Raw genomic sequence first — 56103 nt, forward strand, 5'->3', positions numbered from 1 at the left:
GACCTGATTCGACGCGTGCCGGGTCGTGTGACGAAGTCGGCGTCACCGGCGTGCCTCAGTCCGCGATGGACGGGGCTGCGCGTTCAGCACGCGCGGCAGGCGTCGCGCTTTTCCCGCCAACGCACGCCGGGCAATGCTCGCCTTCGACATAGTCCGGGCTTTGCTGGGCTTCGGGCGTGACGACGGCGCGGCACGCGAAGCACTGCACGGTGCCCGCCGGCGCGAGGTCGGGGGTCAGTGCCGTGCGGTAATCGAACACGAAGCAGTCGCCCTGATAGTGGGCGCCGCCGACATCCTCAAAGTACTTGAGAATGCCGCCGTCGAGCTGATACGTGTGTTCCAGCCCGATGTCGCGCATGTAGATGGCGGCTTTTTCGCAGCGAATGCCGCCCGTGCAGAACGACACGATGGTCTTGCCTTCGAAGTCTTCGCGATGGGCCGCGATGACGTCCGGAAATTCGGAGAATTTGGTCAGGCGATAGTCGACCGCGTTATCGAACGTGCCGACGTCCACTTCGAAGTCGTTGCGGGTGTCGAGCATCACGACCGGGCGGCCTTCGTCGTCCTGTCCCGCGTCCAGCCAGCGCTTGAGCGTGGCGGGTTCGACACCGGGCGCGCGCCCGTCTGCCGGCTTGATGACCGGCATCTTCATCGTGATGATTTCTTTCTTGGCGCGGACCAGCATGCGGCGGAACGGCTGTTCCTCGGAGAGACTCTCCTTGACCGCGAGGTCGGCGAAGCGGGCGTCGGCGCGCAACCGGGCGAGGAACGCGTCGATCGATTCGCGCGAACCGGCCAGAAACAGGTTGATCCCTTCCGGGGCCAGCAGAATCGTGCCTTTCAGGTCGAGCGCCTGACAGTGTTCGAGCAGCGCAGGGCGCAGTGTTGCGATGTCGTCGAGCGAGACGAACTTGTACGCGGCGATGTTGACGATAGACATGGCAACAGAGTTTCGCAAAAGCGTGAAGCAATAAACCGCCATTATCGCCGATCTGGCCCGAAGGCACTTTGATTTCACCCCATAAGTCGCTGATATCGCGATGAATCGGACGATGCCCCCGCGCCGGATACGGCAAATTCCGAGCGGCTGGCCGGTGCCGTCCGAAAAGCGCAGATATGCCACCGGTGCGGGGACACTGCGCGCGAAATCCGGAGCCGCCGCGTTACAATACGGCCCATGTCAGAACCTCGTTTCGTCCACCTCCGCCTCCACTCCGAATACTCGATCGCCGATGGCATCGTGCGCCTTGACGACGTCGTCAAAGCCGCGGCCAAGGACGGGCAGGGCGCGCTCGCGCTCACCGACCTCGCGAACATGTTCGGTGCCATCCGTTTCTACAAAGAAGCCCGCGGCAAGGGCGTCAAGCCGATCATCGGCTGCGACGCCTGGATTACCAATGCGGCCGATCGCGACAAGCCGTCGCGATTGTTGCTGCTCGCGCGCGACAAGGAAGGTTATCTGAACCTGTGCCAGTTGCTCTCAAAGGCATGGCTCGGCAACCAGTGGCGCGGACGTGCAGAAATCGACCCGGCGTGGCTCGAACCCGATGGCTTCGCGCGGGGCCTGCTGGCGATTTCCGGCGGGCAGATGGGGGACATCGGTGCCGCGTTGGCAGCCGGTAATCCCGATCTGGCGGCGCAGTGCGCGCAGCATTGGGCGACGGTGTTTCCGGGGGCGTTCTATATCGAACTGCAACGCACCGGTCAGGCTGGCATGGAAACGTATGTGCAGCAGGCGGTGCAGCTAGCGGCGAAAGTCGGGCTGCCGGTCGTCGCTACGCATCCGATCCAGTTCATGACCGGTGACGATTTCACCGCGCACGAAGCGCGCGTTTGTATTTCGGAAGGTGAAATTCTCGGCAATGCGCGCCGGGTGCGCCGTTTCACGCAGGACCAGAGCTTCCGCACGCAGGACGACATGATCGCCGCGTTCGAGGATGTGCCGTCCGCGATTGCCAATTCCGTCGAGATCGCCAAGCGTTGCAACCTCACGCTCGAACTCGGCAAGCCGAAGCTGCCGCTGTTCCCGACGCCGGACGGCATGTCGCTCGACGACTATCTCGTGCAGTTGTCGAAAGAAGGGCTGGAAATGCGTCTGGGGCAGCTCTTCCCCGATGCGGCGGAGCGTGACGCGCAGCGGCCCGAGTATTACAAGCGGCTCGATTTCGAGACCGGCACGATCATCAAGATGGGCTTCCCGGGCTACTTCTTGATCGTGGCGGACTTTATCCAGTGGGCCAAGAACAACGGCGTACCGGTCGGTCCGGGCCGGGGTTCGGGCGCCGGTTCGCTCGTCGCGTATGCGCTGGGCATTACCGACCTTGACCCGCTGAAGTACAACCTGCTGTTCGAGCGCTTCCTGAATCCGGAACGCGTCTCGATGCCCGACTTCGACATCGACTTCTGTCAGGATGGGCGCGACCGCGTCATTCAGTACGTGAAAGAGAAGTACGGCGCGGACGCCGTCTCGCAGATCGCGACCTTCGGCTCGATGGCGGCCAAGGCGGCGGTGCGCGACGTCGGGCGCGTGCTCGATCTCGGCTACAACTTCGTCGACGGTGTCGCCAAGCTCATTCCGTTCAAGCCGGGCAAACTCGTCACGCTCGACGATGCGATGAAGGAAGAGCCGCAACTGGCCGAGCGTTTCAACACGGAAGACGAAGTCAAACAGTTGCTCGAACTGGCGCAGCGTGTGGAAGGCCTCACGCGTAACGTCGGGATGCACGCCGGGGGCGTGTTGATCGCCCCGGGCAAGCTCACCGATTTCTGCCCGTTGTACACGCAGGGTGTCGGCGAAGACGCGAGCGGCGTCGTGAGCCAGTACGACAAGGACGACGTGGAAGCCGTCGGGCTGGTGAAGTTCGACTTCTTGGGCCTGACCACGCTCACGATCCTGAACTGGGCGGAGCGCTACATCAAGCGCCTGCATCCGGAGATGGCGGACTGGTCGCTCGAGCAGGTCTCGCTGACCGACCCGGCCGCCTTCAGCATTCTCAAAAAGGCCAATACGGTGGCCGTGTTCCAGCTGGAAAGCCGGGGCATGCAGGGCATGTTGAAAGACGCCCAGCCCGACCGCTTCGAAGACATCATTGCGCTGGTGGCGTTGTACCGGCCGGGCCCGATGGACCTGATTCCGAGCTTCTGCGCGCGTAAGCACGGCCGCGAGAAGGTGGAATATCCGGATCCGCGCGTCGAGCCGGTGCTCCAGGAGACCTACGGCATCATGGTCTATCAGGAGCAGGTGATGCAGATGGCGCAGATCATCGGCGGTTACTCGCTCGGTGGCGCCGACTTGCTGCGTCGCGCGATGGGCAAGAAGAAGGCCGAAGAAATGGCCATGCACCGTGGCTTGTTCCGCGAGGGCGCGGACAAGAACGGGCTGACGGCTGAGAAGGCCGACGAAATCTTCGACTTGATGGAGAAGTTCGCAGGCTACGGCTTCAACAAGTCGCACGCGGCGGCTTACGCCCTGCTCGCGTATTACACGGCTTGGCTCAAGGCGCACCACCCTGCCGAATTCATGGCGGCCAATATGAGCTTGGCCATGGACGATACGGACAAGGTCAAGATTCTTTATGAAGACTGCCTGACCAACGGTCTGGCGGTGCTGCCGCCGGACGTGAATGTCTCCGCCTACCGTTTCGAGCCTGCTGACTCGAAGACTGTGCGCTACGGTCTTGGCGCGATCAAGGGAAGCGGTCAGTCGGCCATTGAAGAGATTCTGCGGGCCCGCGAAGAACGGCCGTTCACCGATCTGTTCGATTTCTGCCAGCGTATCGATCGCCGCATGGTGAATCGCCGCACGATCGAAGCGCTGATCCGTGCCGGAGCGTTCGACACCATTCACGATAACCGTGCGCAATTGATGGCGTCGGTGCCCATGGCCATGGAAGCGGCCGAGCAGGCGAGTGCGGCAGCCAATCAGGTCAGTCTGTTCGATCTGGGCGATGAGAGCTTGCAGGCACCGCTGGAGTTGGCCGACGAGCCGGCTTGGACCGACAAACGAAAGCTTCAGGAAGAAAAGCAGGCGCTCGGCTTCTACCTGTCGGGCCACATGTTCGATTCTTATGCCGAAGAGGTGCGCCGCTTTGTGCGCACGCGCATCAAGGATCTGAGCGAAGGGCGTGACCGTCTGGTGGCCGGCGTGATCGCAAGTCTGCGCACGATGATGACGCAGCGCGGCAAGATGGTGATTGCGCAGCTCGACGATGGGTCCGGCACGCTCGAAGTGACGATCTTTAACGAGCAGTTCGAAGCCAACAAGCAACTGTTCAAGGAAGACGAATTGCTGATCGTGCACGGCAGTGCGCGACCCGACAGCTTCACCGGCGGGCTTCGTTTCACCACGGAAAGTCTGATGGACCTCGGCCGTGCGCGTGCCCGCTTTGCGCGCGCGCTCAAGCTGTCGTTCAACGGCAATGCCGACTGGACGCGTCTGCGCGCCACGCTGCAACCGCACTGCACGATGTATCGCGTGACGGCAACCGCTGGCGCCGGATCCGGTGGTGGAGGTGGTGGCGGGGGCGGGGGCTTTGGCGGCGGCGGTGGTGGCGGCTTCAAGGGGGGCAATGGCGGTGGTGGAGGCGGTGGCTTCGGCCGGCGCAACGGGAATGGCAATGGTGACGACGATAAGCCGACGGGTTTGCCCGTGCACATCGTCTACCGCCGTACCGACGCCGAATGCGAGTCGCGTCTCGGGGACGACTGGAAGGTGCAGCCCGGCGATGAGCTGTTGGGCGAGCTTCGTCAGTGGCTTACCCCCGACTCGGTCCAGATCGTTTATTGAGCGACCTGAGTGAGCGACCTGAGTGAGCTACCTGAGTGAGCGTCTGTCTGAGCGACCTGACCACGTAACCGAGCCTGCCCGATTGGCCTGATCAACAAGGAATTTCCGGATGTTTTCCATCATCGTTCCGACGTGGAACAACCTCGCGCTGCTGCAACTTTGTGTGCGCAGCATTCGCCAGAACTCGGGCATGCCGCATCAGATCATCGTTCACGTGAACGATGGTTCCGACGGCACGCTGGACTGGGTGCGCGCCGAGGGACTCGACCACACGGCTTCGCCGGACAACATCGGGATCTGTTACGCCGTGAATCAGGCGGCGGCGCTCGCGCGGGAGAAGTACATCGTCTACCTGAACGACGACATGTACTGCTGCCCGGGTTGGGATACTGCGCTGATCGAACGCGCCGAGGCGATGCCGGACAAGGCGTTCATGCTTTCAGGCACGATGATCGAGCCGGTGGACACCGGCAATCCGTGCGTGCTCGTGACGGATTTTGGGCGCGAAGTCGATACCTTCGACGAGGCGGCGCTGCTCGCGGCGGTGCCGACGTATCAGAAGGCGGACTGGTTCGGCGCCACGTGGCCGCCGACGCTGGTGCATCGCGACTGGTGGTTCCTCGTGGGCGGTTACAGCACAGAACTGAGCCCGGGCATGAGCAGCGACAACGATTTCTCGATGAAACTGTGGGCAGCGGGTTGCCGCAAGTTCATCGGCGTGGGGGCGAGTCTCGTCTATCACTTCCAGTGCAAGAGCACGGGCAAGGTCGTGAAGAATGACGGCCGCACGCAGTTTCTGCGTAAGTGGGGCATGACCCAGAAGATCTTCGACCGCTACTATCTGCGTCGCGGCAAGGTCGTGCCCGCCGGCAGCGATGGTTCGGTGGGGGAGCCCGTCGACGACGGCCAACTGCGTTGGCAGATGTTCCGTTCGCGCATCAAGCGAGCGCTCGCGAAGTAAAGCTCGGGTCGATCAAACAAAAAAGGACGCGTCATCGCGTCCTTTTTTCATTGGCAACGCCCGTATTCAAGCGTCACCGCGCCTCAACAACGCGTACTTCAGGAAAGCGCTGCGCGCGTTCATGCGCGCAATCGCGGCGCCCGTGGCGCCATCCAGAAAGCCTCGACGCAGCACAAAGGTGCGCACAAAGGCCCATCCGCCGTTGATCCATGGTTTGAGTGCCGAGACTTTCTTGCCACGCAATGCCATTTCCTTCGCACCTGCCTTGGCATAACGCTGCACCTTGTCCTCGACCTGCCGCGCTTCGGTGTAGCTGTAGTGCAGCAGATGATTGGGCAACGTGCCGATCTCGCCTTCCACGATCACACGCTCGTGCACGAGGTTGTCGGAGAAGCGCCCGGCGTCGCGGCGGAACAGCCGCAGCACATAGTCCGGATACCACCCGCAATGGCGCACCCAGTGGCCGAGAAACTGCGACAGGCGGGGCATGCGATAGCCCGCGTGACGGTTCGATGCGATGGCCGCGGCGATGTCGGCGGCCAGCGCCGGCGTGATGCGTTCGTCGGCATCGAGCGAGAGCACCCAAGGCTGGGTCGCAAACGACAGCGCGCGGTTCTTCTGCGGCCCGAAGCCCGGCCAGTCGGGGGTGACATGCACCTCGGCACCCGCGTCGCGGGCGATGTCCGCGGTGCCGTCCGTGCTGGCGTTATCCAACACCACGATTTGCGATGCCAGTGCCCGGACCGACGCGATGCACTCGGCAATGTTGTGCCGCTCGTTGCGCGTCAGAATCGTCACGGTCAGCGGCAGGCGCTGCGGTGACGAGGGCAGATTCGGTGCACTCGGCAAGGTCGAATGGGCTTCAGTCATGTCGAAGGTTCAGGCGTTCAGACGCTCAGGCGTTCAGCAACTCGACCAGCGCTTCGCCATAGCGCTCGATCTTGGCTTCGCCCAGACCGGTGATGTCTACCAGACCATCGCGGTGACGCGGGCGGCGCTGCGCCAGTTCTCGCAGCGTCCGGTCGTGAAGAATAACGTACGCGGGCACTGCCTGCGTTTTCGCCATGTCCTGCCGCCACGCGCGCAGCTTGTCGAACAACTGTTGATCGGCTGGGTCCAGCTCGATGGCCGGTGAGGCATAGCCGGCAAAGCGGCTCTTCTTGCTGGCGACGGCGCGCTGGCGGCGCAGCGACAGCGTCGTTTCCCCCTTGAGCACCGGCCGCGCTGAAGCATTCAGAATCAGCGCACCGTATTGGCTGCTGTCCGGCTCGATCAGGCCGTGGGCGATCAACTGACGGAACACCGCACGCCAGCCCTGATCGTCCAGTTCCCCCCCAACGCCAAACGTCGGCAGGCTCTCATGGCCAAATTGACGCATCTTGTCAGTGCTACGCCCGCGCAGCAGATCGACCAGATGGCCGGCACCGAAGCGTTGACCGGTGCGCAGAATGGCCGACAGCGCCTTTTGCGCCGCAATCGTGCCATCGAAGACTTCCGGCGGGTTCAGGCACACGTCGCAGTTACCGCATGGCTCGCTGGTCTCGCCGAAGTACGACAGCAGCACGGTGCGGCGGCAGCGCGGGGCTTCGCAATAGCCGAGCAGGGCGTCGAGCTTCTGGCGCTCGATGCGCTTTTGCAGATCCGGCGCGTTCGATTCGTCGATCCGGCTGCGGTGCACCACCACGTCGTTCAGCCCGTAGGCCATCCACGCCTCAGCCGGCTCGCCGTCCCGGCCCGCCCGGCCGGTTTCCTGATAGTAGGCTTCGAGACTCTTGGGCAAGTCCAGATGGGCGACAAAGCGCACGTCGGGCTTATCGATGCCCATGCCGAAGGCGACCGTCGCCGACATCACCAGCCCTTCTTCACGCAGAAATCGTTGCTGGTGGGTGCGGCGCACGTCGGCGTCCAGACCCGCGTGATAAGGCAGGGCCGGAATGCCTTGCGTCTCCAGCCACGCAGCGGTTTCTTCCACTTTCTTGCGCGACAGGCAGTAGACGATCCCGGCCTCGCCGCGATGCCGCCCCAAAAACGTCAGTAATTGCTTGCGCGGGTTATCGCGGTCGACAATTTCGTAGCGGATATTCGGCCGGTCGAAGCTCGAGACGAACAGATGCGCTTCGGTAAGACCCAGCCGGGTCTGAATTTCCTCGCGTGTCGCCGCGTCGGCCGTGGCCGTGAGGGCGATACGCGGCACACTCGGGTAACGCTCGTGCAGCGCCGAGAGCTGAATGTATTCCGGCCGGAAATCATGCCCCCACTGCGACACGCAGTGCGCTTCGTCGATGGCGAAGAGCGCCAGTTGCCCGCGCTCGTCGAGCCGGTCGAGCAGGTCGAGAAAACGATCGGTCAGCAGCCGTTCCGGCGCGACATAGAGCAGATCGAGTTCGCCGCGTGCAGCGCGCCGCTCGGTATCGACGGCTTCGTCGAAGCTAAGGCTGGAATTGAGATAGGCCGCGCGCACGCCCGCTTGCAGCAACGCATCGACTTGATCCTGCATGAGCGCGATGAGCGGGGAGACGACGATGCCGAGTCCCGGGCGCAGCAGCGCGGGAATCTGGTAGCACAGCGACTTGCCGCCGCCGGTGGGCATGAGCACGAGCGCATCGCCACCGCCGGCCACATGGTCGACGATCGCGGCTTGATCGCCACGGAATGCGTTATAGCCGAATACGGTACGGAGAACTTCGAGTGCGCTTGCCATGGGCGGGAGTATACCGGTTCCCATCCCGGGCAGGCGTGCGAGAGGGCTGGAATAGGCCGCTTTCCGAGGAATTTTCCGGAGGCGTCCGATACCGGGGCAGACGAGTCCCGGCGGGGCAGGCCGGTACGTTAGAATAGCGGTTTTTCCGCCGTCCCCCAATACATGAGCGCACCGCACCCGCCTTCCGGACCGATCCTGCGACGTCTGCTGGGCTATCTCCAGCCTTACTGGCACATGGGCCTGCTGGCCGTGCTCGCCATGGCCATGGTCGCGGCGACCGAGGCGGCCATTCCGGCCGTGCTCAAGCCGGTGCTCGATAAGGGCTTCTCCGGCGGCGATCCGTGGAAGCTCTGGTACGTGCCGACCGCCGTGATCGGCCTAGCCGTCATCCGTGGTCTGGCGCAGTACGCCGCCAACTACATGCTTTCGTGGGTCTCCAACCGCGTGCTGCTCGACCTGCGCGTGCGCATGTTCGAGCGCCTGCTGCATGCGCCGGCGGCCTACTTCCAGCGTGAGACCACCAGCACGCTGATCAACGCCATCGTCTACGAAGTCAATCAGGTGCTCGGCGTGCTGACCACCGTGCTGATCACGCTCGTGCGCGATTCGCTCACCGTGATCGGCCTGCTCGGCTACCTGTTCTATCTGAACTGGCGCCTCACGCTCGTCGTGGCCGTCATTCTGCCGCTCATCGGCTGGCTAGTCGGCAAGATCAACCGCCGTCTGCGCCGCCTGAACCGCGAGCAGCAAACCCTCACCAACAAGTTGTCGTACGTGGTGGAAGAGGCGGTCGGCGGCTACAAGGTCGTGAAGATTCATAACGGCGAAGCGTACGAAAAGTCGCGTTTCGACAAGATGACGAGCACGCTGCGCGGCTATGCCATGCGCGTGACGGTCTCGGGCGGCCTCGCGCAGCCGGTGACACAGGCGCTGGCATCGCTGGCGCTGGCGATCGTGATTACGGTGGCGATGATCGAATCGTCGTCGGGCGAAATGACCGTCGGCGGCTTCACGGCGTTCGTCACGGCGCTGCTGCTGGTGGTCTCGCCGCTTAAACACCTGATGGACGTGAACCAGCCGCTGCAACGCGGCATGACGGCCGCCGAACTCATCTTCGAAGTGATGGACGTCGAAATCGAGCCCAGCGGCGGTGAGCGCACGCTCGATCGCGCCAAGGGCCGCGTGACGTTCGATCAGGTGAGTTTCCACTACGGCGCGAGCGATCGCCCGACGCTCGACCGTATTTCGCTCGATGTCGCGCCGGGCGAAATGGTAGCGCTGGTGGGCCCGTCGGGGAGCGGCAAGACCACGCTGGTCAATCTGGTGCCGCGTTTCTTCGATCCGACCGGCGGGCGCATTCTGCTTGACGATATTCCCCTCAGCGACCTGCGGCTGGCCGATCTGCGCCGTCAGATCGCGTTCGTGAGTCAGGACGTGGTGCTCTTCAACGACACCATCGCCGCGAACGTCGCCTATGGGCAGGAAATCGATACGCCGCGCGTCGAAGCGGCGCTACGGGCAGCGAATCTGATCGATGCTGTCGCGGCCATGCCGGACGGCGTCGAGACCCTCGTGGGCGACAACGGTATGCGTCTGTCGGGCGGTCAGCGTCAGCGTCTCGCGATTGCGCGCGCGATCTACAAGGATGCACCGATCCTGATTCTCGACGAGGCGACGTCCGCCCTCGACTCGGAGTCGGAACGTCATGTGCAGGCCGCGCTCGAAGTGCTGATGGAAGGCCGCACCACGCTGGTGATTGCGCACCGGTTGTCGACCATCGAGCGCGCCGATCGCATCGTCGTGCTGGAGCACGGCCGCATCGTGGAGCAGGGCTCCCACCAAGCGCTGCTGGCGCATAATGGCCTCTACGCGCATTTGCACCGCATTCAATACGCGCAGGAAGTCGCTTAATTCGAGGAGATTGCGATGAGCCAGCCACCGATCAGTCGTTTTCCTGTGCCCGAACTGGCGAGCCTGCCGGCGGACATTCGGGCGCGTATCGACGAAGTGCAGGAAAAGGCGGGCTTCATTCCGAACGTGTTTCTGGCGCTGGCGCATCGTCCCGACGAGTTTCGCGCGTTTTTCGCGTATCACGACGCCCTCATGCTCAAAGAGGGCAACCTCAGCAAGGGCGAGCGCGAAATGATCGTGGTGGTCACGAGTGCCGCCAACCAGTGCCTGTACTGCGTGGTGGCGCACGGCGCGCTGGTGCGTATTTATGAAAAGCAGCCGTTGCTGGCCGATCAGGTCGCCGTCAACTATCTGAAAGCCGACCTGACGCCGCGTCAGAAGGCCATCCTCACGTACGCGATGAAGGTTTGCGAACGCGCTCACGAAGTGGGCGATCAGGATTACGCCGAGTTGCGCGGCCATGGCCTCGACGACGAGGACATCTGGGATATTGCGGCGATCACGGCGTTTTTCGGCATGTCCAACCGCATTGCGAATGCGGTGTCCATGCGGCCGAACGACGAATTCTTCTTGATGGGGCGCGTGCCGCGCACCCGCTAAATCTACTTCTCTCAACTCTCGATACTCATGATCTTCGTGACTGGCGGCGCCGGATTTATCGGTGCAAATTTCGTTCTCGACTGGCTGGCGCAAAACGACGAGCCGGTGGTGACCATCGACAAACTCACCTACGCCGGCAATCTGGCCAATCTGGCGAGTCTCGAACACGATGCGCGTCATCGTTTCGCGCAGGTCGACATTTGCGATCGCGCTGCGCTCGACCGGCTCTACGCCGAGCATCGTCCGCGCGCCGTGCTGCATTTCGCGGCCGAAAGCCACGTCGACCGCTCGATTCATGGTCCGGGTGAGTTCGTGCAAACCAACATCGTCGGCACGTTCACCATGCTCGAAGCCGCGCGCGCCTATTGGGGCACGCTCGAAGGCGACGCCCGCGACGCGTTCCGTTTCCTGCACGTGTCGACCGACGAAGTCTATGGCTCGCTGAGCCCGACCGACCCGGCGTTCACCGAGACTACGCCGTACGCGCCCAACAGCCCGTACTCGGCGTCCAAGGCCGGTTCCGACCATCTGGTGCGTGCGTATCACCACACCTATGGCATGCCGGTGCTCACGACGAATTGCTCGAACAACTACGGTCCGTACCAATTCCCCGAAAAGCTGATTCCGCTGGTGATCGCCAATGCGCTCGCCGGTAAGCCGCTGCCGATTTACGGCGACGGCAGCAACGTGCGCGACTGGCTGTACGTCGGCGACCACTGCTCGGCGATTCGCGAAGTGCTTGCCAAGGGCGCGTTGGGCGAGGTCTACAACGTGGGCGGCTGGAACGAACAGAACAACCTGTCGGTGGTGAAGCATCTGTGCACGCTGCTCGACGAATTGTCGCCGCGCGCTGACGGCAAGTCGTATGTCGATCAGATCACCTTCGTGACCGACCGCCCGGGCCATGACCGCCGTTACGCCATCGATGCCCGCAAGCTCGAGCGCGAACTGGGCTGGCGTCCGGCCGAAACCTTCGAGACCGGCATGCGCAAGACGGTGCAGTGGTACCTCGCCAATGGCGAATGGGTGCGTCAGGTGCTGTCGGGCGAGTATCAGCGCTGGATCGAAACGCATTATCAGAAATAAGAGCGAGGCACGTATGGGCATCAAACGTAAGGGCATCATTCTCGCCGGCGGCTCCGGCACGCGACTGTATCCGGCCACGCTGGCCGTCTCGAAGCAGTTGCTGCCGGTGTACGACAAGCCGATGATCTACTACCCGCTCAGCACGCTGATGCTGGCGGGCATTCGCGACATCCTGATCATTTCGACCCCGCAGGACACGCCGCGCTTCGAGCAGTTGCTCGGCGACGGCAGCCAATGGGGCCTGAATCTTCAGTACGCCGTGCAGCCTTCGCCGGACGGTCTCGCGCAGGCCTTCCTGATCGGTGCGGACTTCATCGGCAACGATCCGTGCGCGCTGGTGCTTGGCGACAACCTGTTCTACGGGCACGACTTTGCGGGCCTGCTGTCGGCGGCGAACGAGCAGACCGACGGCGCGTCGGTGTTCGCTTATCCGGTGCATGACCCCGAGCGCTATGGCGTGGTGACGTTCGATGACAGCGGCAAGGCCATCGAACTCGTCGAGAAGCCGAAAGAGCCGAAGTCGCGCTACGCCGTGACCGGCCTGTATTTCTGCGACAACGACGTCATCGACATCGCCCGCTCGATCAAGCCGTCGCCGCGCGGCGAGCTGGAAATTACCGACGTCAACAACGAGTATCTGCGTCGCGGCAAGCTGAACGTGCAGATCATGGGACGCGGTTACGCGTGGCTCGACACCGGCACGCATGAGTCGATGCTCGAGGCGAGCACCTTCATCCAGACGATCGAAAGCCGTCAGGGCCTGAAAGTGGCTTGCCCGGAGGAGATCGCCTTCCGTCGCGGCTGGATCGATGCCGCCGCGATCGAAGCGTTGGCGCAACCGCTGGCGAAGAACGGCTACGGCCAGTACCTGCTGGCGATGTTGCGCGAGCGCGTGTTCTGAATTGCTTGAGTGTCGAACGGGCCGTGCGCCCGTTCGCTGCCGTCTCTTGATATTTACCGGTAACCGTTATGAAAGTGACCCCGACCGCCATTCCGGCCGTGTGCGTCATCGAACCCAAGGTGTTCGGCGACTCGCGCGGTTATTTCTTCGAAAGCTTCAACCAGCGTAACTTTAACGAGGCGCTGGGCGGTACGTTCTCGTTCGTGCAGGACAACCAGTCGCGCTCGGCGCGCGGCGTGCTGCGCGGCCTGCACTATCAGGTCAAGCAACCGCAGGGCAAGCTTGTGCGCGTGTTGCAGGGCGAGATCTACGATGTGGCCGTCGATATCCGCGAAGGGTCACCGACCTTCGGCAAGTACGTTGCCGAAGTGCTGAGCGCTGAGAACAACAAGCAGTTGTGGGTGCCCGCAGGCTTTGCACACGGCTTTGTCGTGACGTCGGAACACGCCGAAGTGCTCTACAAGACGACCGACTACTGGGCGCCGCAGTTCGAGCGCTGCATCCGCTGGGACGACCCGTCGCTGGCCATTCCCTGGCCGCTCGACGGCATCACGCCGGCCGTGTCGGACAAGGACAAGCAAGGCATGCTGTTCGCCGACTACAAGCACGAAGACTGAGCTTGTGGTGTTGGCGATGGCATGAAAAACGGCGCTGATGAAGCGCCGTTTTTGTTTTTCACGCGTCTGCCGGTTTGCCGGTTTGCGCTATACAGGCTCGGTCGGCGCCGTCGACAACACGGTGGTAGTTTCGCCCGTGACGCGCAGCACTCTTACGTGACGCAGCCCAAACCGCGCCGCGAGCGCATCGGCGACCGTTTGCGAGGCGTATTCGCCACAGGCGTCGCCTTGTTCTGCCGGCAGTGCGGACGCTGCCGGTTCATGCAGCCCTTCCACGATCACGTCGGCTTCCAGCCCGTTATTGATGTAATGCAGCTTCACGTCGTGCAGCGCCAACGCGTTCGCCCGGCAAAGCACTTCAGCGGCGGCGACGATCGCCGCGCGGGCCGGCCATTGCTGCAAGGCAGTGCCTTTCGTATCGCTCTCGGGATCGACGTGCACGAGCACATCGAGAATTTGCGGCACGTTCATCACGGCTGCCCGTGCCTGTTCCGCGATGTAGTGACCTTCCGATACCGACAGCCGTGCGTCGACGAGCACATGCACGTCGACCACGATTTCGTCGCCCATGCGACGCGTGCGCAGCATGTCGATGGCGCGCACGCCCGGCGTATTCAGCAGATGCTGGCGGATAGTGACCATCGTGGCGTCGTCCACGCCACGGTCGATCAGGTCTTGCAGCGCGTTCCAGCCGAACTTCCAGCCCGTGCGGCCGATCATCAGGCCGACGAGCGCTGCCGCGAGCGGATCGAGCAGGCGGTAGCCGGCCAGATTGCCCAGAATGCCGCAGGCCACCACCAGCGACGAGAGCGCGTCGGAGCGCGCGTGCCATGCGTTGGCGACGAGCATCGCCGAACGCACGCGCTGTGCTGCGCGAAGCATGTAGCGAAAAAGCCCTTCCTTGCAGACCAGTACGAGCACGGCCACGGCCAGCGCGATGGCGTGAACTTCCGGGATCTCTTCCGGGTGAAGCAAGCGCTCGACGCCGCGCCATAGCATGCCCGCACCGACCACCAGCAGAATGGCGCCGAGAAAGAGCGAGGCGGCGTTCTCGTAGCGGCTGTGCCCGTAGGGGTGATCGGCGTCCGGTGCCCGGGCGCTGCCGCGTGCGGCGGCCAGCACCACAAAGTCCGAGACGATGTCTGAGAACGAGTGAATACCGTCGGCAATCAACGCTTGCGAGCGGGCGAAGATGCCGATCACGATCTGCGCCGTGGTGAGCACGACATTGACCCAGATACTGACCCAAGTCGAATGTCGCGCGACCGCGTGCTTGTCGAGCGCTTCGCTGGATGCCGCCAGATTGTCGTAGTTGGAGTAGGGCATGGGAGAGCGATGCGCGCGAGGGTGATTACATCAGGATGATGTCGTACTGATCTTGGTGGAACGACGACTCCACCTGCAACGAAATCGGCTTGCCGATGAAGTCGATTAGCATGGCGAGGTGTTGCGATTCCTCTTCGAGGAACAGGTCCACCACTTCCTGCGAAGCGATCAGACGGAATTCGCGCGGATTGAACTGACGCGACTCACGCAGAATTTCGCGCAGGATGTCGTAGCACAGCGTGCGCGGCGTCTTCACCTGCCCCTTGCCCTGACAAATTGCACACGGCTCGCACAGCACGTGGGCCAGCGATTCGCGCGTGCGCTTGCGCGTCATCTCCACCAGTCCGAGTTGCGAGAAGCCGTTCACCGTAATGCGCGTGCGATCGCGCGACAGCGCCTTCTTCAGCTCAGCGAGCACCGAGTCGCGATGATCGGCGCTTTCCATGTCGATGAAGTCGATGATGATGATGCCGCCCAGATTGCGCAGGCGCAGCTGGCGCGCGATCATCAGCGCCGCTTCCAGATTCGTCTTGAAGATCGTGTCGTCGAAGTTGCGCGCACCGACATAGCCGCCGGTGTTCACGTCGATCGTCGTCATCGCTTCGGTCTGATCGATCATCAGATACCCGCCCGACTTGAGATCCACGCGGCGCGAAAGCGCGCGCTCGATTTCCGTTTCCACGTTGTACAAGTCGAACAGCGGCCGCTCGCCCGTGTAGTGCGTGAGCTTGCTCAGCACGGCGGGCGTGTAAATGGCGGCAAAGTCGGCGAGTTTCTGGAACGTTTCGCGCGAGTCGACCAGAATCTTGCCGGTTTCCTCGTGCACGAAGTCGCGCAGCACGCGCTGGGCCAGATTCAGATCCTGATACAGCAGCGAGGGCGCCGGCACGCGGGTGCTCTGCTCGCCGATGGTCTGCCACGACTTGCGCAGATAGGCGATGTCGTTGGCCAGCTCGGCATCGGCCGCGTCTTCCGCGATCGTGCGCACGATGAAGCCGCCTTTTTCGTCAGCGGGCACCAGCGCCTGAATCTTGCTGCGCAGTGCCTCGCGCTCCGCTTCGCTCTCGATGCGCTGCGAGATGCCGATATGCGGCTCTTGCGGCAGATACACCAGCGTGCGCCCGGCGATGCTCACCTGCGTCGACAGCCGTGCGCCTTTCGTGCCGATCGGGTCCTTGATGACCTGCACCATCAGCGTCTGGCCCTCGAACACCGTCTTCTCGATGGGCGGTTGCGGGTGCGGCACCGACGTATCGTTGCTCGTGCGGGGATGCCAGATATCGGCCACGTGCAGGAACGCGGCGCGCTCCAGACCGATATCGATGAATGCCGATTGCATGCCGGGCAATACCCGCACGACTTTGCCCAGATAGATGTTGCCCACGAGGCCACGTGACAGCGTGCGCTCGATGTGCAGCTCCTGCACCGCGCCGATTTGCATGAGCGCTACGCGCGTCTCTTGCGGCGTGATGTTGACCAGAATGTCTTCGTTCATAAAGTGTCGACCAGACTCAAATTCTTGGGAATTCGGTACGCGTCAGAAGTCGACGCCCGCTTGTCGCAGCAGCGCAGCGGTTTCGCAGAGCGGCAGGCCCATGATGCCGGAATAGCTGCCGTCGATGCGCATGACGAATTCGGCGGCCTTGCCTTGAATACCGTAAGCGCCGGCTTTGCCCATGGCTTCGCCCGACGCGACGTAACGTTCGATTTCTTCCGTGCGCAGCGGCCGGAACCAGACATGCGAGATATTCACCGCCTGACGAATCTGATCCCCCGTACACACCGCCACGGCGGTGAGCACACGGTGGCGCGTACCAGAGAGGCGCGAGAGAACCGCACGCGCATCGGCGTCGTCGAACGGCTTGCCGAGGATCGTGCCGTCGAGGCAGACCGTGGTATCGGCGGCGAGGATAGGGGCGTCGGGCAGGCCGGCGCGGGCGAGCCGGGCGATGGCAGCTTCGGCTTTCGCGCGGGTCACGCGCTGGACGTAATTGTCGGGCGGTTCCCCGGGCAGGACGGCTTCGAGCGCTTCGGCGTCTTCGTCGGCGGAGGGGAGCAGCAGTTCGAAACGCACACCGAGTTGGTGCAGCAGCTCCTGACGGCGGGGACTTTGCGAAGCGAGATAGATATACGGCATGGGCGGCTTGGCTTGAAATCGTCCAGCCCGGCGCTCGAAAGGGAATTCGGGCTGCACCGGGCCGCTTGGTAGGCTGGGCGAAGGGAACGCCCTATTATGCCGCCTTGCGCCCCCGCCCGCCAGTTTCAGGGGGAGAGAGACCCCCTCACCCCAACCGCCGATCTTCAGGCGTCGGCGAGAAAATCAGCGCCGATCAGGTCGATACGATCGGTGCAGATGGCATCGACGCCCCAAGCAGCCAGTTCCCGGGCACGGGCCGGGTCGTTGACCGTATAGACCAGCATTTGCAGCCCGGCGGCCTTGATCTCGGCGACTTGCGGGCCGTCGAGGTGCTTATGGCTGGCGTGCAGCGACACGGTGGCAAGCGCCTTCGCGTCGTCGCGCCAGTGGGCCGGCACGGCTTCGTAGAGCATCCCACGGGGCAACTCGGGGGCGGCCTTGGCGGCGGCTTCGATGGCTTCGTAAGAGAACGACGAGAGAAGCGGCGGCAGGCCGTGTGCAGGCCACAGCGCTTGCACAGCCTGTGCGACGAGCGTGCCCGTCTCGACTTCCCGCCCCGGACACGGCTTGATCTCAACGTTGGCGGCGAGACCGAGCGCCTGACAGCGCTCAGCCACCTGCGCCAGCGTGGGCATCACCTGCCCGGCAAAGCGCTCGTCGAACCAGGCGCCGGCGTCGAGCTTCGCGATCTCGTCGTAGGTCATCTGCGCGGCGGCACCGTGGCCGTTGCTGGTGCGATCGACCGTATCGTCGTGCAGCAGAAAAACGACGTTATCCGCCGAGAGCTTGGCGTCGAACTCGACCATTTGCAGGCCGAGCGAGGCGCCCGTCTCGAACGCCGCCAGTGTGTTCTCGGGGGCCAGTTTGCCGCCCCCCCGATGAGACACGATGCGCGGGTACGGCCACGCGCGCCACAAATGAGAAGGCGTTGCGCTTTCGCTCATGCTTCGACTCGCTTGCCGGTGGACGGATCGAACAGGTGGAGTGCCTTTGCCGAGATGGCCAGCGGCACCACCGTGCCTGCCGCCGGACGCAGCTCGTGCGGCAAACGCACGGTGATGTGCTGATCGCCCCAGCGGCCGTGCGCCAGATTATCGGCACCCAGCAGTTCGAGCTGATCGACCATGACATTCGTTTGCGCCGCGAATGCGCCGATGCCGTTCGGCTGTTCCGCCGGCACCAGATGCTCAGGACGCACGCCCAGCACCAGTTCGCGATTGGCGTGCGCCATGCTCGTGGGCGGCAGGCGCAGCGATGGGCCGCCGCCGTCCACTTGGAACGAGCGGCCTTCCGTATCCACACGGCCCTTGAGCAGGTTCATCGCGGGCGAGCCCATGAAGCTGGCGACAAACAACGACGCCGGGCGCTCGTACACGTCCGAAGGCGTGCCGATCTGCTCCGCGTAGCCCTTGTTCATCACGATCACGCGATCGGCGAGCGTCATGGCTTCGACCTGATCGTGCGTGACGTACAAGCTGGTCGTCTTCAGGCGGCGATGCAGGCGCTGGATTTCCAGACGCATCTGCACGCGCAGCTTCGCGTCCAGATTCGAGAGCGGCTCGTCGAACAGGAACACGGCCGGCTCGCGCACGATGGCGCGGCCCATGGCCACGCGCTGGCGCTGACCGCCCGAGAGTTCGCGCGGACGGCGCGCGAGCAGCGGTTCGAGTTCCAGAATCTTCGCAGCCGCCATGACGCGCTCGTCGATGGTCTTCTTGTCGATGCCGCGAATCTTCAGGCCGTACGACATGTTCTGACGCACGTCCATGTGCGGATACAGCGCGTAGTTCTGGAACACCATCGCGATGTTGCGATCCTTCGGTTCCAGTTTATTCACGACTTGCGAGCCGATCAGGATGCTGCCTTCGCTGACCGATTCGAGACCGGCCACCATGCGCAGCAGGGTCGACTTGCCGCAGCCCGACGGGCCGACGATGACCACGAATTCGCCGTCCTGAATGTCGATGTCGACACCGTGCAGGATGTAGTTCGTCTGGTCGTAGGTTTTCTTGACGCTATGGAGTTTGAGATTTGCCATGATTACTTTTCCGAATCGACCAGACCGCGCACGAACCAACGCTGCATGAGCAGCACCACAGCGAGCGGCGGGAGCATCGCGAGTAGCGTGGCGCTCATCACGAGCTGCCATTGCGTGGCGGTATCCCCGCTGCCGATCATGCTCTTGATGCCCACCACGGCCGTCGTCATCGACGGGGCGTTGGTCACCAGAATCGGCCACAGGTACTGATTCCAGCCATAGATGAAGGTGATGACGAAGAGCGCCGCGATGTTCGTCTTCGAGAGCGGCAGCACCACATCCACGAAGAAGCGCATCGGGCCGGCGCCATCGATGCGCGCCGCTTCCACGAGTTCATCGGGCAGCGTCATGAAAAACTGCCGGAACAGGAACGTGGCAGTGGCCGATGCGATCAGCGGCACCGTCAGACCGACGTAACTGTTGATGAGCCCGAGGCTCGAGATCACCTGCACCGTCGGGAAAATACGCACTTCCACCGGCAGCATCAGCGTGACGAAGATCAGCCAGAAGAACAGGTTGCGCAGCGGGAAGCGGAAATACACGATGGCGAAGGCCGACAGGATCGACACCGAGATCTTGCCGATCGTGATGACCAGTGCCATCAGCAGGCTGTTGCCGAGCATCAGGCCGAACGGCATCGCCGAATCGCCCGTGCCCCGGCCCCACACCGTGCTGAGGTTATCCAGCAGGTGCGTGCTCGGAATGAGCGACAGAGGCACGTTGAAAATTTCGCGCTCGTTCATCGTGGCGGCGACGAACGCCACGTAGAGCGGAAAGACCACCAGCAGCACGCCGATCACCAGCATGACGTGGCAGAAGATGTCCAGGCCGCGACGGTTCTCGATCATGCGTATTGCACCTTGCGTTCGATGAAGCGGAACTGCACGACCGTGAGCACGATGACGATTGCCATCAGCACCACCGACTGGGCAGCCGAGCTACCGAGGTCGAGCCCCTTGAATCCTTCCGAGTAGATCTTGTAGATGAGCGTCATGGTCGACTGGCCGGGGCCGCCGCCGGTGGCGGCATCGATCACCGGGAAGGTGTCGAAGAACGAGTACACGAGGTTCACCACGAGCAGGAAGAACGTGGTCGGCGAGATCAGCGGCAGCACTAACCCGAAGAAACGCCGCACCGGACCGGCACCGTCGATGGCCGCGGCTTCGACCAGCGAGCGCGGAATTGCCTGCAAGCCGGCGTAGAAGAACAGGAAGTTGTAGCTGATCTGCTTCCAGATCGACGCGAGCACGACCAGGAACATCGCCTGACCGCCGTTCAGCGCGTGGTTCCATTCCACACCGAGTTTGCCGAGCCCGTAGGTCACGAGGCCGATACTCGGGTTGAACAGGAAGGCCCACAACACCGCCGCAATCGCCGGGGCGACCGCGTACGGCCAAATGAGCAGTGTCTGGTACACGCGCTTGCCGCGCGTGACGCGATCGGCCATGGCGGCGAGCAACAGCGAGATCACCAGCCCGCACACGGTCACCAGACCGCTGAAAATCATCGTGGTACGAAACGACGCGAGATAGAGCGGGTCGCTCCAGAGCGCGGAGAAGTTGTCGAAGCCGACGAACTGGCTGGAAAGCCCGAACGCGTCCTGCGTCGATGTCGATTGCCACAGGGCCTCGCCCGCGGGCCACAGAAAGAACACGACGGTAATGAGCAGCTGCGGAGCGACGAGCGCGTAGGGCAGCCAGCCGGTACCGAAGCGAGGGCGTTCTCTTGAGTTGTGCGCCATAACGATTTGAACCAATGAAAAAAACGCCAACCCGGCCCGCATGGGCGGGCCGGGTGGCGTCATTGTAACGTCACGGTCACATTCGCCGATGCACGAAATACGCGTGCATCGCTGTCAGTGCCGTGTGCGGGGTAGCGCTTAGCTTCCCGACTTTTCGAAGCGGCGCAGCAGGTCGTCGCCACGGGCCACCGCCTTATCCAGCGCGGCCTTCGGCGTTTGCTTGCCGCTCCACACGCCTTCGAGTTCTTCGTCGATCACCGTACGGATCTGCGGCATGTTGCCCAGACGCAGGCCACGGGTGAACGGCAGAGGCGGCTTGTTGAGCATCTGCTTGATGGCCATGTCGGCGCCCGGGTTCTTCGCGTAGAAGCCTTGCTTCTCGGTCAGTTCGTAGGCGGCCTTGGTGACCGGCAGGTAGCCCGTGTCCTGGTGCCACTTCGCGGCCACGGCCGGCGAGGTGAGGTAGTTCAGGAACTTGGCCACGCCCTTGTACTCGGCCGACGACTTGCCGGCGAGCACCCACAGGCTGGCGCCACCGATGATGGCGTTCTGCGGGGCACCCTTCACGTCCGCGTCGTACGGCATCATGCCCACGCCGTAGCTGAACTTGGCGTACTTGGCGATGTTGGCGAGTGCGCCCGAGGTGGTCATCGCGATACCGCAGTCGCCGCTGTAGAACTTCGAGGTCACTTCATCCTTGCGGCCCACATACGTGAACGTGCCTTCCTTGGCCATGTCGGCGAGGAACTGGATGTGCTTGGTTTGCTGCGGACCGTTGAAGACCAGCTTGGCATCAAGACCGTCGAAGCCGTTGTTCTTCGTCGCGAACGGCAGGGCTTGCCATGCGCTGTAGTTCTCGAGCTGCGTCCAGCTCTGCCAGCCCATCGTGAAACCGCACGACAGTCCGGCGGCCTTGAGCTTGGTGGCGTCGGCCTTCACATCGGCCCACGTCTTGGGCGGGGTGTTCGGATCGAGGCCCGCCTTCTTGAAGGCGTCTTTGTTGTAGTACAGCACCGGGGTCGAGCTGTTGAACGGCATCGACACGAGGTGATTGGTCTTGCTGTCGGCGTAGTAGCTGGCCACGGTCGGCACGAAAGCCGATTCGTCGAACGGCTCGCCGGCGTCCTTCATGACTTGCCAGACCGGCTTCACAGCCTTCTGGGCCTGCATCATCGTGGCCGTACCCACTTCGTACACCTGCAAAATTGCGGGGGCGTTGCCGGCACGGAAAGCAGCGATGCCTGCGGCCAGGCCCTGCTCGTAGTTGCCCTTGTAGATCGGAACGATCTTGTAATCGCTTTGCGAGGCGTTGAAATCGTTGGCGATCTGGTTGACGCGCTCGCCAAGTGCCGATTCCATCGAGTGCCAGAACTGGATCTCAGTGGCGGCCAGTGCCGACGTGCTCATGCCGAGTGCCAGGGCCGCACCGACGCCGGCCAGGGCGAGCGTGCGCAGGGAAGGTTGCTTCATGCCAATCTCCGGTGGTTCACGAGAAGTCTTGTCTGTTCGCGGTGCGAACGGTATAGCGCCGCGTAGACTACCACGCCGTCGTGTTTTTTCCACCCGCAGTGCAGCACCGTTTGTTGTATGGCGGCGTCTCGGCCGGGATTGACAGAATTTTGGAATTCACCGGCGCGCTATGCCCGCAGGCGCGGGGCGTGGCATTGGCCTGAAGCCGCAGCCAAGCACAACGCGCCGTTGCACTGCACAAGCATTTTTGACTTATTTCTGACTTATTTGCCCGTGAGGGCGCAGGGGAGGCTGGGGCGGCGTCTAGACCCGATGATACGGATGATTCGCGTTGATGCTCCACGCGCGGTAGAGCTGTTCGGCGAGCAGCACCCGCACCATGCCGTGCGGCATCGTGAGGCTGGACAAGCGGATGAGCGTATCGGCACGGGCCTTGAGGGCCGGGTCGAGCCCGTCGGCACCGCCGATCACGAAGGCGACATCGCGGCCGTCCTGTTGCCAGCCGGTGAGCGACTGGGCGAGGCGCATCGTGGTGAGATCCGTGCCGCGCTCGTCCAGGCAGATGAGGCGGCAGCCGCGCGGCAGGGCCGCGTCGATGCGCTGGGCCTCGGCGGCCATGACAGTCTCAGCGGTGCGGGAGTTGGAGCGTTGCTCCGGCTTGATTTCCTTGAGCTCGATGCGCAGCTCGGGGGGCATGCGCTTCGCGTACTCGGCAAAGGCGGTCTCGATCCAGCCGGGCATCTTGTGCCCGACCGCGAGAATGTACAGACGCATGACAGCGAAACCGGCGGGTCTTACTTGGCGGCCTTGCGGCGTGCCGGTGCCTTGGCTTCGGCGGCGTCGTCGCCGTCGTCTTCCGCTTCGCCGTCATCTTCGGCGCTGGCCTTGACGCCGGCCTTGGTGCCCGCAGCCTTCAGGCGCACGGGCTTCTCGCCCCAGATTTCTTCCAGGTTGTAGTACTGGCGCAGGGCCGGTTGCATGATGTGCACGATGGCGTCGCCGGTGTCGACCAGCACCCATTCGCCCACGTCTTCGCCTTCCATGCTGATGACGTCGCCGCCGGCCGCCTTGACCTTGTCGCGCACGCTGGCGGCGAGGGCCTTGGTCTGGCGGTTGGACGTACCGCTGGCGATGATCACGCGCTCAAACAGGGCGGTGAGGTGCTCGGTGTTGTACACCTTGATGTCCTGAGCCTTGACGTCTTCGAGGGCGTCGACGATAAGGCGCTGAAGTTTACGAATATCCATAGTGCGTTGTCTTGGTGAAGCAGAGGCAAACAGGGGCGCGAGACGGCGGGCCGCTAGGGCTTGTCAGGCGCGATACAGGTGTTGCGCGCGGATGTACTCCCACACGGGTTCGGGCAGATTCGCAGGCCGTGAGGCCGCGTCTGACGCGTGCGCCAGTGCGGCGCGCAACTCGGTGGCGGAGATGTCGACGGCCAGTGAGTCGTCGATCAGGATGCCGCCGCATGGCGTGGATTGTACCCCGAGCGCGGACTTTTCCCTTTCAGCGAAGACTTGACGCAGTGGCAGGGACGCCGTTTCGCGGCTGAAACCCGGTCGTGCCGCCGCACATACGTGGGCGTAATCGAACAGTTCGCGCCAGGCGTGCCACGTGTCCAGACGCACCAGCTGGTCCGAGCCGATCAGCAACGACAGCGACGTTTGGGGCCCGTAATCGGCGCGCAACTCGCGCAGCGTGTCGACTGTATAGCTGGGGCCGGCCCGCTCGATTTCGCGGGTGCTCACGATCAGTTGCGTGGCGGGATGCGTGCGTTGCAACTCCTCCGCCAGCAATTCGGCGGCCAGCCGGGTCATCGCCAGACGGTGCACGGCGGGCGTGCTGCCCTGCTTTTGCGGCTGTTGGCCGGCAGGCATCAGCAGCAGCTCGTCGAGTGCTAGCGTGCGGGCAAACAGGGCGCCCAATGCCAGATGGCCGGTGTGAATCGGGTCGAAGGTGCCGCCGAGCACGCCGATGCGCTTGGGGCCACGGGCGGCGGGAGAGGTTGCGGTCATTCGTGGGTCGCCTTTACACCCACTCGCGACGCACGAGGAAATCGGTATAGAGCTTGGCTTCCGGGGTATCCGGCTCGGGCTTCCAGTCGTAGTGCCACTTCACGATCGGCGGCATCGACATCAGAATCGACTCGGTCCGGCCGCCCGATTGCAGGCCGAAATGCGTGCCACGGTCCCAGACCAGATTGAATTCGACGTAGCGGCCGCGGCGATGCGCCTGAAAATCGCGCTCGCGCTCGCCGTACGGCATGCCACGGCGGCGTTCCACGATCGGCACATACGCGTCGAGGAAGGCGTCGCCCACGCTTTGCATGACCGCAAAGCCGGTTTCGAAGCCGCCGCCCGAGAAATCGTCGAAGAAGATGCCGCCGATGCCGCGCGGCTCCTGCCGGTGCTTCAGATAGAAGTACTCGTCGCACCAGGCTTTGAAGCGCGGGTACCAATCGGTGCCGAACGGATCGAGGGCGTCCTTGCAGGTCTGGTGGAAGTGCCGGCAGTCGTCTTCGAACGCGTAATAAGGCGTGAGGTCCATGCCGCCGCCGAACCAGAACGCCGGGGCTTCGCCGGGGGCGGTCGCGATCAGGATGCGCACGTTGAAGTGCACGGTCGGGCAATAGGGATTACGGGGATGCAGGACGAGCGAGACGCCAAGGGCTTCGAAACCGCGTCCGGCCAACTCGGGGCGCGAGGCGCTGGCCGAGCCGGGGAGCTTGTCGCCCACCACATGGGAGAAGTTCACGCCGCCGCGCTCGAAGAAATCACCGTCGTCGAGCACGCGGGTGCGCCCGTCGCCACGCAGCGCACCGTCGGCCGGGCGTTGCCAGTCGTCGGCGAGAAAGCGCTTGCCGTCGAGCCGTTCCAGCGTTTCGACAATACGGTCTTGCAGACCGAGCAGATAAGTTCGCACTGCGCCGGTGTTCGGCATCTGTGCGGCGTCGTTCGCCGTCGTGCTCGCGGTCATCCTTCTACGTCCCGTTTTGGTAATAGACGGATTGTACCGGCTGGCGGGCGTTCGGGGGCGCCAGACGGGGCGCCGGGGCGGCGTTTATGCCGCCCGGATGACCCGTATCAAGGTGATGGTGTGACTTTCGGGACGTTCGCGAAGCCCGTCCCACGCTTCAGGGTGCCAGTCAGGGTGCCAGTCAGGGCGCCGGTGCGTTCGGCCGTGAACCCGCCGGTGCGGCATTGCCCGTGCCGATGATCGGCGCGTTTGCGCTGGCGTTGCCGCCCCCCACGTCCGCCGGCGGCGGCATGAGTATCTGGCGCGGCGCGGGTACCGGCCAGTGCGCCGTACCGCCCACTTCCGCAATCGCCCGGTTGGTGTCGAAATACACCTGCCAGTAATCGCGGTTATGGCAGTACGGACGCACCGCGAGCACCGGCCCGGCTGGGTTGAACTCCAGAATGGCGACGTCCACAGCGGGCGCGCTCATCACATTCGGAATCTGGGCGATACGCGCCTTGAGCCGCGTGACGGCGTCCTGCACGTCGACCGTATGGGCGAGCTGTGCGCTCAGATCGACGCGACGGAACGCGTTGGCGTCGTAGACCGTGATGTTGTCGCTAAACACCTTCGTGTTGCCCACGTAGACGCGCAGGTTGTCCGCCGTGGTCATCGTCGTGACGAACAGGCCGATCTCGTCGACGACGCCGGTTACACCGCCGGCGCTGATCATGTCGCCCGTCTTGAACGGGCGCAGCACGATCAGGAAGATGCCCGAGGCAAAGTTCGACAGCAGTCCTGACCATGCCGCACCGATGGCGATGCCGGCAGCGGCGAGCAGCGCCGCGAACGACGTGGTTTCGATGCCGCAGACGCTCAGGATGGTGATGACCAAGGCGATGCGCAGAGCAATGCGCAGCGACGATTCGGAGTAGCGGACGAGGGTGGGATCGATGGCCCGGCGGGTCATCGCGGCACGCACGAGGCGGGCGACCAGATTGATGACGATGCCACCGATGATCCAGATGACAACCGCCATCAGAATCTTCAGTCCGAACGGCACCAGATAATCGTTGACCAGCTTGTTGAGGTCGAACATACGCGTCTCCGTCGAGCGAGGGATCTGTCGGGAAAACTGCTGGGTTCCGCCGAGGCTGGCCGGAGAGGCGACCGGGGACGTATGCCACGCATTCCATCGTGGAACTACGCAGGTTGCGCCGCTGCCAGCGTGCCAAGTTGCGTTTCGCTTGTCAATCTCGCCGATGGGATAAGGGATAGCGAAATGACGCCGATGTGGCTGACCCGTCACGTTCCAACGATGTCTCGCTTGAAATGACAACGGCCCGGACGACTTGTGATCGTCCGGGCCGTGGGGCATCAAGGTTTTGGCACCTTATTGCAGCACCTCAATACAACACAATCAGGCAGTGCCTTCCGGCTTGCGCGCGAGGGCGCGGTTGCCGATGTCGTGGCGATATTGCATGCCGTCGAAGCTGATCTGGTTGACCATCTGGTACGCCACGCTTTGCGCGCCGCGCACCGTGTCCGACAAGCCGACCACGCACAGCACGCGTCCGCCGGTGACCGACAGCACGTCGTTCTCCAACTGCGTACCGGCATGGAACGTCACGCAATCGCTGGTCTCGGCGGGAATCTCCGAGATGCGATCGGCCTTGCGGGGGTTATCCGGGTAGCCGTAAGCGGCGAGCACCACGCCCAGCGCATAGCGGCGGTCCCAGTCGAGTTCGACCTTATCGAGCGTGCCGGCAATTGCGTGCTCGACCACCACCGAGAAGTCGCCCTTCAGGCGCGCCATGATCGGCTGCGTCTCGGGGTCGCCCATGCGGCAGTTGAATTCGAGCGTCTTGATATTGCCTTGCGGGTCGATCATCAGGCCGGCGTACAGAAAACCCGTGTAGCGAATGCCATCGGTTTCCATACCGCGCACGGTCGGCAGAATGATCTCGCGCATCACGCGGGCGTGAATTTGCGGCGTGACGATCGGCGCGGGCGAGTAGGCGCCCATGCCGCCCGTGTTCGGGCCCTGATCGTTGTCGAGCAGGCGCTTGTGATCCTGCGACGTGGCGAGCGGCAGCACGTTCTTGCCGTCGACCATGACGATGAAGCTGGCTTCTTCGCCTTGCAGGAATTCCTCGATGACCACGCGCGCACCGGCGTCGCCGAGCTTGTTGTCCGCGAGCATCGCGTCCACGGCGTTGTGCGCTTCTTCCAGCGACATCGCCACGACCACGCCCTTGCCGGCAGCCAGACCATCGGCCTTGATCACGATCGGCGCACCCTTGGCGTCGATGTAAGCATGGGCCTTGGCCGCGTCGGAGAACGTTTCGTAATCGGCGGTCGGAATGCCATGGCGCTTCATGAACGCCTTGGCGAAGTCCTTCGACGATTCGAGCTGCGCCGCTTCACGCGTCGGGCCGAACACCTTCAGGCCACGGGCACGGAAGATGTTGACGATACCGGCGGCGAGCGGTGCTTCGGGGCCGACCACGGTGAGGGCGATGCCTTCACGAATGGCGAATTCGGCGAGCACGTTCGGATCGCTGATCGGGACATTGCGCAGGCGCTCGTCGAGCGCCGTGCCGCCGTTGCCCGGGGCGACGTAGACCAGTTGGATGCGCGACGATTGCGCGAGTTTCCACGCCAGGGCGTGTTCACGGCCACCCGAGCCGACAACCAGAATCTTCATGCTTGTTTATTCCTCGATGACGGCGTTGGTAAAGACTTCCTGCACGTCGTCGAGGTTTTCGAGCGCGTCGAGCAGCTTTTGCATCTTCACGGCGTCTTCGCCGGTGAAGACCACTTCGGTTTGCGGCTTCATGGTGACTTCCGCGACTTCGGCCTTCAGGCCGGCGGCCTCCAGCTTGGTCTTGACCGTCTGGAAGTCGTTGGCCGGGCAAATCACTTCGAAGCTGCCGTCGTCGTTGCTGATGACGTCATCGGCACCCGCATCGAGGGCAACTTCCATCAGCTTGTCTTCCGGCGTTTCCGGCGAGTACAGGAACTGACCGCAGTGCGTGAACAGGAACGCCACCGAGCCGTCGGTGCCCATGTTGCCGCCGAACTTCGAGAAGGCGTGACGCACTTCCGCGACCGTACGCACACGGTTGTCCGTCATGGTGTCGACGATCACGGCCGCGCCGTTGATGCCGTAGCCTTCGTAGCGAATTTCTTCGTAGTTGGCGCCGTCCAGACCGCCCACGCCGCGATCGATCGCGCGCTTGACGTTGTCCTTGGGCATGTTGGCGTCGGCAGCCTTTTCCACGGCCAGACGCAGGCGCGGGTTGCTGTCGGCGTCACCGCCGCCCAGACGCGCTGCCACGGTGATTTCCTTGATCAGGCGTGTCCAGACTTTACCGCGCTTGGCATCTGCCGCAGCCTTCTTGTGTTTGATGTTGGCCCATTTGCTATGACCCGCCATGAAATTCTCCGTCGTGCCGCAGTGCGGCTGAATATGCTGCCGGCCGGCGCAATGCCGCGCGGCCAACCTTTGAAACGGGAGCGCCCGCCACCGAAGGGCAGCGGGCGCTTGACAGGCATAGCCCTCGGCCTGCGAGGCCCGGGCGGCAACCTGCCGCTATAATCGGAGGCAATTTTATCATGCCGCCGCACCGTGCCACGGGTGTTTGCTGCGCCGTGTCACGACCCGCGCCGTGTCTACTGCCGAGGTCGCTCATGCCAAAGAAGCCCGCGCCGTCGCAAGCGTCGCCGTCCCCCGCATCTGCTTCAAGCGCTACTTCCCGCTCTGCATCTCCCATTGAATCCGCCTCATCCTCCGGCGCTGCCGGGGCGCATGAAACCGGGGCACCACTCGTCATCGCCCGTAACGACCAGCACGTGCTCGGCCTGCTGCCCGCCATGGGCAACCGCCACGGCCTGATCACCGGCGCGACCGGCACGGGCAAGACCGTCACGCTGCAAGTCATGGCGCAGGCCTTCTCCGATATCGGTGTGCCCGTGTTTCTCGCCGACGTGAAGGGCGATCTCACCGGCATCACGCAACCGGGCGTAGAGACTCCCAAGCTCAAGGAACGCATCGCGAATCTGGGCTTCGATACTCCAGACTGGCACGGCAGTCCCGCCATGCTCTGGGATGTGTTCGGTGAGCAGGGCCATCCGGTGCGTGCCACCGTCTCCGATCTCGGCCCGTTGCTGCTCGCGCGCCTGTTAGGCCTGAACGAGACGCAGACGGGTGTGCTCAACCTCGTATTCAAGATTGCCGACGACAACGGTCTGTTGCTGCTCGACAGCAAAGACCTGCGCGCGATGCTCCAGCACGTGGGCGAGAACGCGTCGAGCTTCACGACGCAGTACGGCAATATCTCGGCCGCATCGGTCGGGGCGATTCAGCGCGGGTTGCTCGCGCTGGAACAGCAGGGCGCCGACAAGTTCTTCGGCGAACCGATGCTCAACATCGACGATTTCATGCAGACCGATGCGCAGGGGCGCGGCATCGTCAACATTCTCGCCGCCGACAAGCTGCTCACGGCGCCGCGCATCTACGGCACCTTCTTGCTGTGGCTGCTGGCCGAATTGTTCGAGCGCCTGCCCGAGGTGGGCGATCCCGACAAGCCCAAGCTGGTGTTCTTCTTCGACGAGGCGCATCTGCTGTTCAACGAGGCACCGAAGGCGTTGCTGGAGCGTATCGAGCAGATGGTCCGCCTGATTCGCTCGAAGGGTGTCGGTGTGTACTTCGTCACACAGAATCCGGTCGACGTGCCCGACACCGTGCTCGGTCAGTTGGGCAATCGCGTGCAGCATGCGTTGCGCGCCTATTCGCCGCGCGACCAGAAGGCCGTGAAGGTGGCCGCGCAGACGATGCGGGCGAACCCGTCGCTCGATATCGAGAAGGTCATTGGCGAGCTGGGTGTGGGCGAGGCCTTGGTGTCGCTGCTCGACGAAAAGGGACGCCCGACCGTGACGGAACGTGCTTATATCGCGCCGCCCGCGTCGCGCATCGGGCCGATCACGCCGCAAGAGCGGCAGGCGGTGATGGCGAACTCGCTGGTGGCGGGGGTGTACGAGACGGCGGTCGATCGCGAGTCGGCTTACGAAAAGCTCGTGGGCCGCACGGACGACCGCCAACCGGACGCACCGGGCGGCGCCGCCTCGACGGGCGGCGAGTCGTCCGGCGGCGGTTTGCTCGATGCCGTGAAGGATTCGCTTGGCGGTCTGCTCGGCGGGGGCAGTGGCAGCACTGGCGGCGCTCGCGGTTCAAGCCGCAAGGACACGCCGATCGACGCCATGGTCAAGAGCACCGCCCGCACCATCGGCAGTCAGTTGGGACGCGAAATCGTCCGCGGCGTACTGGGCAGCATCTTTGGCGGCAATCGTCGTAGGTAGTCGTCGCTGGTAGTCGTTACCGGCTGTCACCGGTCGCCATCGGTATGCATCGTTGATAGCAATCAGGCCACTCGCGAGTGGCCCGCATCACCCTGACAACAATAACAACGAAGGAGTCTGCGCTTCCCGATGTCACTGAAAACCTCGCTTGACCCGGTGCGTACCGGCGTTGCTCACGATCCGCTGTGGCTGCGCGCGGCGCCGCTGATCTTCCTGTTCCTGTGGTCGGTCGGCTTCACGGTCGCCAAGATCGGCCTCGCGTACGCCGACCCGCTCACGTTCCTCGCCCTGCGCTACGGGCTCGTGCTGGTGCTGCTCGCGCCGCTTGCCATCGTGATGCGGCCGCCCTTGCCGAAGACTGCGGCGGCGTGGGGACATCTCATCGTCATCGGGCTGTTGATTCAGGCGTTGTATTTCAGCATGACGTACCTCGCGCTACGCATTGGCGTTTCGGCGGGCAGCGTGGCGCTGATTACGTCGCTGCAACCGATTCTCGTGGCGCTGGCGGTGCCGCATCTGGTCGGCGAGCGTGTGAGCGGGATGAACTGGATCGGTCTGGGGCTTGGGCTGGCCGGGGCGGCGCTGGTGATCGTGGCGCGCTCGGCAGTAGAAGCGACGTCGGCACTCGGCCTGCTGTTTACCTTCATCGCATTGGGGGCAATTACCTGCGGCACGCTGTACGAAAAGCGCTTCGGCGTCGGGCAGCACCCGATCACGTCCAATCTCGTGCAATACGCCGTGGGCTTCGCCGCGACGTTGCCGCTGGCATGGTGGCTCGAACCGATGCACGTCTCATGGACGTGGCAACTCAGCCTCTCGCTCGTCTACCTTGTCATCGGTAACTCGATCGTGGCCATCTCGTTGCTGCTGGCGATGATCCGGCGGGGCGAAGCGTCACGCGTCTCGGCGCTGTTCTTTCTGGTGCCGCCCGCCGCGGCACTGGCCGCGTGGATCATGGTCGGGGAACACATGCCGCCACTCGCGTGGGGTGGGATGGTGCTCGCCGCCATCGGCGTGGCGATGGCGACGCGGCGCAAGGCGCGCTGACGGAGGGAGCAGGCCTTAGTTCTTCGTGCCGAACAAACGGTCACCGGCATCACCCAGACCCGGGATGATGTAAGCGTGGTCGTCCAGACGCTCGTCGAGCGACGCCACGTACAGCTTCACGCCCGGGTGCGCGTCGTGCAGCACCTTCACGCCTTCCGGGGCGGCAACGAGGGCGAGGAAGGCGATGTTCTCTTCCTCGACGCCGCGCTTGCGCAGCACGTCGACCGCATGCACGGCCGAGTAGCCGGTGGCGACCATCGGATCGCACAAGATGAAACGGCGGTCAGCCACGTCGGGCAGGCGCACCAGATACTCCACCGGACGATGTTGTTCGTCGCGATACACGCCGATATGACCGACGCGTGCCGACGGCACCAGATCGAGCAGGCCGTCGCTCATGCCCACGCCTGCGCGCAGCACCGGCACGATGGCCAGCTTCTTGCCGGCGATGACGGGGGCGTCCATGGTGACCATCGGCGTCTCGATCGACTCGGTCGTGAGCGGCAGGTCGCGGGTGATTTCATAGCCCATGAGCAAGGTGATCTCGCGCAGCAGGCCACGGAACGTGCGCGTCGAGGTTTCCTTGTCGCGCATGTGCGAGAGCTTGTGCTGGATCAGCGGGTGATCGCAGATGAAGAGATTCGGGAAGCGATTATCTTGTTTCATGGCAGCATTCTGAGGCAGGGCCGGTGTGGCCCGCATGGCCGCGATTTTAGCCGATGCCGGCTACGGCGGTCCGGCTTTCGACTCCACGCACCCGAAATGCCGCCCATCACGCCGCGCGTCAGCGGCCATCTCCCGATTCCCTTAGAATCGCTGCAAGACGGCTCGCAGGGCCGTATTTCCACGAATTCGCGACTGACTTGGAAGGCTGAACCATGGATCTGGGAATCAAGGGCCGCACGGCGCTGGTGTGCGGTGCGAGCAAGGGGCTGGGGCGCGCCTGCGCACAGGCGCTGGCCGAAGCGGGCGCCGATGTGGTGATCGTCGCGCGCACGGCCGCAGCACTCAACGAAGCCGCGGACGCGATCCGCACCTCGACGGGCGTGAAGGTAACTGCCGTCGCCTGCGACATCACGACGCCGGAAGGCCGTGCACAGGCACTCGCCGCGTGCGCGCAACCCGACATTCTCGTGACCAACGCGGGCGGCCCGCCGCCGGGCGATTTTCGGGAGTGGCAGCGCGACGACTGGATCCGCGCGCTCGACGCCAACATGCTCACCCCGATCGAGCTGATCAAAGCAACCGTCGACGGCATGATCGCGCGCCGCTTTGGCCGCATCGTGAACATCACGTCGTCGGCCGTGAAGGCGCCGATCGACATTCTGGGCCTCTCGAACGGCGCCCGCTCGGGCCTGACGGGCTTTGTGGCCGGCTTGTCGCGCACGACCGTCGCCCATAACGTCACGATCAACAATCTGCTGCCGGGCGCGTTCGATACCGACCGTCTGGCCGGCACGATGAAAGCGTGGGCGGACAAGAGTGGCCAGTCGGTCGACGAAGCCCGTGCCAAGCGGGCCGCCGCGATTCCCGCGCGCCGCTTCGGCCAGCCGGACGAATTCGGCGCGACGTGCGCGTTCCTTTGCAGCGCGCAGGCCGGGTACATCACCGGGCAGAACGTGCTGATCGACGGCGGCGCTTATCCCGGTACTTTCTAGGCAGAGACTTCCCACATGACCGTAACTACCGTCACGAGCGCACCGAAAGTTCGCATCGCCCTCATCGCGCACGACAAGAAGAAAGATGAAATTCTGGCCGTCGCGCGCGATTACGTGGACGTGCTGCGCCAGTGCGACCTCGTCGCCACCGGCACCACGGGCGGGCGCATCGCCACGGAGCTGGGACTCGACGTGGAGCGCAAGCTCTCCGGCCCGCATGGCGGCGATCTGCAAATCGGCGCCCAACTGGCCGAAGGCCGCGTCGACATGGTGCTGTTTCTGCGCGACCCGATGACACCCCAGCCGCACGAACCGGACATCAATGCGCTCGTGCGCGCCTGCGACGTACACAACGTGCCGTGCGCGACCAATAGTTCGACGGCGCGCCTGTTGCTGGAGCAGTTGATCATTCGTCTGGCTGCCCAGCCCAAAGCGCTGGCGACCTGATCGTCGCGCGCACGGCAGGCAACCGATATCCCCAGAACAAACCCCCGAAGTATCAAGGAGCGAGGATGACAAAAGCGATCCGCATCGAAACGAATGGCGGTCCGGAAGTGATGCAGTACGTGGACGTGCAAGTCGGCGAGCCGGGCCCGGGTGAGGCGCGTGTGCGTCACAACGCGGTCGGGTTGAACTACATCGACGTGTATTTCCGCACCGGCCTGTACCCGCAGCCGCTGCCCGCCGGACTCGGCATGGAAGCCTCTGGCGTGGTCGACGCCGTGGGCGAGGGCGTCACCCATGTGAAGCCGGGCGACCGCGTGGCATACGCCAGCCGCCCGTGCGGTGCCTATTCTCAGGCACGCGTCATGCCGGCCGCGCCGCTCGTGCGCCTGCCCGACGCGATCACCGACGATCAGGCCGCCGCCATGATGCTGCAAGGCATGACCGCGCAATACCTGCTGCGTCGCACGTATCCGGTGAAGGCCGGCGACACGATCCTGATTCACGCGGCCGCCGGCGGCGTGGGGCTGATTGTGTGCCAGTGGGCCAAGGCGCTCGGCGCGACGGTGATCGGCACGGTCGGGTCCGACGAGAAGGCCGCGCTGGTGCGCCAGCACGGCTGCGATCACCCGATCGTCTATACGCGTGAGAACTTTGTCGAGCGCGTGAAGGACATCACGGGCGGCGAAGGCGTGCCGGTGGTGTACGACTCGATCGGCAAAGACACCTTCATCGGCTCGCTCGACTGCCTGCGCCCGCTCGGCACGATGGTGAACTTCGGTAATGCCTCGGGCCCGGTGACACAGATCAACACGGCCGATCTGGTCTCGCGCGGCTCGCTGTTCTTCACGCGTCCGACCTTGTTCAACTACACGGCCAAGCGTGCGGATCTCGAAGCGACGGCCAACGAGTTGTTCGAGGTGGTCGCCAAGGGCACCGTGAAGATCGAAGTCAACCAGCGTTATGCGCTGGCCGACGTCGCTCAGGCGCATCGTGATCTCGAAGCGCGCAAGACGACAGGCTCGACGCTGCTGATGCCGTAATCGGGGCCTCCGGCCTCGGGGCATAAAGAAAAGGGACGCCGGTGGCGTCCCTTTTTCGTTGGTGCTGGCGCCGCCGCCGTTCAGGCGCGCTGCGTGAAGATGTGCGCGCGGGCGTCCTCACGGACGTCGACGGGCAGGCGCCCGACCAGCCAGTGCACCACCATCCCGATAATCACCACGTCGTCGAGCAGGCCAAAAACCGGCACGAAGTCGGGAATCAGGTCGAACGGGCTGAGCAGATAGACGACCAGTGCCGCCACGGCAGGCAGCAGCCAGCGTGGCCGGCGCGGGTCGCGCACGGCGCGCCAAAGAATACGGAAATCGTGGCGCGCCAATTGCCACAGACGCAGAAAACGTTTCACTTGCAGACTCCCAAAGCAGATGTCACGACGGGGAGGCGGTTTTGCAGAATTACGTGCTTAACCGACGCAAACGTCGAAAACGTCGCAAACGTCGTATAACATCGTTCAAAGTGTTGAGAATGATACGCGCAAGCGATGTTTCTTGCTGATAGGCATGGGCACGCACTACGCGTTACAAAAGACTTCGACATCGCTGCGTCGCTACGGTTTCATCTTGCTGAAGTGTTTGCCGGGCAAGTGAGGAAACGGCAGCTTTCGCGATTGCGGCGTAACAGGGGCGGCGGGATAATTTGCCAATCGCCGTGGTCTACCCCTTTTTCCCTCCTAGCGGACGCATCCAACGCCACTATGACCGACGCTCAAGATCCGAAATCGCCGCAACAGCCCCCCAAGCCCGAGTCAGACGCGACCAAGAGCGCAGCCAAACCAGCAACACCTGCCACCCCGGAAACCTCATCGAGCGCCTCGACAACCTCGACTGACTACGTTGAAGGTGCGACACCGGCCTCGCCGCGTGCGACCGGCAAACCTGTCGGCGGCACGGCAGAGGGTTCTGCCGACATGCCGCCCAACCCCGACACGCTGACCCGTCCGGTACATCAGCCGGAACCGGGCGCCTCGGCCGATGCGCAGGCCGAACAGCCGCAGCCGCCGGCCAAGACAGCGAGTGCGGCCGCAACACCTGCCGCTACACCGACCACGCCGACTACGCCGACTACGCCCGCGGCGCCCGTCGTCGGTCAGCAGCCGATCGCTGAAGTCGCGTCCGACCGCAATCCGATCGGTGCGCCGGCTGCCGCGTCGCGCGAAGACGTCAAGGCGGCGGGCGTGGGCAGCGCTGGCGGGACGATTGGCTCCGGCACTGGCGCGACGTCTGCCTCGTCGGGCGGCGCGGGTGGCTCAGGCAGCTCAGGCGGCTCCGGTGGCTCCGGTGGCTCCGGCGGCGGCGAACCGCCCCATCAACCCACCTTCGGCGGCAGCGCGCCGCGCCCCGGCAGCCCTGCGTCGATGGGCGGTGCGCCGTCGTATCTGCAAGCGGGCGATTCGCCGTGGTCGGTCCTGCGACGCATCATGGGCGCACGCTTCCGTGCGTGGTACGACCGCGCCGGTCAGCGCATCACGCAGCGCACGCTAAAGATCGGCATTTCCGCGCGGATCTTCCATCCGGAGCCCGGCAACAAGGGCCTGCGCAGCAAAACCCTGCAATACCTTGAAGAATCCATCGCGCACTGGGTGATGTCGCGCGACGTGCTGGTGTTCATGATTCCGACGGTGGATACACAAGGCCAGCTGCACCCGAGCCATATCCGCCTGCACGACTACGCCAAGCATCTCGACGGTCTGGTGTTGCAGGGTGGCGCGGACGTTGCGCCGCTCACGTATTCGGAAGTCGCCACGCGCCACGAATGGCAGGGCGACCGCATGCGCGACATGTACGAACTGGAGCTGCTGCACGAATTTGTCGAACAAGGAAAGCCGATTCTCGGCGTTTGCCGTGGCTGCCAACTGATCAACGTGGCGTTCGGCGGCACCTTGCACCAAGACATCGCCACCGATTTGCCGGAAGCGATTCCACACGTGACGGAAACGTACGAGCACAATCGCCACACGTTGACCTTCCCCGAAGGATCGTCGCTCGCGCAGATGCTCGGCCCGGTCGATGTGCCCATCGTGAATTCGATTCACCACCAGTCGGTCAAGACGCTGGGGCGCGATCTGAGTGTGGAGGCGATGTGTGCGGAAGATGGCGTGGTGGAAGCCATTCGCTATCGCAAGGCGCCGTTCGTGATGGGTCTGCAATGGCATCCGGAGTTTCACCGTGCGGGTGGCCCGGAGTTTCTGGATTGCACGCCGGTGCTGGACAACTTCCTGCGTGCCGCGCGCGAGACGCGCTTCTGATGGGTTGTTGATGCGCTGATTTCACATCGATGTGGAAATAGAAAAAGGGCAGCCGAGGCTGCCCTTTCTCATGTCGAGAGCGCTGCGATACTGCCGGCAGCGCTCTGTCCGCGTCGATTAGAAGCGGTGACGGATGCCCGTGCCCACAACAGTTTGCGAGCTGGTCGACGACATACCGCCGGCGGCGCCGACACCAGCTTGCAAGCCCGTGCCTTCGTTGTCGGAGATATGTTGGTACGAACCGGTCAGGTACACGTCGGTACGCTTCGACAGACGGTAGTCAGCTTGCAGCGTAACGGTGTGGAACTTCGGCTTCTGATCCGTCGAATCTTGCTTGGCCATCGTGTACGTGTACGCGGCCGACAGCGAGACTGCCGGGGTCAGCATGTAGCGACCGTTGATTTCGAAGTTGTCGAACTTCAGACCGTCGTTGTTGAACGACACAGCCGTGCTGTTGTAGTTCAGGCCCGACAGACCTTGCAGTTGCGTGTGGGTGTACACCAGGCCGACCGTAGCCGGGCCGAAGGCGTAGTTACCACCGATACCCCAGACGCGTTGCTTCTGCGACTGGAACACCGAGTCACCGCCGTTCGACGTGTCGACAGCGCCCGAACCGTTGTTGTTACCCGGATTGCCTTGGCGTTCCAAGTAAGCAGCAGCCACCGTCAGCGGGCCGTTTGCGTAGTTCACGCCGGCGCTGAATGCACGGTTGTTGGCGAAGTCACCCGCCTTGTTCGAGAAGCCATACAGGCCGCCGAACGTCAGGCCGTTGTAGTTGGCGCTCGAGTACTTGACCGAGTTGTTCACACGGAACGAGTTGTTCGTGTTGTCGTTATCGTACGGGTGCGAAGCGATCGTGCCGCCGAACGACGAACCGTTCAGGGTCAGCGGTGCCAGGTAGTCAACCAGCGAGTCGTATTGACGACCGATCGTCACGGCGCCGAACTTGTCGTTCTGCAGGCCGACGAAGGCTTGACGACCGAACATGCGGCCGTTTTGGCCCGACTGACCGTTGTTGATCGAGAAACCGTTTTCCAACACGAAGATGGCCTTGTTACCGCCACCCAGGTCTTCCGAGCCCTTCAGGCCCCAACGGCTGCCGTTGATCAGGCCGCTCGTTGCGCGGAAGTTCTTCGAACCCGAAGCCGCCGACGTGGTGGAGTTGCTCGTGTAAGCAACGCCAGCATCGATCAAGCCGTACAGCGTGACGCTGCTTTGAGCATGCGCGGCAGTCGCCGAGAACGCGCCGACAACGGCTGCGGCAAGAAGAGTTTTTTTCATGGTTTAAGCTCCAGTAACGTGACACGAATCGCAGAATTCGCGTGAAAACAGAACGCGGCGAAACAGAACATGTCGAGGTGACGGTTTGTCATTCGCGGACCCGATCAGGTATCGGCACTGTTCTGCTGACAGGGGGCAGTGTATGAGTGGGCATCACTCCCGCCTATTTCAGAATCCGCAAGAATCTATTTCACTTATGAAAAGAATCATCTCGATGTGTCGTAAAGCGTTGTGTGGCAAGGGATTGGCTTGATTAAGCCTAGGCCAGAAATGGCAATGCAAGCGGTGTGTGTTGCTCTCGGGACACAGTGTTGCGGGGATGATGAGGCGGCTGCGAAGCGTTACCAGCACTGGATTTGCGCGCGACACGCGTGATTTGAATTGGTTCCCGCGCTGCGAATTCATGCGGAACTGCCGTCTTGCGCGAGCGGTGCATCGCATTGAAATCGAACCGAACGACGCTGCGAATGTCTTCGCGATGTTGCTCAGTGATTCGTGATTTTCAGCACAGAGATATCTGGCCGTCGCGTGCGTCGCGTTGTGGAAAAATCGGTGGGAAATTGGCTCGTGATCGGTTCACGACAGCGCGCTGTCATTCTCGCGTCATCGACGCACGCAAGCGCGTTAAATCGAACGCTTGCGATGCGACAATTCCTAGTTATGTGCGAACGGGATTTCGCACATCGTCAAAAAAGCCCTTTGTTTATGGGGTTTTACAGACTATTGCGAGTCGACAAATAAATCATTGCGCCGAATGATGAGAATGTTTCTCGGGGCCGCACCTATACTACGTTCCGCGAGAAGTAGACTTTTGCGTTGAGTGAAAAGTCTCCAAACCTTGGCGCGGCCTCATCGGCCGCGCTTTTTTTTCGCCTGCGTTTTTCGTCACGCGTTTTCATCACGCGTTTTCGTCATGCGTAGTGACCCGACGTCAGCGCGTCGGCGCAATCGCGCACATGCGGAATGCTCAGCTGCTTGAGCTTGCGATACAGCGATGCACGGCAGAAGCCGAGCGTGCGCGCCGCCGCAGAAATATTCCAGCGATGTTGCGCGAGTGCCTGCAAGATGCGCTCACGCTCCTGCATGCGCGGGGCATCGTGCTCGGTTGCGGAGAACGCCGACGTGTTCGATGACACACCCTGTGCGGACCCCGCGCGCGTGACCGCCGACATTGAAGCTACCATCGGCATCGGCAACACCGCCGCCTCGCGCAGCGGCGCATCGTGTGTGGACATCGCCGTTGCCGTCAGCTCCGGCGGCAGATCTTCCACTCGCATCACATTCCCGTTCATCACCGCACACGCGTAGCGCAACGCCGCGCGCATCTGCCGCAAGTTGCCGGGCCATGCATAGGCGAGCAGGCGCGCCATGGCCTCGGCCGACACGCGTGCGAGCGCCTGATCCATGCGCGTGCCGGGCCACTCGTCGCAGAGCATGCGGGCAATGAGTTCCGGCTTGTCGTCGCGCTCGTGCAGCGTGGGCAGCGTCAGCACACCCACGGCGACGCGGTAATACAGATCTTCGCGAAACTTGCCTTGGGCCACTGCGCTCGCCAGATCCTGATGGGTCGCGCAAATCAATTGCACGTCGACCGGAATGGCGCGGCTCGCCCCCAGCGGCGTGACTTCGCGTTCCGACAACACTCGCAGCAATCGCGTTTGCAGGGCGTACGCCATGTCGCCAATTTCATCGAGAAAGAGCGTGCCGCCGTCGGCCTGTTGCAGTTTTCCCTTCATGCCGCCGGGCAACGCGCCCGAGAAAGCCCCGCGCTGATAGCCAAACAGTTCGCTCTCGACTAGGTGTTCGGGAATCGATGCCGTATTGATCGCGACGAACGCTTGCGAGCGCCGTTCACTGTACGCGTGCAGGGCGCGGGCGAGAAACTCTTTACCTGTGCCCGTCTCGCCGAGAATCAGCACGGGCAGGCCGCGATCGACGAAGCGCTTGCCGCGCGCGAGCAGATCGCGCATGTGGGCGTCGGTGCCGCTGAGGTCATCGATGGCGAGGTAGTCGGGGCGCATCTGGCGCTGGACCGCTGCGGCGGCGGGTGAGGCGGGTGAGGCGGGTGAGGCGGGCGAGGGCACCGTGGCGGGATGCGTGAGAGGCACCAGTGCTGCGACGTTACCGAAGGTGGCGGACGCGCCAGCGGGGGAATTGGGGGAAATGGCGGGGACGGGGGCAATGGGGGCAACAGTGCCTAGCGTGCCTAGGTTGCTTAGGTTGCCAAGGGGGCCAAGCGATCCGACAGGTCGAGCGGGGGCGTTCGCTACAGCGAGGTGAGCGGGCATGACTGTCTCCTTCTCGTATCGTTACGAAAGGTCGCCGTCGGTGGCTTTTGGCCTGGCGTTTCCTCACGTCTCTTTATTTTGCGTCTCGCTCGGGTGGCGACCGCAAATGGAGCATACGACCGCTCAGTCATAACATCCAATACAATATTGGTGCGCTATTAATACCTCTGGGGTATCAGATGATCGAGCTGCGCCATTTCCAGTATTTCGTCGTGTTGGCCGAGACCTTGCATTTCGGTCGCGCGGCGCAGCAATTGCATATCTCGCAGCCGCCGCTGTCGCGGCAGATTGCGTTGATGGAGGCTGAGCTTGGCGTGCAACTGTTCGAGCGCACGCGGCGCAGCGTTCGCCTGACCCGTGCCGGCGCGCGCTTCTATCAAGATGCGGTGGAAATTCTCAACTCGGTGGACCGGGCGAAACGCAATGCCGTGGCGGCCAGCCGGGGGGAGGATGGGGCGATCACCGTGGGTTTCATGATGTCATCGGCCTACAACATCCTGCCAGCGCTTACGCGCACCTACGCTGCGGCGTATCCCCGCGTCGACATGAAGCTGGCGGAAGCACTGCCCAATCTGTTGGCCGAATCGGTGCGTGCCGGCCGTATCGACGTGGGCATCATGTACCGTCCGGAAGACTTATCCGGGCTGGATTCGGCGACGGTGTTCCGTGAAGAGATGGTGGCGGTGATACCGCGCACGCACGCGCTCGCCGACGTGGGGGTGCTCGACGCGACGCAACTGGCGGAAGAGTCGTTCGTGAGCATTCCGCGCGAGATTGCCCCGCTGGTCTACGACCTGATCGTCACGCATTGCCGGCGCGCGGGCTTCTCGCCGCATATCCGGCTCGAAACCAACCTTCAGCAGACGATTATCAATCTGGTGGGGGAGGGGCTGGGGGTGGCGATGGTGCCGATGTCGATGAGCAGCGCGAGCGCGTCGGGCACCGCGGTGTTCAAGCCGCTGCACAATGCGCCTGTGGCGGAAGTGGCCCTGCTGTGGAGCCGCGACAATCACAACCCGTGTGTTGCCACGTTTGTCGAGAATGCCCAGCGCGCGTGGCGCGAGATGCAGCGCGTGCCGGGCGCGCGGGTGGTGCCCGATCTGCCGGACACCCTCCTGCGCTGATTCTCGATGCCGATGCCGATGCCGATTCCGGTTTAGCGGTTTAGATTTCCAGAATCCCGGCGGCCACGAAGCCGCCGTCGACCGGCAGGATATGCCCGGTCACATACGACGCGTCGTCCGACGCGAGGAAGCTCACCGCCCCGGCGATTTCTTCCGGCTGGCCGTAGCGGCCCAGCGGCGTGGTTTCCGTGTAGTGCTGGCGCGAGATATCCGAGTGCAGCACCTTGGTCAGCGGCGTGTCGATCGGGCCCGGCGCCACGCCGTTGGCCGTAATGCCGAACGGAGCGAGTTCGATGGCCATCTGACGCGTGAGGCCGATCACGGCCGCCTTCGACGTGCCATATGCGGTGCGCCCCGCGCTAGCGAGAATGCCCGCCACCGAGGCCAGATTGACGATGCGCCCCCAGCGTTGCTCGCGCATCAGGCGCGCGGCATGCTGGCCGCACAGCAGGGTGCCGGTCAGATTGACGGCCATCACCTGATGCCAGTGATCGAGCGGATATTCGAGAAACGGAAACGTCTTGGCGATGCCTGCGTTATTGACCAGCACATCGCAGCGGCCGTGCTTCTGCGCCACTTGCCGGAACCCGTCGGCAATGGAAGCTTCTTCGCCCACATTCATCTTGAGTGCCCACGCGTTTCCGCCTGATGCCCTCAACTTGCCCGCCGTCTCATTCGCGACGTCTTCGTTCAGATCGGCGACCACGACCGTCATGCCGTCTTTGACCAGCCGCTCGCAAATGGCTGCACCGATACCCATTCCACCGCCCGTCACCACTGCTACTTTCTCGGTCATGCTAAGGACTCCTAAATTTATTTCGATTTACAGCGCGGGCTCCACCGCCAGCAGTGAGGCGGAGTCCGTTAGTTACCCAGCGAAAATTCGAACCGTTGCCGCGGTGGCGCCGGGCGGGTGGTCAGGTCACCCACGACCCGCCCACCGGCCCCGCGCCGAACCACTTACTTCAGGAAGCCGATAGAGATCCACGGCACGAAGACCACGATCAGCAGCGCCACGAGCAGCGCGCCCATATAAGTCCACATGCGGTTGAACACCTTGTCGGGCGATGTCTTGCCGATGGCGCACGCAGCGTAGAACCCCACGCCGAGCGGCGGGGCGAACAGGCCCATGCCCATCGACAGGATGACGACCATGGCGTAGTGCACGTCGTGAATGCCCAGCGAACGTGCCACGGGGAACAGCAGCGGCCCGAACAGCACGATGGCCGGAATACCTTCGAGCACGCTCCCCAGCACGATGAACACCACCATCGAGATCAGCAGGAAGCCGACTTGTCCGCCCGGCACGCCGTGCATCAGGCTGACCAGCTTGGCCGAGAAGCCCGACTGCGTCAGTGCCCACGCCATGGCGGTGGCCATGCCGATGATCAGCAGAATCGCGCCGGAGAGTGCGGCCGTTTCCGTGAGCAGTGGGTAGAGACGTTTGAAGTTCAGATGCTTCTTGAACGCGTGCACGATCAGGCCGATCACGATCGTGTAGGCGATGCCGACCGTCGAGACTTCCGTGGCCGTGGCAGCACCTTCGATCACGGCCGTACGGATCAGGATCGGCAGGGCCAGCGCTGGCAGCGCGATGATGAACGTCTTGCCGATCACACCCCACGGTGCGCGTCGGGCTGCGCTCGGTGCTTCCTTGCGCGAGCGGGTGAAGCACACCACCACGATGGCGAGCGTCGCGATCACGGCCGGCAGCAGGCCGCCGACAAAGAGCGCGGTAATCGATACCCCGCATACCGCGCCGATGGTGATCAGCACGAGACTCGGCGGAATCGTCTCCGTCATCGCACCCGTCGAGGACAGCAGCGCGACAAGGTCTTCCGGTTTCGAGCCACGGCGTTGCATTTCGGGGAACAGTGCCGGGGCAACGGCGGCCATATCGGCCGCCTTCGACCCCGAGATGCCCGAGACGAGGAACATCGCGCCGAGCAGCACGTATTGCAGGCCGCCGCGCACGTGACCGAGCAGCGATGCCATGAACTCGATCAGGCTGCGCGCCAGCCCGCTCATTTCGATCAGGGCACCGAGCAACACGAACAGCGGCACCGACAGCAGAATCAGGCCCGACATGCCCTCGTCCATACGGCTCACGACGATCTGCAACGGCGCATCCGTCACGAGCGCGAGATAGCCGAGCGTGGCTGTCCCGAAGGCAAATGCAATCGGAATGCCGCCAGCCACACACACGCCCACGATCAGCACGAAGAACACGAGCAGGTTGTAGTTGCCCATCGCGATCAGCGCCGGGCGGCCGAGCCACAGTGCGGCACCGAGCGCGGCGACGACCAGCACGCCCAACCCGAACTGGCGCATCGTGGAGCAGCGCGCCATGCGAGAGATTGCGGCGAGCAGCATCAGCGCGGCACCGACCGGCAGTGCTGCGGCGCGCAGACCATCGGGAATTTCGAGCGCGGGCGTGGTGATGTCCATCTGCTCGATGGCATGCGTATACGCGGGCATGATGATGAGCGCCACGAACACGCAGACCGTGAGCGCGGCCATCGTCTGAAACCAGTCACGCCACGCCGCAGGGAGCTTGTTGACGATGGCGGACAGGCGCATGTGCTCACCGCGATCGAGCGCGATGACCGCGCCGAGCATCGATAGCCAGATGAACAGGATTTGCGCCAGTTCATCCGACCAGGTGAGCGGATTGTCGAACCCGTAGCGCGAGATTACGCCCGCGAGCAGGATGAGAGTCTCCGCCACGACCAGCAGCACGGCAACCGCCTCGGTGACTTTCATCACCGCGCGGTTGACGTGGCAGAAGAGGCGGGCGAGCGCGTGCGTGGGCTCGGCCGTCATCGTCAACGTTTCCATTTACGCGAGCTTCCCGGTGTACTTTTCGAGCATGGCCCAGGCTTCGTCGCCGAACTTCTTGTGCCATTCCGTGTAGAAGCCCGCTGCGCGCAGCTTGTCGCGGAACTGTTCGTTGTTCGGTGCGTTGAACACGAGACCCTTCTGCTTGAGCTCGACCATCACGCCGTCGTTGAGCTTCTTCACGTCGTCGCGCTGCACCAGTGCGGCGGCGTTCACGTTGGCGGTGATGATGTCCTGCAAGTCCTTCGGAATCTTGTCCCACTTCTGCTTGTTGGCGAGGAACCAGAAGCCGTCCCACATGTGGTTCGTCATCGACACGTACTTCTGCACTTCGTACAGCTTGGCCGTGGTGAGCAGGGCGAGCGGGTTTTCCTGCGCTTCGACGATCTTCGTTTGCAGCGCCGAATAGACTTCAGAGAAGTTGATCGAGGTGGGCGACGAATCGAACGCGCGGAACATCGAGGTCCACAGCGGACTCGTCGGCACGCGGATCTTCAGGCCCTTGAGATCGGCCGGCGAGTTGATCGGGCGGTTGCTCGTGGTGATCTGGCGATAACCGTTTTCCCAGATCTTGTCGAACGCGAAGACCGTGGTCTTGGCGATCTGTCCGCGCACGTGGGCACCGAGGTCGCCGTCCATGGCGGCCCATACCTGACCGTAGTCCTTGAACGCGAAACCCACACCCGAGATCTGTGCCGACGGCACGAGCGTGCCGAGAATCAGCGGCGAGAGCGTGAAGAAGTCGATGGCGCCCGAGCGAATCTGGCTCAGCATGTCGCTATCGGTGCCGAGCTGGTTGTTCGGGTAAATCTGGAAGTCCACGCGGCCTTTCGACTGTTCCGCGATCTTCTGCGCCATCTCCTTGGCGCGGATGTTCATCGGATGGCTGATCGGCAGGTTGTTGGCGAACTTCAGCGTGATTTCGGCGGCATGCGCCTGCGTTTGGTACAACCCCGTGGCGGCAGCGGCCGATGAGGCGGCCACGACTTTAATGAAGTGGCGACGATCCATGGTGCTCATACTGCATGTCTCCTTGATTTATAGGTTTGGTGACTGCGTCTGAAGCGGGACGGTACAGGCGTGTTGCCCTGCAACCTTCCTGCCAACTCGGAACGCGGGCTCACAAGTGGCTTGGCTATCTTACGCAAATCGAATGCCAGTTCGACGCCCTGACGGGAAAACCCTTACGTTGTTAAACATCCACGCCATCTCAACACCCTCTCAACGCCCTCTCAACCTCGTCCCAACGCGCCCGCTAGGCGGCTTTTGTCTGGTGGAACAGGCGGATGGCGCGCTATGACAGGCATGCCGGGGGCGTTGAGCCGATGACTCACGGGCATGCGACACCTGTCGCATGGCGCGGCTGCACGTGCGACAACTGTCTCGCATGAATGTCGCCGCCGGTGAGACACCTGTCGCAGTTGGGCCGCCGGCTGTCTCCCGGGGCGAGCCATGTTGCGCCACAGCAAATTCGTTTCATGCGCCACGCTTTCGAATTCACTTGATGCACTTAGGAGTCCCGCTTTACGCTTACGTCAATTGCGCGCACGCCATAAGCGTGTGACCGGACGGCGGGGCGAATCTTCTGTGAATCCCCCCACCGTCTTGCCGCGCAATCGGCGTTCGATGCCGTGGCGATCGTGAACCGCGCGAATCTGGCATCGAAATTGCTCACCGGAGTCTGGATCACCCCAATTTTCCGGAGAAACTTCATGGTTGCTGCATGCCTTACCGGCTGGGCCCACTCCCAGTTCGGCAAACTCGATAACGTCGACGCCGAAGTTCTGCTGGCCCAAGTCGCGCAAGCCGCGCTCGATGATGCGGGCCTCGCGCCCGAGCAGATCGATTCGATTCATGTCGGCACTTTCAATGGCGGTTTCCTGTATCAGGATTTCCCGTCGTCGCTCGTCTTCAACAACATTCCCGGCCTGCGCTTCAAACCCGCGACGCGTTACGAAAACGCTTGCGCGACGGGTTCGGCTGCCGTGCACGGCGGGCTGCAATCGATCGAAGCCGGCAAAGCCACGCACGTGCTCGTGATCGGTTTCGAGAAGATGACCGAGCTCGCCACGCCGCAGGTCGGCGAAGTGCTGCTCAAGTGTTCGTATGCGCGTGAAGAAGCCGGTATTCCGGGCGGTTTCGCCGGGGTGTTCGGCACCATTGCGCAGCAGTACTTCGATCGCTACGGCGACCAGTCCGACGCGCTCGCGCGTATCGCGGCGAAGAACCACCGCAACGGTACGGACAATCCGTACGCCCACATGCGTCGCGACTTCGGCTACGACTTCTGCCGCAACGTCTCCGATAAAAACCCGTTTGTCGCTGGCCCGCTCAAGCGCACCGACTGCTCGATGGTCTCCGACGGTGCTGCCGCGCTGGTGATCTCGAAGGCCGACGTTGCCCGCACCATGCCGAAGGCCGTGGGCTTTCGCGCCGCCGTGCAGGTCAACGACTACCTGCCGCTGTCGCGCCGCGACGCGCTCGCGTTCGAAGGCGGCCAGCACGCATGGCGTCAGGCGCTCGGCGTGGCCGGCGTGTCGCTCAAGGACCTGTCGTTGGTGGAGACGCATGACTGCTTCACCATCGCCGAACTGATCGAATACGAAGCCATGGGTCTGGCCAAGCCGGGACAGGGCGCCAACGTCGTCGCGGAAGGGTTGACGGAAAAAGACGGCCTGCTGCCGGTCAACCCGTCGGGCGGCCTGAAGTCGAAGGGGCATCCGGTCGGCGCCACGGGCGTCTCGATGCACGTGATGGCGGCGATGCAGCTCACCGGCACGGCGGGCGGGATGCAGATTCCCAATGCCAAACTCGCGGGCGTGTTCAACATGGGCGGCGCAGCGGTGGCCAACTACGTGAGCATTCTCGAAGCGCGCTGATCGGCACGCGGCCCGGGGCCTGTTATTGGACGCCTATGCACACCGATGCAGGCCGGGCAAAGAAGACTAAGAGGAAAGCAGAGGAGACGAGCAAGATGCTCAAGAAGGTCATGAATCTCGGCCGCCTGTTGGCCGACGTTGCCCGGCGCCATCCGAACGAGGCGGGGTTGATCATCGGCGACAAGGTGACGACTTGGGGCGAGATCGATGCGCGCGTGAATGCCGCCGTCGATGCGCTGCGCAAGCTCGGTGTGGGTAAGGGCGACAAGCTGCTCGTGCATTCACGCAACAACCTGCCGATCTTCGAGAGCGCGTGGATCGCGTTCAAGCTTGGCGCGATCTGGGTGCCCACGAACTTCCGTATTACCGCACCCGAAGCCGCCTATCTGGGGCAGTCGAGCGGGGCGTGCGTGATGATCTACGACGCGGGCTTCGAAGGCCATGTCGACGCGGTGAAAGCCGCTTCGCCCGCGCTGCGCCACGTGATCGCATTGGGCACGCCGCGCGCCGGCGAGCTGCACTACGAGACGCTGGTCGCCGAGCATATGGGCGCCCCCGAGTTCGAAGAAGAAGTCGAGTACGAAGACCCGCTGTGGTTCTTCTACACGTCGGGCACGACCGGGCATCCGAAAGCGGGCGTGCTTTCGCACGGACAGATGGCATTCGTCGTCACCAACCATTTGGCGGACCTGATGCCCGGCATCACGTATCGCAGCCGCTCGATGGTGGTTGCACCGCTTTCGCACGGTGCAGGCATTCACGCCATCGTCAACACGGCGCGCGGTGCGGCCAGCGTGCTGCTGCCGGGCGAGAAGATGGACGCGGCGCAGGTCTGGCAGGCGGTCGAGCGCCACCGCATCGACAACATGTTCACCGTACCGACCATCGTGAAGATGCTGGTCGAAGACCCGTCCGTGGATGAGTACGATCACAGCTCGTTGCGCTTCGTGATCTACGCGGGGGCGCCGATGTATCGCGCCGATCAGAAATACGCGCTGCAAAAGCTGGGCCGCGTACTCGTGCAGTACTACGGTCTGGGCGAAGTGACGGGCAACATCACCGTGCTGCCGCCGTGGTTGCATGGCGATGACGACGACGCACCCGATGCGCGCGTGGGCACGTGCGGTTTGCCGCGCACCGGCATGGAGGTGGCGATTCTCGACGAGCACGGCATGCGTCAGCCGCCGTTCGGTTCCGGCGAGATTTGCGTGCGCGGCCCGGCTGTGTTCATGGGGTATCACAACAACCCCGATGCCAACGCCAAGGCGTTCAAGAACGACTGGTTCCACACTGGCGATCTTGGTCATGTCGATGAACAAGGGTTCTTGTACATCACGGGACGTGCGTCGGATATGTACATCTCGGGCGGCTCAAACGTGTATCCGCGCGAGATCGAAGAAGCGTTGCTCACGCACCCGGCGGTATCTGAGTGCGCAGTGCTCGGTGTGCCCGACCCCAAGTGGGGTGAGAGCGGGCTGGCGGTCGTGGTGGCCCGTGAGGGGATGGCCGCGCAAGCCGACGAGTTGCTGGGACATCTCGAAGCGCGTATTGCCCGCTACAAGTGGCCGCGCCGCTTCGTGTTCTGGAATGCCATGCCCAAGTCGGGCTACGGCAAGATCGTGAAGAAGCAAATCAAGACGATGCTCGAAGAGCAAGGAGACTATCGACTATGAAACCTGCGCTTTCACGGATCTATCGGCATGCAGGCGCCCCCACGTTACCCCGTGTGGAAGACTGCGTGTTGAGCGGGCAGCACGAACTGCGCGTGACGATCCGGTCTGGTGCGAATCTTGGCGAGTCGTTGCGCGCGGCGTTATCCCGCTATGCGTACGGCGGCGGCGTCGGCCGTTTTTGCGCGGGGACCGCGCGAGGTCTGCGGTATCACATGATTGAGAACACCGCAGATACAGAGCGCCCCTTCGGGTATGGGGCGCCGGTCGACGAAACCCGGGAAGTGGACCTGATCGGCGGTGCCATCACCGTAGGCCGGACGGCCGACGGTGCGACATTGCTGCATTGCCATGCGGGGTTTTCCGACCCCACGGGCAACTTGCACGGTGGCCATCTGATTCTCGATCACACGTGGGCCGGCGACGAGCCCGTGGTGATCCGCTTGTGCTTGTTCGAGCACGGCGGGTATGTGACCGCAGACGATGAGGAAACGCGCTTTCACTTGCTCCATCCCGTTGCCGGAGACCTCTCATGAGCGCAGCGCTCGATGTTCCCGTCGCCATTGAAAATGGCACGCTGGGCCGCTTGGTGGTGGCCCGTCTCAAACCGAATCAGGACCTGACCGAAAGCATCGAGGCGCTCTGCGCCGAGCATGCGATCTCGCGCGCCATCGTGCGCGGGGCGGTCGGCAGTCTGATCGATGCACGCCTCGCGTTTCGCGCGGGAGAGGGCTGGCGCGAGCAACTCGTGCAGGGCCCGGGCGTGGAAATCCTCAACGTGTTCGGCGAAGTCGATGTGCGCACAGACCCCGCCAAGTCGCTGCCGATGCTGCACGGCATGGTCGCGGACACCGAGGGGCGCATGTTCGCCGGGCGCTTCGTGCGCGGCGGCAACCTGTCGTTCATTACCATCGAAGTGACCTTGCAAGAGTGGTTGCCGGCGTCTTGACGGTGGGCGTGAGTCGGGATGTCGTGGTGGTTGCGACGGAGAGGGGAGTCTGCGGACTCCCCTTTTTCATGCGCCGACGCTATGCAGGAACGACTCGATGGCGGCAACCAGCGCCAGCGGCGTTTCGTTCATCGGGTAATGACCGGCGTTTGGCAACACGTTGAGTGTGGCGAGGGGGTAGCGTCGCAGGTACGTCGCGCTCGCGAGTGTGGCGTCGAAAGTCGGGTCATGCTCGCCGACGAGCACTTTCATCGGGTGTACGCCGGTGATTTCTTGGCTGAAGTCCGTGTCGGCCCAAGTGCGGAAGTAAGCCGCAAACGCTTCGGGCGATGAGGTGGACAGCGAGTAGGCCGCCTTCCAGTCGATCCAGCGCGACGGCAGCCGGTTGCCGGTGCTGCGGTCAATGATCGTCTTGCGCAGTGCGATGTCATGCGCGGCATTTTCAAACAGCGCACGGCGCGTTGCATCGAACGGCACGCCGCCGCACGGCACCGGGGCGACGGGGATTAACGCTCGCACACGCTCGGGGGCGCGGGCGGCGATCTTCTCGATGGCCATCGCGCCCATCGAGTGGCCGACGAGGCTGAAGGTCGCGAAGCCGAGTGCGTCGGCGAGCGCGAGGGTGTCGTCGGCAATCTCGTCCATCGTGAAAGCGCCGGCGATTTCACGCATGCCGCCATAGCCGCGATAGTCCATGAAGACGTAGCTGAAGTCGTCCTGCGAGAGCCACGCCTCGATGGGCTCAAACGCGTGCGCATCGCCGAACCAGCCGTGCAGGACAAAGACAGCGTGAGGGCCATTCCCTACGCGATGGAACGTATTGGGCATATCGACTCCAGAGGTTGATCGTGGCGACGTGCGATGCACTGCCGAGACAGGCATCGTAGTGGCCTGCGGGATTGCCCGCCATCAACAGTGGGTCAATCGCTGTAGAATCCGGGCCATGCGAAATACACTGCTCGATCCCTACGAAACCTTGCCGCGCAACGTGGTCGTGACCACCAACGGCTATGCGGCGGGATCGACGTTTCCCGAGCATGCGCACGGGCGAGGGCAGTTCGCGTTCGCCTCGCGCGGCATGATTACGGTCGCTACGCCGCAGGGGCGCTGGTTCGTGCCGCCGCAGCGCGCCTGCTGGGTACCGGCGGGTGTGCAGCACGAGATGACCATGAGCGGCCCGGTGACGATGCTCAACACCTTCGTGGCGAGCGATGCTGCCGAGGCGGCGGGATTGCCCGGGCATTGTTGCGTTTTCGGGGTGTCGGCGTTGCTGCGGCAGTTGATGGATGAAGCGGTGGATCTGCCCGCCCTGTATGACATCAACGGGAGAGATGGCAAGCTCATGGACTTCCTCGTCTCGGAGATTGCCGCGATGCCGCGCCTGTCGCTGCATGCACCGATGCCGAGCGATTCGCGGCTGGTGGATGTGTGCCGGCAGGTCTTTGCGGCACCGTCGATTGCGACCGATCTGGATGCCGTGGCGGATGCCGCATCGATGAGTCGTCGCACCTTCACGCGCCGGTTTCGTGAAGAGACCGGTGTGAGCTTTGCCGAATGGCGGCAGCAAGTGTGCTTGCTGGCAGCGATCGCACGCCTGAGTGAGGGGCAGTCCGTGACGCGTGTGGCGCTGGATCTGGGCTATGGCAGCCCGAGTGCATTCACGTCGGCGTTTCGTCGTGTACTCGGTGACGTGCCGAGCCGGTATCTGGAAGCGCGTGCTTAACTTGCAGCGGCCTTGAAAAGCAAACCGGGGCGTCCGTCTGAACGGAGGCCCCGGTGTGTGTCAACGTCAAGCAATGATGCTGCGTCGTGATGACTTACGCGACGGTCGGCGTGACGAGCCCGTCTTCGCGGAACATGTGCTTGATGCCGCGCACCGCCTGACGAATACGCGATTCGTTTTCGATCAGTGCGAAGCGAACATACTCATCGCCGTACTCACCGAAGCCGATACCGGGGGAGACCGACACCTTCGCCTGCGCGAGCAGCTTCTTCGCGAATTCCAGCGAGCCGAGCGCGCGATACGGCTCGGGAATGCGTGCCCAGATATACATCGATGCCTTGGGCAGATCGACCGCCCAGCCCGCTTCGATCAGACCCTTGTAGAGCACGTCGCGGCGGCGTTGGTATTGCTCACGAATCTCTTCCACACATGTCTGATCGCCTTCGAGCGCAGCGATGGCGGCCACTTGAACCGGTGTGAACGTGCCGTAGTCGTGATAGCTCTTGATGCGCGCGAGGGCGGCGACCAGTTCCGGGTTGCCGACCATGAAGCCGATACGCCAGCCGGCCATGTTGTAGCTCTTCGACAGCGTGAAGAACTCCACTGCGACGTCTTTCGCGCCCGGTACCTGCATGATCGAGGGCGCTTTGTAGCCGTCATAGACGATGTCGGCGTAGGCCAGATCGTGCACCACGAGAATGTCGTGCTTGCGGGCGAGATCGATCACGCGCTCGAAAAATTCGAGTTCGACGCACTGCGCGGTCGGGTTCGACGGGAAGCCGAGAATCACCATCTTGGGCTTCGGATGGCTTTCGCGAATGCCGCGTTCGAGTTCGGTGAAGAAGTCGATGCCGGGCGTCATGGGCACGGAGCGGATGTTCGCCCCGGCGATGACCGCGCCGTAGATGTGAATCGGGTACGACGGGTTGGGCACTAGCACCGTATCGCCTTGGTCCAGCGTGGCGAGCATCAGGTGAGCGAGGCCTTCCTTCGAGCCGATGGTGACGATGGCTTCGCGCTCGGGATCGAGTTCGACGTCGTAGCGATCTTTGTACCAGCGGGTGATGGCGCGACGCAGACGCGGGATGCCACGCGAAGTCGAGTAGCCGTGCGTGTCGGGGCGTTGCGAGACTTCGACGAGTTTGCTGACGATGTGCGGCGGCGTGGCCCCGTCGGGGTTGCCCATCGACAGGTCGATGATGTCTTCGCCACGACGACGCGCCGCCATCTTGAGTTCGGCGGTGATGTTGAAGACGTACGGGGGAAGGCGATTGATGCGCGCAAAGCTGCGCGAGCTCTGGGAGCCTGACATGTTGATCCTGGAACGTAAGCGCCCGGAACCGTCCGAGCGACGCCGGTGTGCTGGCCACACCGTGACGGCGACTTTAGCAAGGCGGCGTGAGATTGTGCAAGACAATTTTGCGGGGGCCGTCGGTTATGATGGGCGGCCTTGAAAACCGGAGGTTAGCGATGGCGTATCTGTACTTGCTGGTGGCGATTGTGGCGGAGGTGATTGCCACGTCGGCGCTCAAGGCGTCGGACGGCTTCTCGCGCGTGGGGCCGGTGGTGCTGGTGGTGGCGGGGTATGGCGTGGCGTTCTACATGCTGTCGCTCACGCTGCGCACCATTCCCGTGGGCATCGCCTATGCGATGTGGTCGGGGCTGGGTATCGTGCTGATCTCGATCGTGTCGCGCGTGTTGTTCGGGCAGAAGCTCGATGCCGCTGCGATGCTCGGCATGGCGCTGATCATTGCCGGCGTGCTGGTGATGAATCTCTGGTCGAAATCGTCGGCGCACTAAGCCGTGACTTGCTCGGCTTCTGCTTCTGCGAGCACTGCCTTGAGCGCACCGACGCACATGTCGATTTCTGCGCGCTCGATGATGAGCGGCGGGGCGAGACGCAGTACGGTCGAGCGTGTTTCCTTCGCAAGGATGTGACGACGCAGCAGCCGCATGGCGAGATCGTGGGCGTCGGCGAGTGCGGGGTCGATTTCGATGCCGACCCAGAGGCCGCGTCCGCGCACTTCACGGATGACGGGCGAATGGATCGCCCGCAGACGTGAGAGCAAATACTCCCCCAATTCCGCACTTCTGCCGGGCAGGTCTTCGTCGGCCATGACGTCGAGCGCTTCGAGCGCGACGGTGGCGGCCAGCGCGTTACCGCCGAACGTTGAGCCATGACTGCCGGGTTCGAACAGGTCGATGATGTCGTGTCTTGCGACGAATGCCGAGACGGGCAGCAATCCGCCGCCGAGCGCCTTGCCCAGCATGACCCCGTCGGGGACGATGCCTTCGTGCTGATAGGCGAACCATCGCCCGGTGCGTCCGAGTCCCGATTGAATTTCGTCGAGCAACATGAGCACGTTCTGCTCTGTGCAAAGGTCGCGTAGCGAGCGCAGGAAGCCATCGGGTGGCACGACGACACCGCCTTCGCCCTGAATCGTTTCGAAGAGGACGGCGCAGGTGTTGGGGGTGATGGCGGCGCGAACGGCGTCGATGTCCCCGAACGGGACGCGTACGAAACCGGGGGCGAAGGGCCCGAAGTCGGCGCGATAGACGGGTTCGGACGAGAAGCCGACGATGGTGGTGGTGCGGCCATGGAAATTACCATCGGCGACGATGATTTCGGCTTTCTCAGCGGGAATACGCTTGACGCTATAGCCCCAGCGGCGGGCGGCTTTGATGGCGGTTTCCACGGCTTCGGCACCGGTGTTCATCGGCAGCGCGCCGTCGAGCGTGGTGAGATCGCAGAGGCGTTCGAGAAAGGCGCCGAGCTTGTCGGAATAGAACGCCCGGGAGACGATGGCGAGCCGCTGCGCCTGCGCGGTGAGTGCCGCGACGAGGCGAGGATGAGCGTGGCCGTGGCTGACGGCAGAGTAGGCGCTCATCATGTCGAGATAGCGGGTGCCCTCGACATCCCAGACCCAGACGCCCTTGGCGTGCGAGAGCACGACGGGGAGCGGGGCATAGTTGTGTGCGCCGTAGCGTTGTTCGCGTTCGATCTCGTTCATGAGCGCGTCCCTCCACGTCAGTAGTCTAGATGGGAAGGGAGGGACACGTAAAGAGGACATCTCCTGAGGGCACGCGGATGAATTTGGCATGCGCGTGCGCTATAATCGCCGATTCCTCGGGCATTTCAGCGCATTCTTGCGATTGCGAATCATCCGCAGCAAAGTGCACTAGTCTCAGGAACCTTCCGGCAGCGACACTCGGTCGCCGCCAACACGCACTGCCCATAGCTCAGTTGGATAGAGCATCGGCCTTCTAAGCCGACGGTCGGGGGTTCGAATCCCTCTGGGCAGGCCAATCAAATCAATGGTTTGCGATAATATTTTTAATTCATCATCTTCGTAGTTTTCCCCGTGTAGGCGTGGTGTAGGTTTTTCGGGGCGTCGCCGATCAATGCGCACCTCGATTCAGGCGATTCGGAATACTTGCATGTCCGATCGTTGTTCGCTTGTAGGTCTGGTGCCCGCTTGATTGCAGATCACCCACATTCCGCCATCGAACGACTTAATTGGAGTGCCACATTGGGATGACTTGTTAGCGCATCGTTCCGGTGATGCTGCGACTACCCGCTGCGCTACGGCTATCGATGAACAGCCCATGAACACGACTGCGCTGTGCCGACGTCTCCCCCAATTTGAGTAGCGCGACGATTTAGAGTCCAATCACGTAGTCAGGAGATTGGGCATGAAGAAGCGATTCACCGAAGAGCAGATTATTGGCTTCCTGCGGGTTTCCGAACGTACTCGAAATGCGTTCGGTGTATATGGACTGGGGAAGCCTCCGAGTGTTGCTGGAGGTGCCTGCAACGTTCTTTCTCTGGCCGGTACTGCTAGCAATTGCGCTGACAGGTGCCATGTACGGCAAGCTGCGGTCACTTTCTTGAACTTGGGCTGCAAGGGGGAGTTACGGCTCCAGGTGCAACGCAATTACGTTGGCCTCGCTGATGCGATGAAATATGAGGGGCATTGGTATTTAGTGCGCGACTGTTGATTCGTGGTGGCATAGCACTGATTGTTGGTGTTGGAGGTTCTGCTTCCACACCACAATGGCATATTCTGAGAGGGAGCTCTCTGCGATCTCAGGTCGGGAGACGGAGTTCGCACTGAGTTTTGTCATGTCTCCCCCCCCCTCTCAAAAGGACATTGCCGCTTCTGCGTGGAGGGGCATTTTTTCCCTTGATCGTTTGAAGGAAGGTTCTCTATGGACGTTCAGCAATTGGTTTCCGAATTCATGACTTCGGAGCTGGGTAAGCAAGCTAGGCAAGCCCTGATTTCGCAGGGTGTTAATGCTGACGA

At 63.1% G+C, this 56103-nt stretch carries 51 protein-coding genes and 1 tRNA gene (2 of these 52 running past the window's edge); 23 read left to right on the top strand and 29 right to left on the bottom strand.

The annotated features are described in order from the left end of the window. A protein-coding gene (gene gluQRS / locus PIN31009_RS20655; protein WP_150791442.1) for a tRNA glutamyl-Q(34) synthetase GluQRS crosses the window boundary here: on the bottom strand, positions 1-46 show its 5' end (the start). It extends 893 nt beyond the left edge of the window; the window shows 46 of its 939 coding nt (coding positions 1-46); its start codon is at positions 44-46; its stop codon lies beyond the left edge, outside the window. A gap of 9 nt (positions 47-55) precedes the next feature. Continuing rightward, a complete protein-coding gene (locus PIN31009_RS20660) occupies positions 56-940 on the bottom strand; it encodes a sulfurtransferase (RefSeq protein ID WP_150791443.1) in 885 nt (294 codons plus the stop codon). A 228-nt stretch (positions 941-1168) separates the two neighbouring features. Between PIN31009_RS20660 and dnaE the strand changes: the two genes are divergently transcribed. Continuing rightward, positions 1169-4786 carry a DNA polymerase III subunit alpha gene (dnaE, locus tag PIN31009_RS20665; RefSeq protein ID WP_150791444.1) on the top strand — a complete coding sequence of 1206 codons (3618 nt, stop codon included), beginning with the start codon at positions 1169-1171 and terminating at the stop codon, positions 4784-4786. A gap of 109 nt (positions 4787-4895) precedes the next feature. Continuing rightward, on the top strand, positions 4896-5747 hold the full coding sequence (locus tag PIN31009_RS20670) for a glycosyltransferase family 2 protein (RefSeq protein WP_150686047.1): 852 nt from the start codon (positions 4896-4898) through the stop codon (positions 5745-5747). 66 nt (positions 5748-5813) lie between these two features. Here PIN31009_RS20670 and PIN31009_RS20675 read toward each other — a convergent pair whose 3' ends face one another. Both PIN31009_RS20675 and recQ read right to left on the bottom strand, forming a co-directional pair. Continuing rightward, complete coding sequence (locus PIN31009_RS20675) at positions 5814-6617, bottom strand: glycosyltransferase family 2 protein (RefSeq protein ID WP_425495502.1); 804 nt, start codon at positions 6615-6617, stop codon at positions 5814-5816. A 25-nt stretch (positions 6618-6642) separates the two neighbouring features. Beyond that, positions 6643-8448 carry a DNA helicase RecQ gene (gene recQ / locus PIN31009_RS20680; RefSeq protein ID WP_217426817.1) on the bottom strand — a complete coding sequence of 602 codons (1806 nt, stop codon included), beginning with the start codon at positions 8446-8448 and terminating at the stop codon, positions 6643-6645. Positions 8449-8610: 162 nt separating this feature from the next. On the opposite strand from recQ, the gene msbA reads away from it, so the two are divergent. From msbA to rfbC, 5 genes are all read left to right on the top strand, one after another. Continuing rightward, a complete protein-coding gene (gene msbA / locus PIN31009_RS20685; RefSeq protein WP_150686049.1) occupies positions 8611-10359 on the top strand; it encodes a lipid A export permease/ATP-binding protein MsbA in 1749 nt (582 codons plus the stop codon). A gap of 15 nt (positions 10360-10374) precedes the next feature. Continuing rightward, a complete protein-coding gene (locus PIN31009_RS20690) occupies positions 10375-10959 on the top strand; it encodes a peroxidase-related enzyme (protein ID WP_150791445.1) in 585 nt (194 codons plus the stop codon). Between the two features lie 27 nt (positions 10960-10986). Then, positions 10987-12045: a dTDP-glucose 4,6-dehydratase gene (gene rfbB / locus PIN31009_RS20695; RefSeq protein ID WP_150686051.1), complete on the top strand. Its 1059-nt coding sequence runs from the start codon at positions 10987-10989 to the stop codon at positions 12043-12045. 13 nt (positions 12046-12058) lie between these two features. Continuing rightward, positions 12059-12946: a glucose-1-phosphate thymidylyltransferase RfbA gene (gene rfbA / locus PIN31009_RS20700; RefSeq protein WP_217426818.1), complete on the top strand. Its 888-nt coding sequence runs from the start codon at positions 12059-12061 to the stop codon at positions 12944-12946. 68 nt (positions 12947-13014) lie between these two features. Next, complete coding sequence (gene rfbC / locus PIN31009_RS20705) at positions 13015-13563, top strand: dTDP-4-dehydrorhamnose 3,5-epimerase (protein WP_150686052.1); 549 nt, start codon at positions 13015-13017, stop codon at positions 13561-13563. 87 nt (positions 13564-13650) lie between these two features. Here rfbC and PIN31009_RS20710 read toward each other — a convergent pair whose 3' ends face one another. From PIN31009_RS20710 to PIN31009_RS20780, 15 genes are all read right to left on the bottom strand, one after another. Next, positions 13651-14889 (bottom strand): cation diffusion facilitator family transporter, encoded by a 1239-nt coding sequence (locus PIN31009_RS20710; RefSeq protein ID WP_150791446.1) that lies wholly within the window; start codon positions 14887-14889, stop codon positions 13651-13653. A gap of 25 nt (positions 14890-14914) precedes the next feature. Then, on the bottom strand, positions 14915-16384 hold the full coding sequence (gene rng / locus PIN31009_RS20715) for a ribonuclease G (RefSeq protein ID WP_058375729.1): 1470 nt from the start codon (positions 16382-16384) through the stop codon (positions 14915-14917). 42 nt (positions 16385-16426) lie between these two features. Continuing rightward, positions 16427-17026 (bottom strand): Maf family protein, encoded by a 600-nt coding sequence (locus PIN31009_RS20720; RefSeq protein ID WP_087691445.1) that lies wholly within the window; start codon positions 17024-17026, stop codon positions 16427-16429. A gap of 164 nt (positions 17027-17190) precedes the next feature. Beyond that, positions 17191-17970, bottom strand: a complete 780-nt coding sequence (gene ugpQ / locus PIN31009_RS20725; RefSeq protein WP_150791447.1) for a glycerophosphodiester phosphodiesterase — start codon at positions 17968-17970, stop codon at positions 17191-17193. Then, positions 17967-19064, bottom strand: coding sequence for a sn-glycerol-3-phosphate import ATP-binding protein UgpC (locus tag PIN31009_RS20730; protein ID WP_058375726.1), 1098 nt, complete (start codon positions 19062-19064; stop codon positions 17967-17969). The genes ugpQ and PIN31009_RS20730 overlap by 4 nt, the downstream gene beginning before the upstream one ends. A gap of 2 nt (positions 19065-19066) precedes the next feature. Beyond that, positions 19067-19912, bottom strand: coding sequence for a sn-glycerol-3-phosphate ABC transporter permease UgpE (gene ugpE, locus PIN31009_RS20735; protein WP_058375725.1), 846 nt, complete (start codon positions 19910-19912; stop codon positions 19067-19069). Next, positions 19909-20805, bottom strand: a complete 897-nt coding sequence (ugpA, locus tag PIN31009_RS20740; protein ID WP_150686054.1) for a sn-glycerol-3-phosphate ABC transporter permease UgpA — start codon at positions 20803-20805, stop codon at positions 19909-19911. Before ugpA ends, ugpE begins: the two co-directional genes overlap by 4 nt. A 138-nt stretch (positions 20806-20943) precedes the next feature. After that, positions 20944-22275 (bottom strand): sn-glycerol-3-phosphate ABC transporter substrate-binding protein UgpB, encoded by a 1332-nt coding sequence (gene ugpB / locus PIN31009_RS20745; protein WP_150686055.1) that lies wholly within the window; start codon positions 22273-22275, stop codon positions 20944-20946. A gap of 303 nt (positions 22276-22578) precedes the next feature. After that, positions 22579-23049 carry a 23S rRNA (pseudouridine(1915)-N(3))-methyltransferase RlmH gene (rlmH, locus tag PIN31009_RS20750; RefSeq protein WP_087722468.1) on the bottom strand — a complete coding sequence of 157 codons (471 nt, stop codon included), beginning with the start codon at positions 23047-23049 and terminating at the stop codon, positions 22579-22581. Between the two features lie 20 nt (positions 23050-23069). After that, a complete protein-coding gene (gene rsfS, locus PIN31009_RS20755) occupies positions 23070-23522 on the bottom strand; it encodes a ribosome silencing factor (RefSeq protein WP_087691450.1) in 453 nt (150 codons plus the stop codon). A 63-nt stretch (positions 23523-23585) separates the two neighbouring features. After that, positions 23586-24290, bottom strand: coding sequence for a nicotinate-nucleotide adenylyltransferase (locus PIN31009_RS20760; protein ID WP_150686056.1), 705 nt, complete (start codon positions 24288-24290; stop codon positions 23586-23588). A 13-nt stretch (positions 24291-24303) separates the two neighbouring features. Further along, a complete protein-coding gene (gene hemF, locus PIN31009_RS20765) occupies positions 24304-25251 on the bottom strand; it encodes an oxygen-dependent coproporphyrinogen oxidase (protein WP_150791448.1) in 948 nt (315 codons plus the stop codon). Between the two features lie 181 nt (positions 25252-25432). Next, positions 25433-26332, bottom strand: a complete 900-nt coding sequence (locus PIN31009_RS20770) for a mechanosensitive ion channel family protein (protein WP_246185782.1) — start codon at positions 26330-26332, stop codon at positions 25433-25435. Positions 26333-26653: 321 nt separating this feature from the next. After that, positions 26654-27940, bottom strand: a complete 1287-nt coding sequence (gene purD, locus PIN31009_RS20775; protein WP_087691453.1) for a phosphoribosylamine--glycine ligase — start codon at positions 27938-27940, stop codon at positions 26654-26656. A gap of 6 nt (positions 27941-27946) precedes the next feature. Beyond that, on the bottom strand, positions 27947-28672 hold the full coding sequence (locus PIN31009_RS20780) for a YebC/PmpR family DNA-binding transcriptional regulator (RefSeq protein ID WP_150686058.1): 726 nt from the start codon (positions 28670-28672) through the stop codon (positions 27947-27949). 437 nt (positions 28673-29109) lie between these two features. Here PIN31009_RS20780 and PIN31009_RS20785 point away from each other — a divergent pair, with 437 nt between their 5' ends. Beyond that, positions 29110-30594 (top strand): helicase HerA-like domain-containing protein, encoded by a 1485-nt coding sequence (locus PIN31009_RS20785; RefSeq protein WP_246185788.1) that lies wholly within the window; start codon positions 29110-29112, stop codon positions 30592-30594. A gap of 129 nt (positions 30595-30723) precedes the next feature. After that, entirely contained in the window at positions 30724-31641 is a 918-nt protein-coding gene (locus PIN31009_RS20790; protein ID WP_058375714.1) for a DMT family transporter, read from the top strand. 15 nt (positions 31642-31656) lie between these two features. On the opposite strand, the gene upp is transcribed toward PIN31009_RS20790, so the two are convergent. Next, positions 31657-32307: a uracil phosphoribosyltransferase gene (gene upp / locus PIN31009_RS20795; protein ID WP_058375713.1), complete on the bottom strand. Its 651-nt coding sequence runs from the start codon at positions 32305-32307 to the stop codon at positions 31657-31659. A 212-nt stretch (positions 32308-32519) separates the two neighbouring features. Between upp and PIN31009_RS20800 the strand changes: the two genes are divergently transcribed. From PIN31009_RS20800 to PIN31009_RS20810, 3 genes are all read left to right on the top strand, one after another. Next, complete coding sequence (locus tag PIN31009_RS20800) at positions 32520-33299, top strand: SDR family oxidoreductase (RefSeq protein ID WP_150791450.1); 780 nt, start codon at positions 32520-32522, stop codon at positions 33297-33299. 15 nt (positions 33300-33314) lie between these two features. Then, complete coding sequence (locus PIN31009_RS20805) at positions 33315-33746, top strand: methylglyoxal synthase (protein WP_087691456.1); 432 nt, start codon at positions 33315-33317, stop codon at positions 33744-33746. 65 nt (positions 33747-33811) lie between these two features. After that, a complete protein-coding gene (locus PIN31009_RS20810) occupies positions 33812-34786 on the top strand; it encodes a quinone oxidoreductase family protein (protein WP_150791451.1) in 975 nt (324 codons plus the stop codon). A gap of 80 nt (positions 34787-34866) precedes the next feature. Here PIN31009_RS20810 and PIN31009_RS20815 read toward each other — a convergent pair whose 3' ends face one another. After that, complete coding sequence (locus PIN31009_RS20815) at positions 34867-35148, bottom strand: YkvA family protein (RefSeq protein WP_150686062.1); 282 nt, start codon at positions 35146-35148, stop codon at positions 34867-34869. A gap of 561 nt (positions 35149-35709) precedes the next feature. On the opposite strand from PIN31009_RS20815, the gene PIN31009_RS20820 reads away from it, so the two are divergent. Beyond that, the gene (locus PIN31009_RS20820) at positions 35710-37047 is read left to right on the top strand and encodes a gamma-glutamyl-gamma-aminobutyrate hydrolase family protein (RefSeq protein WP_425495506.1); all 1338 of its coding nucleotides are present in this window, start codon (positions 35710-35712) and stop codon (positions 37045-37047) included. A gap of 117 nt (positions 37048-37164) precedes the next feature. On the opposite strand, the gene PIN31009_RS20825 is transcribed toward PIN31009_RS20820, so the two are convergent. Next, the gene (locus tag PIN31009_RS20825) at positions 37165-38328 is read right to left on the bottom strand and encodes a porin (protein WP_058375708.1); all 1164 of its coding nucleotides are present in this window, start codon (positions 38326-38328) and stop codon (positions 37165-37167) included. Between the two features lie 911 nt (positions 38329-39239). Then, the gene (locus PIN31009_RS20830) at positions 39240-40349 is read right to left on the bottom strand and encodes a sigma-54-dependent Fis family transcriptional regulator (RefSeq protein ID WP_150791480.1); all 1110 of its coding nucleotides are present in this window, start codon (positions 40347-40349) and stop codon (positions 39240-39242) included. 446 nt (positions 40350-40795) lie between these two features. Between PIN31009_RS20830 and PIN31009_RS20835 the strand changes: the two genes are divergently transcribed. Continuing rightward, entirely contained in the window at positions 40796-41740 is a 945-nt protein-coding gene (locus PIN31009_RS20835; RefSeq protein WP_150686063.1) for a LysR family transcriptional regulator, read from the top strand. 40 nt (positions 41741-41780) lie between these two features. Here PIN31009_RS20835 and PIN31009_RS20840 read toward each other — a convergent pair whose 3' ends face one another. The 3 genes from PIN31009_RS20840 to PIN31009_RS20850 form a co-directional block, all read right to left on the bottom strand. Next, a complete protein-coding gene (locus PIN31009_RS20840; protein ID WP_150791453.1) occupies positions 41781-42536 on the bottom strand; it encodes an SDR family NAD(P)-dependent oxidoreductase in 756 nt (251 codons plus the stop codon). Between the two features lie 164 nt (positions 42537-42700). Then, positions 42701-44563, bottom strand: a complete 1863-nt coding sequence (locus tag PIN31009_RS20845; RefSeq protein ID WP_246185789.1) for a TRAP transporter large permease — start codon at positions 44561-44563, stop codon at positions 42701-42703. Positions 44564-44578: 15 nt separating this feature from the next. Next, complete coding sequence (locus PIN31009_RS20850; protein ID WP_087691461.1) at positions 44579-45598, bottom strand: TRAP transporter substrate-binding protein; 1020 nt, start codon at positions 45596-45598, stop codon at positions 44579-44581. Positions 45599-46290: 692 nt separating this feature from the next. On the opposite strand from PIN31009_RS20850, the gene PIN31009_RS20855 reads away from it, so the two are divergent. Genes PIN31009_RS20855 through PIN31009_RS20870 form a run of 4 tightly spaced genes read left to right on the top strand, consistent with a single transcriptional unit; the run spans position 46291 to position 50076 of the window. Continuing rightward, the gene (locus tag PIN31009_RS20855) at positions 46291-47457 is read left to right on the top strand and encodes an acetyl-CoA acetyltransferase (RefSeq protein WP_058375702.1); all 1167 of its coding nucleotides are present in this window, start codon (positions 46291-46293) and stop codon (positions 47455-47457) included. 35 nt (positions 47458-47492) lie between these two features. Further along, a complete protein-coding gene (locus tag PIN31009_RS20860; RefSeq protein ID WP_150791454.1) occupies positions 47493-49130 on the top strand; it encodes an acyl-CoA synthetase in 1638 nt (545 codons plus the stop codon). Then, positions 49127-49663, top strand: coding sequence for a PPC domain-containing DNA-binding protein (locus tag PIN31009_RS20865; protein WP_058375700.1), 537 nt, complete (start codon positions 49127-49129; stop codon positions 49661-49663). The genes PIN31009_RS20860 and PIN31009_RS20865 overlap by 4 nt, the downstream gene beginning before the upstream one ends. Next, entirely contained in the window at positions 49660-50076 is a 417-nt protein-coding gene (locus PIN31009_RS20870; protein WP_087691463.1) for a PPC domain-containing DNA-binding protein, read from the top strand. The genes PIN31009_RS20865 and PIN31009_RS20870 overlap by 4 nt, the downstream gene beginning before the upstream one ends. 66 nt (positions 50077-50142) lie before the next feature. On the opposite strand, the gene PIN31009_RS20875 is transcribed toward PIN31009_RS20870, so the two are convergent. Beyond that, a complete protein-coding gene (locus tag PIN31009_RS20875) occupies positions 50143-50904 on the bottom strand; it encodes an alpha/beta fold hydrolase (RefSeq protein WP_150791455.1) in 762 nt (253 codons plus the stop codon). Between the two features lie 115 nt (positions 50905-51019). On the opposite strand from PIN31009_RS20875, the gene PIN31009_RS20880 reads away from it, so the two are divergent. After that, positions 51020-51799, top strand: a complete 780-nt coding sequence (locus PIN31009_RS20880; protein ID WP_150791456.1) for an AraC family transcriptional regulator — start codon at positions 51020-51022, stop codon at positions 51797-51799. 94 nt (positions 51800-51893) lie between these two features. On the opposite strand, the gene alaC is transcribed toward PIN31009_RS20880, so the two are convergent. Further along, positions 51894-53111 (bottom strand): alanine transaminase, encoded by a 1218-nt coding sequence (gene alaC, locus PIN31009_RS20885; RefSeq protein WP_150791457.1) that lies wholly within the window; start codon positions 53109-53111, stop codon positions 51894-51896. Between the two features lie 158 nt (positions 53112-53269). Between alaC and PIN31009_RS20890 the strand changes: the two genes are divergently transcribed. Then, entirely contained in the window at positions 53270-53599 is a 330-nt protein-coding gene (locus PIN31009_RS20890) for a DMT family transporter (RefSeq protein ID WP_150791458.1), read from the top strand. On the opposite strand, the gene rocD is transcribed toward PIN31009_RS20890, so the two are convergent. Then, a complete protein-coding gene (gene rocD, locus PIN31009_RS20895) occupies positions 53596-54810 on the bottom strand; it encodes an ornithine--oxo-acid transaminase (protein ID WP_150791459.1) in 1215 nt (404 codons plus the stop codon). The two genes, PIN31009_RS20890 and rocD, sit on opposite strands and share 4 nt — an antisense overlap. A 218-nt stretch (positions 54811-55028) precedes the next feature. Between rocD and PIN31009_RS20900 the strand changes: the two genes are divergently transcribed. The 3 genes from PIN31009_RS20900 to PIN31009_RS20910 all read left to right on the top strand — a co-directional run. Continuing rightward, positions 55029-55105, top strand: a tRNA-Arg gene (locus PIN31009_RS20900). A 387-nt stretch (positions 55106-55492) separates the two neighbouring features. Continuing rightward, positions 55493-55798, top strand: coding sequence for a hypothetical protein (locus tag PIN31009_RS20905; RefSeq protein WP_150740252.1), 306 nt, complete (start codon positions 55493-55495; stop codon positions 55796-55798). A 210-nt stretch (positions 55799-56008) separates the two neighbouring features. Beyond that, positions 56009-56103 carry the 5' portion of a hypothetical protein gene (locus PIN31009_RS20910; RefSeq protein ID WP_150740253.1) on the top strand. 295 nt of this gene lie beyond the right edge of the window, so 95 of the gene's 390 nt are visible here — the first part of the coding sequence; its start codon is at positions 56009-56011; the stop codon falls past the right edge of the window.

This window comes from Pandoraea iniqua (genome assembly GCF_902459685.1).
Classification (GTDB): domain Bacteria; phylum Pseudomonadota; class Gammaproteobacteria; order Burkholderiales; family Burkholderiaceae; genus Pandoraea; species Pandoraea iniqua.

What these genes read in the sequence shown, in the direction of transcription:
- rlmH (WP_087722468.1), bottom strand. Translation starts at nt 23,049, where the DNA reads ATGCGTCTGTACATTCTCGCGGTCGGGCACAAGATGCCCGGCTGGATC.
- PIN31009_RS20875 (WP_150791455.1), bottom strand. Translation starts at nt 50,904, where the DNA reads ATGCCCAATACGTTCCATCGCGTAGGGAATGGCCCTCACGCTGTCTTT.
- PIN31009_RS20730 (WP_058375726.1), bottom strand. Translation starts at nt 19,064, where the DNA reads ATGGCAAATCTCAAACTCCATAGCGTCAAGAAAACCTACGACCAGACG.
- ugpB (WP_150686055.1), bottom strand. Translation starts at nt 22,275, where the DNA reads ATGAAGCAACCTTCCCTGCGCACGCTCGCCCTGGCCGGCGTCGGTGCG.
- PIN31009_RS20720 (WP_087691445.1), bottom strand. Translation starts at nt 17,026, where the DNA reads ATGCCGTATATCTATCTCGCTTCGCAAAGTCCCCGCCGTCAGGAGCTG.
- ugpA (WP_150686054.1), bottom strand. Translation starts at nt 20,805, where the DNA reads ATGGCGCACAACTCAAGAGAACGCCCTCGCTTCGGTACCGGCTGGCTG.
- PIN31009_RS20825 (WP_058375708.1), bottom strand. Translation starts at nt 38,328, where the DNA reads ATGAAAAAAACTCTTCTTGCCGCAGCCGTTGTCGGCGCGTTCTCGGCG.
- PIN31009_RS20805 (WP_087691456.1), top strand. Translation starts at nt 33,315, where the DNA reads ATGACCGTAACTACCGTCACGAGCGCACCGAAAGTTCGCATCGCCCTC.
- PIN31009_RS20855 (WP_058375702.1), top strand. Translation starts at nt 46,291, where the DNA reads ATGGTTGCTGCATGCCTTACCGGCTGGGCCCACTCCCAGTTCGGCAAA.
- purD (WP_087691453.1), bottom strand. Translation starts at nt 27,940, where the DNA reads ATGAAGATTCTGGTTGTCGGCTCGGGTGGCCGTGAACACGCCCTGGCG.
- PIN31009_RS20670 (WP_150686047.1), top strand. Translation starts at nt 4,896, where the DNA reads ATGTTTTCCATCATCGTTCCGACGTGGAACAACCTCGCGCTGCTGCAA.
- ugpQ (WP_150791447.1), bottom strand. Translation starts at nt 17,970, where the DNA reads ATGAGCGAAAGCGCAACGCCTTCTCATTTGTGGCGCGCGTGGCCGTAC.
- ugpE (WP_058375725.1), bottom strand. Translation starts at nt 19,912, where the DNA reads ATGATCGAGAACCGTCGCGGCCTGGACATCTTCTGCCACGTCATGCTG.
- rocD (WP_150791459.1), bottom strand. Translation starts at nt 54,810, where the DNA reads ATGAACGAGATCGAACGCGAACAACGCTACGGCGCACACAACTATGCC.
- PIN31009_RS20890 (WP_150791458.1), top strand. Translation starts at nt 53,270, where the DNA reads ATGGCGTATCTGTACTTGCTGGTGGCGATTGTGGCGGAGGTGATTGCC.
- rfbA (WP_217426818.1), top strand. Translation starts at nt 12,059, where the DNA reads ATGGGCATCAAACGTAAGGGCATCATTCTCGCCGGCGGCTCCGGCACG.
- PIN31009_RS20865 (WP_058375700.1), top strand. Translation starts at nt 49,127, where the DNA reads ATGAAACCTGCGCTTTCACGGATCTATCGGCATGCAGGCGCCCCCACG.
- PIN31009_RS20820 (WP_425495506.1), top strand. Translation starts at nt 35,710, where the DNA reads ATGCCGCCCAACCCCGACACGCTGACCCGTCCGGTACATCAGCCGGAA.
- PIN31009_RS20840 (WP_150791453.1), bottom strand. Translation starts at nt 42,536, where the DNA reads ATGACCGAGAAAGTAGCAGTGGTGACGGGCGGTGGAATGGGTATCGGT.
- upp (WP_058375713.1), bottom strand. Translation starts at nt 32,307, where the DNA reads ATGAAACAAGATAATCGCTTCCCGAATCTCTTCATCTGCGATCACCCG.
- alaC (WP_150791457.1), bottom strand. Translation starts at nt 53,111, where the DNA reads ATGTCAGGCTCCCAGAGCTCGCGCAGCTTTGCGCGCATCAATCGCCTT.
- rsfS (WP_087691450.1), bottom strand. Translation starts at nt 23,522, where the DNA reads ATGGATATTCGTAAACTTCAGCGCCTTATCGTCGACGCCCTCGAAGAC.
- PIN31009_RS20810 (WP_150791451.1), top strand. Translation starts at nt 33,812, where the DNA reads ATGACAAAAGCGATCCGCATCGAAACGAATGGCGGTCCGGAAGTGATG.
- rfbC (WP_150686052.1), top strand. Translation starts at nt 13,015, where the DNA reads ATGAAAGTGACCCCGACCGCCATTCCGGCCGTGTGCGTCATCGAACCC.
- rfbB (WP_150686051.1), top strand. Translation starts at nt 10,987, where the DNA reads ATGATCTTCGTGACTGGCGGCGCCGGATTTATCGGTGCAAATTTCGTT.
- PIN31009_RS20675 (WP_425495502.1), bottom strand. Translation starts at nt 6,617, where the DNA reads ATGACTGAAGCCCATTCGACCTTGCCGAGTGCACCGAATCTGCCCTCG.
- msbA (WP_150686049.1), top strand. Translation starts at nt 8,611, where the DNA reads ATGAGCGCACCGCACCCGCCTTCCGGACCGATCCTGCGACGTCTGCTG.
- PIN31009_RS20790 (WP_058375714.1), top strand. Translation starts at nt 30,724, where the DNA reads ATGTCACTGAAAACCTCGCTTGACCCGGTGCGTACCGGCGTTGCTCAC.
- recQ (WP_217426817.1), bottom strand. Translation starts at nt 8,448, where the DNA reads ATGGCAAGCGCACTCGAAGTTCTCCGTACCGTATTCGGCTATAACGCA.
- PIN31009_RS20780 (WP_150686058.1), bottom strand. Translation starts at nt 28,672, where the DNA reads ATGGCGGGTCATAGCAAATGGGCCAACATCAAACACAAGAAGGCTGCG.
- PIN31009_RS20860 (WP_150791454.1), top strand. Translation starts at nt 47,493, where the DNA reads ATGCACACCGATGCAGGCCGGGCAAAGAAGACTAAGAGGAAAGCAGAG.
- PIN31009_RS20785 (WP_246185788.1), top strand. Translation starts at nt 29,110, where the DNA reads ATGGGCAACCGCCACGGCCTGATCACCGGCGCGACCGGCACGGGCAAG.
- PIN31009_RS20760 (WP_150686056.1), bottom strand. Translation starts at nt 24,290, where the DNA reads ATGACCGCAACCTCTCCCGCCGCCCGTGGCCCCAAGCGCATCGGCGTG.
- PIN31009_RS20660 (WP_150791443.1), bottom strand. Translation starts at nt 940, where the DNA reads ATGTCTATCGTCAACATCGCCGCGTACAAGTTCGTCTCGCTCGACGAC.
- PIN31009_RS20830 (WP_150791480.1), bottom strand. Translation starts at nt 40,349, where the DNA reads ATGCGCCCCGACTACCTCGCCATCGATGACCTCAGCGGCACCGACGCC.
- rng (WP_058375729.1), bottom strand. Translation starts at nt 16,384, where the DNA reads ATGAACGAAGACATTCTGGTCAACATCACGCCGCAAGAGACGCGCGTA.
- PIN31009_RS20800 (WP_150791450.1), top strand. Translation starts at nt 32,520, where the DNA reads ATGGATCTGGGAATCAAGGGCCGCACGGCGCTGGTGTGCGGTGCGAGC.
- PIN31009_RS20870 (WP_087691463.1), top strand. Translation starts at nt 49,660, where the DNA reads ATGAGCGCAGCGCTCGATGTTCCCGTCGCCATTGAAAATGGCACGCTG.
- PIN31009_RS20845 (WP_246185789.1), bottom strand. Translation starts at nt 44,563, where the DNA reads ATGACGGCCGAGCCCACGCACGCGCTCGCCCGCCTCTTCTGCCACGTC.
- PIN31009_RS20835 (WP_150686063.1), top strand. Translation starts at nt 40,796, where the DNA reads ATGATCGAGCTGCGCCATTTCCAGTATTTCGTCGTGTTGGCCGAGACC.
- PIN31009_RS20710 (WP_150791446.1), bottom strand. Translation starts at nt 14,889, where the DNA reads ATGCCCTACTCCAACTACGACAATCTGGCGGCATCCAGCGAAGCGCTC.
- PIN31009_RS20905 (WP_150740252.1), top strand. Translation starts at nt 55,493, where the DNA reads ATGAAGAAGCGATTCACCGAAGAGCAGATTATTGGCTTCCTGCGGGTT.
- PIN31009_RS20850 (WP_087691461.1), bottom strand. Translation starts at nt 45,598, where the DNA reads ATGAGCACCATGGATCGTCGCCACTTCATTAAAGTCGTGGCCGCCTCA.
- PIN31009_RS20690 (WP_150791445.1), top strand. Translation starts at nt 10,375, where the DNA reads ATGAGCCAGCCACCGATCAGTCGTTTTCCTGTGCCCGAACTGGCGAGC.
- hemF (WP_150791448.1), bottom strand. Translation starts at nt 25,251, where the DNA reads ATGACCGCGAGCACGACGGCGAACGACGCCGCACAGATGCCGAACACC.
- PIN31009_RS20880 (WP_150791456.1), top strand. Translation starts at nt 51,020, where the DNA reads ATGCGAAATACACTGCTCGATCCCTACGAAACCTTGCCGCGCAACGTG.
- PIN31009_RS20770 (WP_246185782.1), bottom strand. Translation starts at nt 26,332, where the DNA reads ATGTTCGACCTCAACAAGCTGGTCAACGATTATCTGGTGCCGTTCGGA.